Genomic DNA, 57,671 nt, shown 5'->3' with positions numbered 1-57,671 from the left:
GTATAATTGATCTTTTTTCAAATTGGAAGATCTAGCAGGAAAGTAGTTGAAATAAATTGCACTTCAAATGTAGCTATCAGACAAAATCACTTTGAAATGCGCCCTATTGTTGAAGAATGTACCATTCGGCTAATGCAGTTAACCTTCAATACTATCTCATATAGTCTCTTACTGCAGAATGTTTGAGAGCCACAACCAATTAATGCTGAGACATAATCGTATTTTCCATCGTAACTTTCTAACTTAGACATTGAATTGTTTCCCTAAACTTCATAAAAACCACAGTATTAATAATAGTTGTAACCGTTCATCTCAATATTTACGTCATCACAACGTATCTTGACCGCCATCAAGTTATTAAGTGGCACTCCCCTTTATACTTAAGTCATCAAATAAGAAGAGGTGGGCCACATGACAACAGTTAAAGCCTATTTAGACACTCATTACGACAAATTAGATTTTTATACACACGCCATCACCAACGCACATGGTCAAAATCATCCTGAAGTTTTCGCCGTACGTGATCAATACGTTAAATTGCGGGCAGATGCCAAAGCCAATCATCGGCTAGACGCCAACTTTGATGAACTACGCCGGACAACTCACAATTATGCGATTCCGAATGATGTTTGCCCCGTATTTGAGGCAACCTATCACATGCTAGCTCAAGCTGATCAGCTGAATGCTTCGGCCTAAGATATGAAAAGCCACGCCTGTTTTATGGGCGTGGCTTTCTGTATCTTTTGTAATCTCAATTTGTTATTCTGCTTCAATTTCTATCGCCAAATCTAAGGCAGTTACACTATGGGTTAAATAGCCCAGCGAGATGTAATCAACACCAGTATGTGCATATTGTGCTAATGTCACCGGCGTAATGCCACCCGAGACTTCCACTTTAATTGGTGCTGGAATCAATTGACGCCATGCTTTAACCGTCGCCGGCGTTTGATTATCAATCATAATCATATCCACGTGACTAGCTACTGCGGCCTGTAACTGTTTCTCGGTCTCAACTTCGACCTCAATAATTTTAGTAGGGCCAATCAAATCACGCAATTGACGAACAGTGGTTGCTAAGTCGTTGATCAATGCCCAATGATTATCTTTAATCATCACCGCATCATCTAAACCAAATCGGTGATTCTGACCACCACCAATGACAACGGCCGCTTTATCAAATTGACGTAAGCCAGGCAATGTTTTGCGCGTATCTAAAATGGCAATACTAGCATCGCTCAAAGTCTCAATCGCAACATGCGTCGTGGTCGCAATCCCACTCATACGTTGCATCAAATTAAGCAGCACCCGTTCACCCGCCAATAACTCAGCAATTGGTGCCGTGATCCGACCAATAATTGTTCCAGCTTCAACTTGCGCACCATCAGCAACCAGTTGTTCGTACTGACTATCTTCGCTTAACGCTCGCAACACAACTGATGGAATCACTTGTCCAGCAATCACCCCGGCTTGTCGTGCCACAATATCGCCAGTGACACGCTGATTAGGCAACGTCAACGTGCTCAAATCACCACGGCCGATATCTTCAGCCAAGAAATTTTTGATTGCCGATTCAATTTGTCTAGGAGTGAGCTTCACCACTAACACCCTCTTTACGCTGTGCATCGACATCTTGAATTCCAAAGGTTAAGATTGCGATTCCTAATAATAGTAGGACAACAAAAATCCCAAAGATTCCAGTTAAAGGTGTCTTCATTTGTAATAAGAGTCCGACCACGTATGGGCCAATCATGGCACCAATTCGGCCAATCGACTGCGCAGCACCCATCCCTGTACCACGGATGGCTTGTGGGAATTGACTTGGTGTCAAGGCAATTAACGTTCCCCAAGCACCTAAGTCAAAGAATGACAACCAAGCGCCACTCATTAGGACTGCAAAGTTGCTGCTAGCTAAACTAAATGCCAACGCACTCACAATCGTTCCGCTCAAATAAATCGTTAAGACTGATTTACGACTGATTTTACCCATCAAGTAGGCAGCTAAATAATAACCAGGTAATTGCGCTAAGCTCATCAACAAGGTGTAGCTAAAGCTATGCACGATTGAGAAACCGCGCATCACTAAGAGACTTGGCAACCATAAAAACATCCCGTAATAAGTCAACATGACGATAAACCAAAGACTTCCCAATAACAACGTCTTTTGCCGAAATACTGGTGTCCGCCATAAAACTTTATACGATGGTCGCGTTTGTGGTTCAATCGGTGTGTCAGGTAAATGACGCCGTAATAACAGCGTGTATAGAATCGTTGCCACCGTAATTAAGACCGTCATACGCCAGCCAATGAATGGCATGACCCAGAAAGCTAACAATGACGCTACGATCCAGCCAATTGCCCAAAAACTATCTGCCAACACTAACATTTTTGACCGTTGCGTCCCTTGGTAACTATCCGCAACTAAGGTCGCCGCCACTGGAAGTTCGCCCCCAAGACCAATCCCAGTGATAAAACGAACCACAATAAATGCGGTGATGTTTGGCGTAATCGTTAATAATAAATTACCAATTGAAAATAACGCTAACGTCAAGATCAACACATGTTTACGGCCAATCCGGTCCGCCATTGCCCCACAGATCATTGCTCCCACGACCATCCCCATCGAAGTCGTGGCACCAACTAATCCCAGTTGTGCCGGTGCTAAATGCCATTCTGTTTTAATCAGCGGCATGATAAAAGACAACATTGCGACATCCATCGCGTCAAATAACCAAGCTGTCCCAATGATTGCTAACAACCGGTACTTCTTCAATAATTGCATCAAAAATCCCCCAAATTGTAATAAAAGTACTTTCTACTTTTATTGATTTAAAAAATAAAGGCCAATATGACCTTCATCTTCTTGTATTATAAGGTACTCATTTTTGATGGTAATGTCAATATGGAATTGTGCATTGTGTAAAACTTTATTATCTATAATCTGTTTTTGTGCTTGTCACTAAGTCTAGTGTGACAACTTCTGATAACTATTATTTTTTCAACGAAGACCACTGAAAATGACGCACTGCAATAACATCTGACAGCCGTAACTCCCAAAACGTCGCCTGTACGTCTCTGCCCTGTCCCTGCCATTCATCATGTACCGGATCCACATTGAACACCTTATTCCATGATTTAAGCTTCTGCGTGCGTAACTCTTTCTCAGATAACGACTCCAACCACTTGTCCTCGGCCTCAAATTCGGCTGTGCTAGTTGCATCTCCAAGATACCAATCATTTAAAACGTAATGCCATTTTTCATCATCACTAAGCAACACTTGTGACTCAGGTAACTCAAGCTCAATGCAAACTGTTGGATCAGAACAATTACGAAACTCTATCCGACGTAAATCAGGACGTTTATGTTTCCACCCCAATGTGTGCCAAGCCCAATACGGGTACGTTACCCCAGTTGGTGGTAAACCAATGTGGCTTTTCATTTGTTCAATCATCCACCCATAGGAACGTCCAAACTCTTCCCACTTACCATATGGTGAAAGACAAAAATCTGCGTGAACAACACCGTCTAGTCTCAACTGATCATATACCTCTTGTGACTGAATCGTCCAAATTCTCATTTTTCCCCCTAGACTTTCTACGCCCACATAATTGCTCAATCTTAAAGAGAATACAGGCTTAAATCGACTACTACTTATTCAGTTTTATCCCAATGCCGTTTCTGGTTGAATTTCATCTTTTTAGCAACAATATCCAATGGATTTATACCCAACCTATTACACATATAAAACGTATAAATTAAGGTATCTGCTAACTCTTCTTCCAAATGATCACGTTCACCAGCGGTTAGCTCATGATTGCTAGGCTCCCATTGAAATATCTCAAGTACTTCACTAGCCTCTAAATTCAATGAAATTGCTAGATCTTTTAAATTATGATATTTTTCCCAACCTTTTTTATCACGGAAATCAATCAAGCCCTGTTCCACATCTTTATAATCCATCATTTTCCTCCAGTATGTGAGTAGAACCCGCTGCAGTGAGCAGTGCCTGCTGTAGTTGGTCATCAACCGCATAAATGTATAAACCATGAACCCCACGAGTCAGCAAAACATTAAGTTCATTTCTCAACAACTCACGAGTCACATCAATTTTCTTGCCATGCCAAGTTCGCTTATTTTTAGCTTGTTTATTACTACTTGCCTCTGGATTAAATACGATTTTACCATCACGATATGTCACCGATGGCCCAATGATCAATCCGGCATAATTCAAGTCAAATCCTTGAATCGTAAACGTTGACCCAACTTCACCAATTGTTTGTGGTCGTTCTGCCCAAGCTAAACTATCATTCTTCTTTTTCTGCTTGCGTGAAACCTTTAATTGTAAATTCCATGGCATCTGCCAATCACCAACTTGTACGTTCCACAGACCACCTTCAGTAGGTCGCTTAGCTTCTACATATGGCCAATCAAACGTTGCGAGCATTCGAGCCAGACTAGCTGGTGCATTACCTCTATTTTGATCTAGTGCTTTGATTTTTTGATAAACGGCTTTCGGTGTACGTCCGACTTTTAACTCATAACGGCTATCAGATGGCATTACCCCAATCTTTTGATTGATTGCAAAATTATGTAACCACTCGATTGTCTCGGGATTAGCAGCCATCCGTTCCTGGTCTTTCAAGGTAATGGTATTACCTGTCCGTGAAGCCTTGGCTTCTAACTCAGCAATCGCCGCATCGTCCAAATACTCTTTAGTTGTCAGAATCTGATATTTATCGAACACGATGATAACCACCTTAGCCAACTTCAATAAGTCTTTTAACTGGTTATCACCACGATAAGACTGTTTCCCTTGAGTCCACAATAAATGAGCTTCATCTACCAAGATCACATCTGCTTTTTTTGCGCCTGGCTTCTGGTGTTCATTAATAAAGTGGGTGGGTTTGCACACAACGTCTTCATTATCTTTATCCAAGCCCAACTTATGAGCAATTTGTTTATAAACGATTAGCTGCTGATCGTGATTAACCAACAAGTTAACTGCATTCTCACCAGTCATTTTGCTGTTAACTAAATCATTAAAAACATTACTTAGCAGCACTGTTTTTCCAGTACCAGCTTGACCAGCAATAAAAATAACTGCAGCATCTTTATTGTCGACCTTTTTAGCATTTCCAAGAACGTGGGCAACACGATTAAGTATTTGTTGTTTCCCGTCAAGCTGCTTTTCATTAAGTGAATGAAAAGGTGATGCCTTATAGATTGCAGAATTTTCGATATCCTTTTTAATCGGGAAAAGTTCTGGTTTCTTCTGTCTCAAAGCGTCCCAGACACCAGCAAATATTTTATCAAATTGACCAGACATAAAATATTTGCGTTGTGGGTTTGTTCGCCGATTATTCAAATGTCTAATATGATCAACACTTAGTAAGTACATCATCAGACGATTCTCAATATCAAGTGTCAGCGACTTATTAAAATATTGATCACCAACTACCATCATTTCAGCATTTGGACTATCCCTTAACTTTTTCCAGTCTTCCCTAATCTTAGTGTCGCCTTCAAGATGTTGTCGCGTACGTTGACCAATGTTACTGGTTTCACCTACGTAGACTGTAAAGTCTGGTACGGAATCCTTTCGTTTCTTTGACTGCTTGTCTGCAATCACATAAACTGTTGGATACTCAAAGATAAGTTCATTATTCGAATTATTTTGTTCAAGTGCATGTTCATAATTTATGTTGTAAGGAACCACATCTACAATTGGTTGTACGTCGACTTGTGGTTCAACCGATTTATTTTTGTCCAAGTTGTAATGCCCCCTCTTCATATTCATACAACTATTATGGCCAATTAAGACTTGAAGTATAACTTTATTGTGTTTATTACTTAACACCTGTTAATGCAACATCAACACTTCGAAAATCCATCTTTATTTTCAAAAATTGTGAGATCAAGCCGCCAGTTCACTTGAAAATGAAATTTATCAACTCTTTTTTGCGATTGCAATAAATTCCAAGCACAATCTAAAAAATCATTTCACAATATCATGAAAGTTTCGTCTGGTTGACATGTTATCTTGTAAAGAATCATAAAAAGATAAATTTGTTAATTTCAAATTGTCACAAAGTTTTTTAGTAATACATTTTCCTCGTTCTTCTACAAGAAGATTGACATTATGATAGAACTGCTCAAATTCCTCTATACTTTTGGGATAAGCGGAATGGTTAAAATGGTTATCCCATAATTCACAAACATTATATTGTTCATCAACAAACGGTAACAAACAATAACTATCAACGTATTTCACCCAAGTATCCTCATCTCCAAATTTTTTTAAAAAGTACTGAAGGTTTAACATAGTCAAATCCCAATAATCCTTTATGTTATTATCCATTGCTCTGCCCTGATTAATCCACATCGGCATAACGATAAAATTACCAATTGAATGGGTTAATTGTGCAAACTTGTTTATTTCATTTAACAAGTTAATGCTGGTTAACCTACCATTAAGGCGTAATTGATTTTCTTTATTAAAATAAAACTTATCTACATTATTTACTTTATCTTTTTTTACCCACTCCTTCAACGCCATATCGAGCTTAGGAATCTCATTAAAATTATTTATCCACGTTTCCTTATTTTTTTCTTTAAATGGGCCACTCACGGAAAGCAGTTGAGTAAATGTTATTTTAAAAGAATTCATTGCATCACCACGATTCTCAGCAACTCCTCCATTGCGGTATGAATACCAACCTAATACATCGTATATATTGTCTGCCTCTTTATCACAATCAGCGTTATGGCCGCTCTTCTTTGTAACGTTAAATTTTACGTTTATTTCTGAAAGTAAATATGCTTTATACGCGAGTTCTAGTCGTAAACTACTTTCTTTACCAATACATTTTTCAACATAGCATTGTTTGAAGTCAAACTCCCATGGCATAATTTTTTTCAATTCACAATACTCTAACCACTTTTTCACCCATAACTCACTAGTCATTTCCAGTACCTCATTTATCGGAAGTTGTAGTTTTTTCACATTCTAAAATTCTAAAATTTCTCGCACCTAAAAGTTGCTCTTCAAACTACCAATATTTTTAATCACGACCGAAGTACTTCCGTCCGGATTTGTCTCAAATTCAATCGCATCCCGATTTTTCAACAAGCTAATCGGAACATTAATTTCAATACCATTATCCAGTTTGATTTTTTGGCGCTCGTACTTCTTTTCAAAATAGTTGGCATTTGGAACGCTAACAACTGGTTCAATGGCCTTTTTGGCTAATTCATCTTTAAATTCTGCCTTAGCTTCTTCCTTCTTATCAAAGACCATATCGGCAATATAGTCATTATCAATGACGCCATCCGTTTCCAGACTATCATGAATCGCCTGTTGTGTCTTAGACGTAACGGCGAAGTCATCGTCATCATCATACTTTTCAGAAATTTTTTGAATCGATTTCTTAATTTGTTTAACGTTATTCGAAACTTTGACAGGTACCGCCGCAACTTTAAGAAAGTCCTTAGACATCAGCCACTTACCACTAGCACCAGTGTATGATTGCTCACGGAGTTGGACTTTATCCGCATCAATCAAGATCATGTTTTTAACGCCTTGACTGGGAGACGGCAAAATACTGTTATTTTGAACGATATTGTTAACCAGAACATCCTCGTCATACTCCACATTATGAATATAGCGTTGCGTGTAGTCTAACTTAGCAATCCCGATTACTTGGCTTAAGTCATCTAGTTCAACGTTAAAAAATAACAAATCGCCACCCGGAATTTTTTCATTTACCTTGATACTGTCAAAGTAATCCAACGCAAACTTTTCCGTCAGTTTCTGAAAATCATCACGATTATTCCAGAATTGTTCGAGCATCGGAATCCGGGATAGTTCCAACTCCACGTATTCACTTTTTTCAAACTTATCAATGACCTTTTCAACATACTTGGTAATTTCCAGATTATCCTTAGCAATCTCTTTTTGCGACAAAACGACATTGCCTGAGTCCTTATCCAAGATATGGTCAATTACATTTAAAATTCGCATTTGTTTTCCTTCTCTATTAGCTGGCATGCAGGCATACCGGTAGCGAACCCCTTTTTTGATTCCGCCAAATTAACCATTACAGTTGGTACTATAGTATGGCTGATCAATTGGTTTAATCTTGGGAAAGTTTCCGGATTGGTTTAGCTGGAACACCGGCAACCAGAGTATTATCAGAGACATCTTTGGTAACCACCGCGCCAGCAGCTATTACCACATTATTACCAATCGTGACCCCTGGCAATACTGTGACTGAACCACCAAACCAAACGTCATTGCCTATGACAACCGGCTTAGCTCGTGCTAAATATTTTCGCCGACCACTTGGTATCATGGGATGGTTGACTGTATAAATTCCGCAATTTGGGCCAATCATGACATTATTGCCAATCTGGACAGGTGCCATATCGAGAATAGTCAAATTATAATTACTTAGAAAATCATGGCCAACATGAATATTTTTGCCATAATCACAATTAAAATTCGCTTGAACCGATAAATGTTCCCCGTAACTTCCTAGGATTTCTTGCATTTTTTTTGTTTGCCGCTCGGGTTCGGTTGCTGGAATGGCGTTAAACTCCTGACAAAGCTTGGCTGCGCGCGCTTTACGGGCGGCTACTTTCTCATCGGCAAAGCAATACCAGTCGCCGGCTTTTAGTTTATCTAATTCAGATGTCATCAATATCATTCCTTTCAACTTTACACTATCACTTAGAGAAATATCTAAGTCAAGTTTCATCTTTTCAAAAATTGGTTGAATCCAATCGATAACCTGCATTACCGTATTTTCTACAAAATAAAACGTGATCTTCATAACTGAAGACCACGCCTGAAGCTAGTTATTGAATAACTAGCGAGAATTAATTTCTTAATGACAAGTTAGTGGTCTTCCAGCACTAAAATTAATTAGTCGCTTTATTCCCACTCAAGCGCTAGCACTCACGTGAGAATACCTACATATCAACGTTTTAAGCACCTTTACACTGTTCCGGTGGTGTGCTTGGTGGGGCACCAATTTCACTCAATTTCTTGATTGATTGATTGCCGTTAAACTTGACCGAACTTACTGCCGCAGTCTCCACTTTGATATTGCCTTCCATCTGCTCAACAATAGCAGTATCGGCGCCGACCCACATATGTGAGTAGTTTCTCAAAGTTATGTCCGGACTGCTATGCCCGAGCCGTTTCGACAGTACCAGAACCGACACATTGAACTCATTAATCAAGTACGATGCATGGCTATGACGCAATCCTTTACCTTGGATAGGCTTCACACCAGCGGCATTAGCATAACGCTGAATAACTCGTCCCAGAGTTGACTTAATCATTGGCAAGCCATCATAGGTAAATACAAAGTCATCGTCTTTGCCTAGCCCTACCGTTTTTTGCCGTTGCCGCCACTTGCGGAGTATATCCACCGTGGTATCGTCCAAAGCGATTGTCCGTTTGCCGTCCGCAGTCTTAGTGTAGTCGTTACGTGTCCAATCCGTCCGTGACTTCAGATACAGCATGTGGTGCACCCGCATACGTTTCTCGTCCAAGTCAATATCGCTCCACCATAAGGCCATGCCCTCATTAACTCGAACACCAGTCATGAAGTAGACCCACAGCATTACGAAATACAGATGTTCCAGAAAGTCGCCAATGTAAATCTGCTTAATGACCTTCTTGAACTCGGTAGCCGTCCAGTATGGCACAATGGCCTTACTCTTCGGAATCGCCTTAATCCGCTTTGACACATTGAACTCTAGATACTGCAGCGTAACCGCCCTGTCCAAGGTCTTACGAAACATACCAAACACCAAACTCGCGTATGACTGTGAGAATCCAGCACCACCTTCATCTGCATCAGTCAGTAAGTATGTTCGGTAATTCTGAACATCCTCGATATTGATATCCCGCAACTTCTTAGACCCGAAACGAGCGCAAAACTGATTGAAAGCGCCTTTACGAACAGAAAACGTACTTTCTTCGACTTCCGTTTTGTACGCAGGAATATAGATGTTCTGCATAAACTCACGATACGTCATTTGATAGTTGGCGTAACTGTTAGCTTGGTAATACTCTCGCTTAACTCGTGTCAATTCTTTATTTGCCGCTGTCGCTGTCTTAAACGGGCGGCCGGTCAAGTCTTTACGCGCCTTCTTTCTAACACGCCGACCGGTAATCCGGTCAATTCCAAGTTCTGTCTGATAGAAGTACATACCGCTCTTCAAGTCCTTGAAAACGCCGGTGTACTTCGTTGTTTGTTGCATTTTATTTGTCATCATCAATCACTCTGCTTTCAATTGAAGCTTCGTGCCAATGATTGACTCAACAACTTCTGTTGGGACACGTCCCAAACGCCGGTTGTTATAAAACGGATACCCATTTTGTACCATAATGGCCTTGGCTTGGCAAATCAAACTTCGCGCGGTGTGCTCTTTGTAGCCAATCGCCATCAAGTCTTGCTTACAAATTGTGGAGGTCACAATTACCATCTCATTTCTTTCAATCGTACAAGAAGCATGAGATACTATGCGGGTAGACTAATTATCTACACAGGAGCGGGACTGTCACCATTTGCTGTCGGAGGCGTGGTGATGGTCTCTTTTTTCATAGCTTCTTGGTTTGCATCAATTTCATCAAATAATTCTGCCAGCGTGCGTTTTTCCATCTCTTTACGGTGAATGGCCACCCACCTAATTGCATCATCAGGCGGATGACGTCCACGCAGGTACACAGCCGCCATTCTTAACAGCAGCTCAATGCCAGAATTGTGTCCCCACAAGGCATCGCATTTGTACATGGCGGTAAACAAGCCAGAATTGAACATCAAATATTGGATTGATTGAATCAACTCGCTGTCTCGTGGGCTTTCTAAGCGTAACCGGCTAAATTCATTATCTTCAACAACACGTATAAGCATTTTCGTTAAATCGGCGTATTCTTCCGTCTCTGCATCAACAAACCGATATTTCTCAAGTAGCTTGCTAGCAATAAATGCCTTCAATGACGGCTCATCATCGTCCAGTTCATTACGGAGGCTATCAGTAATTTGGTGGGCATATATACCTTTGAACACTGCTTCTAACCGTACCCAACTTTCGACCGACAACGCCTCTTCGTAACGAAAGCTAGGTTGCTCTATCTGTTCACGTCGCTTGTCATAGACTCGCAAGAACAGCCGTGTATTGCCCTTTTTAGAACCAACATAGAAAGTTTCGACAATCTTGTTGACCTCATGCGCAGACAAGCCAGAAGGGTTCTTTTTGCCATCAGCGTTTTGAACAATCCATGTACCATCAGTCAGGTGACGGTACAGGTCATCAACTGTAAAATCTACGTTCTGAAAGTCAGCGGTAAAGTCAATTCGACTAAGCCGAGAATGAAATTCATCAGATACAGTCAGTGAAGCGAACTGTTTGATGTTCATCGGTGAATGATGTACCAGCGTCCATTCATGACAGTAGTACGACCATGAATAGGCCGAAAACTTAATCACAATCCCCATCTGAACATTGTCGGGGTGGTACGCAATGGCAAAGTAAAACGGATTGTCGCCAAACTGGTAACCTATCGTGTAACCTTGCGGAACTTTGCCAATCAATTGAGCTTGTTTGCCGAATATCACTTTAATGTCGGTCATCTCAACAAACTTCTTGATGGTGTCCAAGGCAATTAGCGGCCAACTGCCAATATCATCAATCTTTGACTTTTCAACAGTTAGCACCATCGTGAACTCATCAATTCCGAGTAAAAGTGTAGGCTCCATTTTTAGGCTCCTTTACTGGAGCGGGGGTTATTACATAACCCCCGCTTGGCACGAAAAGCGGCGTTAATGTCAAAATTCAGGTAACTAAACGCACACAACTTAGGCGTGTTGGCAATTCCAGGGAATGTGTACACACCTTCACCCTTGCGAAAGTCACGGCTAGGAATTTCTACGCCCGTGCCAAACGCAGTGACGTAGGTTTGCTGTTCAGCATTACCCAAAACAATCTTCAGTGGCAAGTTATCGCGAATCATCGTTGGTAATGACGTACTATCACTCTTCTGCATGACAATAAACAGGAAGAAGCCCAACTGGCGCCCTTGAAGCACAATTTGCGAAATCAGCTTATTGACCTCATCGCGGTGCTTCTTATCCATAGCCTGCACAACACTTTGGAATGACGCGTATTCATCAAAGATAAAAACATACGGGTTAAATCCAAAGTCCGAATATGACGCCTCAAGCTTAGTGGCCAGCTTAGCCTTCAAATCAGCCTTGCGCTTGTCCATCACATCATTGAACTCACGCAGGAGGGCTACAATATCATCAACATCTTCAGCGGTACAGTCAGGCGCAATCATGTCGCCGAGAATCGAAAGGCTGGAGCCTTTCGGATCGGCTAGATATAGTTGATATTGCACCGGCTTGATAAGCATCTGCAACAGGAAAGAATACACACCGTATGTCTTACCAGAACCCGTCTGCCCAACAATTAGCGTGTGGTGTAACGGAATCACAGTGAACTTATCAATGAACAACTCCAAATCACCAACTTGTGCATTGTAACTTAGCAATTCATCAAGAGAACGGAACTCTAATCGTCGTTCAAGACGACTATCAAACAATTCAAAACAGTAGTAATTCTCATCATCACTAAGATACGAGCGTTCAACCACATATCGCCTTAATGCACTGGATAACTGGGCAGTGTCCAAACGTTGGGCATACTTCACACGATTCTCGACCAACAGCATTCCACGCTGATAATTATCTGTGAAAGTGAGCTTAATTTTAGGCAACTGGGCCACGGCAGTTCCGAAGAACTGCCGCGGTACATAATAAGCGGCATCAAGCAAAGCACGGCGAACCGACAAACACAACTTGTAATGGCGTAGTGCAAATCTCCAACCTTTACTAATATGGTTACGCATCGACCAAAATGTGACCGAGCACGTACCAACAACTGTAATCGCGAAGATACATACAATTAGAATTACATCAGGAATCATCATTTGAAGGTACCGCGTGGTAAGGAAAATCCCTACTACCAGTAACAGTAATAGGGATTCAATGACAACCAAGGCCTGTCCACGAAGGTACCGTGAAGTTTTAACCTTACTTGTCACGCTTAATCACCTGCACATCCTTATAACGGAGAATCAGGTTGAACCCAATGATGAAAGTCTTTTCAACAATCATGTCACCGAGCCGAATGACATCGCCCTTTTGAGCATCTAAACGCTGTACTCCGTTCAAGATTGTCACATCAAAGGTATTCAGAACGTTGTTATCCCGCTTCATGCCAGTCTTTTTGTCAACACCATAATCGGCGGTATCTTTGACCACTTGAAGCGTTAATGCTACACCGATATCTTGAGGATTCTTCTTGCTAGCATATGGGTGCTGAGAGACCAAGCGGAACTGGTTGTTAGTTACCGACTTGAATTTCGCATCGTTGAAACTGGTCTGCGAAAAGAACCAGGAATTTTGTAGAGCCATGATAGTTACCTCCGCTGCGATACGCAGCCGTCTTTATTTTTGTACCCAGAGTTTATTGACATCGTGGCCTTGGTCAAGACGTATTAGTTACGGTCAACAGCCATAACCATACTTTCGATTCCAATTACGGCGAGCAAGTACTGCCATTAGGTCACGCATACATGCCTGACAATCCTTAGTAGCCTTCACCTCGAGGCTTATATCACCTAATTTCAGAAATATGGTTGGTTCATTGCCAAAAGGGTCAAAGTGATTTGCTAATATAAGGCCATTCAATTCGTCCATTGCTTCTTCAATTTCTGAGTCATTTACATGGTGCTCGTCTAGCAGGGAACCTGATACTAGTGAATGACTGTAGCTAACGTTCATGTGCTCATGATTCGTCATGTTGTCACCTCCTTGCGCTTTCGATATTTTAAGTATATACTTGCAACGTGGGATTGAAATATGACCTTTTTTCGTTAATATAACAATTTTGTCCCACGCTTTAAGGGAGAGGAGTCCTCATAATGTTTGAAACGGCGTTTAAAAAAACCACAAAATATGTGTTTACCACAATTAGTTCAACTATTAAGAAACGAAAGGAAGAACTTAACCTAAATCGTTCGGACATTCTATCCGACGAATCGTTAGTCAGTAATATCATCAACAATAAACGGACTACTAAATATCCGAACTTGATGAGTGACTTCAATGCGCAAGATATCCGAGAGAACCTGAAATTCAACAATCTTGATGAAATGCTTTGGGGACAAATCAAGTGGAATGTGCTACTGAAAAAAGCAATTAATGAGATTTATTCATACAAAGGTACCGACTTAACTATGATTAATCTACACGAACTACTTTTTCAGGTCCTAACTGCAAATGTTCACTTTGCTCAAATGCGTGCAGGACTTAGTTATGACATCTATCCAGTTAAGGTTGAACGTAAAAAATCGAGAACAATTAATACTGTTAAAATTGAAGCACTTGACGAACTTTCTCAGCGCATACAGTTTTTAAATGCTGAATCTTTTCAAGAAATTTTAGTTCGTCGATTTGAGGAGGAGTTTTTCGGAAAGGAATTCCGAAAGTTTTACGTCAGGTTTCCTAAGCTCATGCAAACAATCTTCACGGACATTCTTACGCCGCTCAAACCTACCCCAACTGATACTGGTATGCTAGCCTATTACTTGACTATAAATGCCTATGAAGCATTCGAAGCAGAAAGTCGTGCTTGGTATCAAGATGATAACCGGATGCGTAACGAATACGCTAGAGTTTCCACCGAGCTTGATACGGCAATCGGAGCCATGCAAAAAGTACACAGATATGAAATGTCATTATTCCCTCAAAAAAACGGCTAATGTATATATTAAAAGCGACTGCCCGATGGACAGTCGCTTTGTTATAACGTCAATTTTATTATTAGCGCATATTTTACTATCGTAGAAATCATAAGTGGTGGATAAGATATCGTTTTATCAGAGCGGTATTTCACATATCTCCAAACTTTTGCTCTATTTCTTCCATGTGGTCTGCCAAATACGGTCACATATGCAAAGAGTTATTTTAATCATGAAAACTAGTAATTAGACTTCATGCCGTTATGATGCTTGGCGTTCATTTTCGCCGTCCTTACTCTACTGTCTAATGTGGTCACTAGCCGTCTCGCCGCATTTTCAAATATTCGTCGGGCATTTTTACTCTGCATCAGTTGAACATGTGTGGTAATGCCACAATCATTTTAGTGATTTTGTTCTGTAAGTAGGATTTCCCTTTTTTATAGGCTATCATATACTTAACGAATAATGACATCACAACTAAAGGCGAGGAAAACTATGACACCAAAACGAATCTTCTCAGCTTCGCTGATTCTTTTAGCTGGCTTAAGCATCACTCTCGTGGCTTGTTCTGAAAAAAACGATACCGGTACGAGCACTACGAAAAGTTCATCTTCCCAGGTTTCTAAACAGGCGGTCAAAAAAGTGTCCGCTAAACAACAGATGCTTAACAAAGTTGAACAGACATACAAACACGCATATCTGTTCAACTATGAATCAGATGAAGAATCTCTATTCCACAATGCGGCATTCTTGATTAACCCAGACACTCGTAAAGCTGCATTTCTATTCACAAATACACACAAGATTATTGAAATGACCTATGAGACAAACATCAAACCTGAAGGGACTTCCACAGGAGGCTGGAATCGTCTAACCTATAACGGAACGTCCTACGTCTGGCAGGACCAATTTGATAACGATGACAACTCTATATTCATGTCCCTTGAACACGATGATACTGGAAGCGACTTTCAGACCGCCTACAAAAAGACCATCTCTGATGCAGTTAACTTCGCATTCGACAAAGAATAGTGATGCCACGGTATAGACGCACACGTTTTGATGCAGTATAATCAAATTAATCAGGAGATTCATGGAGGACACATCAATGGAAACTGTAATTGGCTTTACCATTATTGGCGGTATCATTCTTGCCATTGTTGCACTAATCATGCTTATCTTTGCTGCTCTGCGCAAACGGCCAAAGAAGCTAAGTGTCATCCTTTTAGTAGTCGGAATTGCACTTCCAACTGCTGCAACTCTTTTTGGGGTTATATCGGGTGTTGGTTCTGCTGACTATACTGTTACCTCTAAGGCAGAAGGTAAAGACTTCATCGCCAATGCTACCACCAAAGAGATTGAAGGCAAAACCCTTGAGTTTAAGGTTACCGAAGTTGGCGATGAAAGCCAGATGGGTGTCGGTCTTGCTGCTCCGGGCGGTTTTGACGTTCTCTTACCCGTAACCAAAGAAACACGTAAAATTAAGGCCGGTGATACCATTACCGTTAAATGTGAAGCTGTTGGTAACATAGTTGGTATTCCTGCTGTATCTGCAACTTTAGAATAATAACCACCGAAGAGGCTGAAAAGCCTCTTTTTATTCGCTTCGTTCTGAAATATCTTGGTGGGTCACAGTAGCAAAATAGCCGCCGTTACCTAAGCAACAGCGGCTATCTTTGGTGGTGATTTTGGTGGGGCACCTTTGTTATGACCCACTATTTAGCCCGTTTTATGACAACCGAAACGCCGTTAAATCAACGTTCTGGCTTCAACTTCACTTACTTCATTATTCCCACTCAATAGTCGAAGGTGGCTTACTCGTAACATCGTACACGATCCGGTTAACGTGATCGACTTCATTGACGATCCGTACCGAGATCTTCTGTAAGACGTCCCAAGGAATCCGCGCAAAATCGGCGGTCATGCCGTCAATTGACGTTACGGCCCGAATACCAACAGTGTAGTCGTAGGTCCGACCATCACCCATGACACCGACTGACTTGATCCCTGGTAATACGGTAAAGTATTGCCAGATCTCGCGGTCCAAGCCAGCTTTTTTGATTTCATCGCGTAAGATGTAATCACTATCGCGGACGATTTCCAACTTATCTTCAGTGATTTCACCAATGACCCGAATCCCTAAACCGGGACCTGGGAATGGTTGACGCCAAACGAGCGCTGAAGGCATGCCAAGCTTTTCACCTAATTCACGAGCTTCGTCTTTAAATAAAGTCCGTAATGGTTCGATCAACTTAAATTGCATGTCCTTTGGCAACCCACCAACGTTATGATGAGATTTAATCGTTTGCGCTGTGGAAGTCCCACTTTCGATGACGTCGGTGTACAACGTCCCTTGCGCTAAGAATTCCATCCCATTTAACTTAGTGGCTTCTTCATCGAAGACTTGGATAAATTCGTTACCAATGATCTTCCGTTTGGTTTCGGGGTCGCTGACACCAGCTAATTTGCTCATAAACCGGTCTTTCGCATCAACTTTAATGATGTTCAGGCCGAATTTACCTTCCAAACTAGCCATGACTTGGTCAGCTTCGCCTTTACGTAACAGACCATGATCAACGAAAATACTCGTCAACTGCGTGCCAATCGCCTTGTGCAACAAGACACCGACAACGCTAGAGTCTACCCCGCCAGAAAGGCCGAGCAAGACTTTTTTGTCCCCAACTTCAGCGCGAATTTTTTCAATTTGCATGTCAATGAAATCATCCATTGACCAGTTGGCTTCAGCTTGGCAAACATCGAACGCAAAATGCCGTAAGATCTCGTTACCATAATCAGTGTTCCGCACTTCAGCGTGGAATTGAATCCCATACAGCTTGCGGTCAACATTTTGAATGGCGGCGATGGGGCAGTTCTTCGAAGTTGCGACCACTTCAAAACCAGCGGGAGCTTGGGTCACCAAGTCACCATGGCTCATCCAAACTGATTGTTCTTTAGGCGTGTCTTTGAATAAAGTGGCGTTATCACTAGTGACAGTGATGTTTGCTTTCCCATATTCGCGGTTATCAGCGGATTCAACTTTCCCACCATCGAGTGAGTAAGTCATCAGCTGCATCCCATAACAAATCCCCAAGATAGGAATCCCTAGCTTGAAAATTTCAGGATCAACCCGAAAGGCGCCATCATCGTAAACACTATTCGGCCCACCAGAGAAAATAATTCCCTTTGGGTGGCGGGCTTTGATTTCATCAGCGGTGATCTTATTTGGTAGTAATTCCGAATAAACGCCGAAATCACGAATGCGCCGGGTAATCAATTGGTTATATTGACTCCCAAAATCCAACACAAGAATTGAGTCGAATGACGCGGTGTCCGTTTTTGCCAAGTTGTTCACTCCTTTGGATTAATTGTAGCTCAATAGCTCTATCATACTGATTTCTCAAGGAACGGTCAATAACTATGAGAAATTTCTTAGCGGTTTAATACTTGCGGAAATAGACGGCGTCAATCACATGATGCGCCACCTTGTGCAAAATCAAATCCGCACGATTCCGCGTTGGCAAGATATAATCATTCAAGTTTTTCAAATCGACATCTTCCCACACGCGCTTCGCCATCGTAATCGCATCGTCATGATCACCGATGGCCCACGGGTAAAAGTAGTTTTGCGGGTCTTGGAACGCGGTCTTCATCAACGCTTCAAAACGATCAAGGTACCAGGTTTCAATCAAGTTGGCATCCGCATCGACATACACCGAGAAGTCGGTGAAATCACTAATATAAATATGTTGATTGGTCGGCAACTGCAACACATTAATCCCTTCGATAATCAAAATATCGGGATGGGTGATGACGTCATAGCGATTCGGAACGATATCGTAAGTCTGATGCGAATACACCGGTGCCTTCGCAATCGGCTTGCCACTCTTCACGTCATTCAAGAATTGAATCAACCGCGGCATATCATAGCTTTCCGGAAACCCCTTGCGTTCCATTAACTGACGTTGCTTGAGTTCCGCATTGGAATATAAGAACCCATCCGTCGTAATTAATTGCGTGCGCCGGTCCGGATATAAATATTTAAATAAAATTTCTAATAGGCGCGCCGTCGTTGTTTTTCCAACGGCCACACTCCCTGAGACGCCGATAATAAAGGGCGACTGCTTATTATTCCGTTGCAGAAAGACGGCTTCCGTCTCCCGCCAGGATAAGTAGTGTTCAAACTTCGCCTGAAGTAAATGCGCGACCGGTAAATAAATCTCGCGGACATCATCGATGCTGATCTGATCATTGAACGCTTTAATTTCGTGTAGATTATTGGCGGTCAATGGCACGTGACCACCGCGATAGAATCGTTTCCATTGCTCCCGTGAGAAGCGATAATAATTCAGTTGCTCTTCCATAATTTGTCTGCCACCATCATTAAATTAATGGGCTAATTATAGCATAAAAGCAGTCGTAATTATGCCACAGCTCGTTTAGTAATACCGGGAATTCCAAGTATAAAAAAATCAGCACAACAGCTGAATAAACAGTTGTCGTGCTAATTAACTTTTTAAAGTATTAGCTTAAACAGTTGTTTCATTAATCGTATACAGTTCTGGCTTAACGCGTGTCAACAATGGTGACAGTTGACCAATCGCAATCACGGTCAATTCATGCATCGCTCGTGAGCAGATCGTATAGAGTAATTGCCGCTCGTCTTCACGTTGATAGTTATCAGCGTTGGCGTTCCACACGATGACCGCATCGAATTCCAACCCTTTCGCTAAGAACGATGGCACGACGATTAGCCCCGGTGCTAACCGTTGATTTTCAGTCCGAATCAAGGTGACGTGAATGCCCCGAGCTTGCAAGGCTTCCGTCAATTGCTCACTTTCAGCTAAAGTCTTGCCAATAATCGCCGTCGTATCATGATCCGAATTATTGGTGGCTAACTGCTTAACCACTTGGTCCACCGCTTGCTCAAAGTTATCCGTGACCGCCATATTTGGCAAGTCGCCTTGGCGATCAAACGCCGTAACGGCTTCACCATTGACGAGGATTTCTTTAGTAAAATCGGTAATCTGTTGCGTCGACCGATACGACTTGGTTAATTGAACGACCCGCGTCTTTTCTGGATCGAACAACGTTTCCAGTTCACCAATCAACGTATGACTGTTTTCTTTAGTGAAGATTGCTTGGTTCAAATCCCCGAGCATCGTAAACCGGGCATTTGGGAAGCTAAATTTCAAGAAAGCCAATTGGAACGCGTTGTAATCTTGAATTTCATCTAAGAAGACGAAACGAATGTCACGTTGGCCCTTTTTACCGGTCATCAAATCATGCAAGTACATGTAGGCTGACACGGTTGTCAACGAAATGTGGCGTTCTTTGATGGCGGCCAGCTTGGCTTCCACGGCCTGTTCCCAATCGTCCTTCGAAATCCCGTACTTGTCGAGATCAAGGATTGCGGGAACTTCATGCAAGAAGTGGGCGTACTGCATGTTGATGCTCAAGAAACGGTTCCGCACGATTTGTGTTCGGGCGGTTCCTAAGCGTTGCATGACAATCTTCCGTGCTAAGAACCGGAATTCTTCATCGCCGTTCTTAAATTCACGCGGTTGGTTGCCGTACATGTCGTTCAATTCTTCTTTAGATAAGTCTTGAACGGCTTCTTCGACCCACTTCGTCCGCATTTCGGCCGCAACTTTGCGGTTCAAAATTTTAATCAATTCTTCCTTAGTCGCCGACAAGCGGTTGCCAAGGTGATAGTTTTCGTTAAATGAATAGTAGATTTCTTTGATCTTGTCACGCGGAATCAAGACTTCCTTGTTCAGCATGATGTTGCGGAAACGCATGTCAGCGGATTCCAAATGCCGACCATATGTCGTGACCGCATTGAAAAAGGCTAAGCTACCTTCCAGTTTGGTAATTTTCGCCATCGTCGGCGTGTTTTCCGTTTCAAAACGTTGTTGTAACGTCTCGACTTGCATGTGTGGCAGGCGATATGACGCGTATTGGAAGTACGTCATCTGCACCATATTTTGCTCGCCCAATTCAGGAAGCACTTGGTTAATATAGTCGTTGAACAATTGGTTCGGCGAGAATAGGATCACTTGCCCCGCGTTTAAATTACCCCGATAACGGTATAAGAGATACGCCACTCGTTGCAGTACCGACGACGTTTTCCCCGATCCCGCAGCCCCTTGAACGAATAAGAGGTCCGAACTGGTATCGCGGATAATCGTATTTTGTTCCTTCTGGATGGTCGTGACGATGCTCTTCATCTTCACGTCAGACTTTTCGTCCAATACTTCGAGTAACATCGAATCGCCCACGGCTTCATCCGTATCGTAGACCGTGACAATGGTCCCGTCTTCGATCATCAGTTGTCGTTTTAATTGGACATCCACCGACTGTAAGCCATCCGGCGTCTGATAAGTGACGTGCCCCAACCCACCATCATAATAGATGCTTGAGATTGGCGCCCGCCAGTCATAGATCAAGAAGTGATCCGGACTGTCAGAAAATGAGCTCAGCCCAATATAAATGGTTTCGGTCGCCGGTTCGCCCGCCTCATGAAAATCAAGGCGCGCAAAATAAGCATTCTTTTCCAACTTTTTCAAAGTCGACAATTGTTTGGTCGCGTGTTGCCAACTATTCTGCCGTTCGTCCAACATTTGTTGCTGTTGTCGGACGGACAAACCAGTTTCCATCATGCCTTCATAACTGTCGGTCTTAATATTGACGTCATTATAAAAGTTTTGCTTAATATCGGCTTGATCATTTTCGGACCGTTCAATCGTTTCACTCTGTTTCGTTTCCTCGATCCGAATCTTATCAACCACATAATCAAGATGTTGTTGTTCTGAAGCTTTAATCGACTTAGCCATCAAGCGTCCTCCATTCCTAAAACTCGATAAACAATCTTATCACTATCCCAGGCTTGACTCAATCAATAACCTGTTAAAATGAGGCAAATTCGTCATTTTAGTTAAGGAAGTATGACCGTTTCATTATCAAAGTTATGATTCGTTTAAATCGATGAAAATGTTACCGCTTACACTAGTAATTTAACGATAATCCGACTAAAATGAAACTAACTTTACTGGAGGTGGCGCCGTTGGCCAATTTAATTGAAATTCTGACCCATTTGGAAGACTTCATCGTGCCACTGTTAATGACACTCGGTAATTGGAGCTACATTACCCTATTTGCCGTCATCTTCCTGGAAACCGGCATGGTCGTCTTCCCATTTTTACCCGGTGAATCGCTGATCTTTCTCGCCAGCACGATGGCCGCGACCCACACGAGCTTGAGTATTCAAGTACTCGTGCCCGTCTTCTTTGCCGCTGCCGTGATTGGCGATACCGTTAACTTTGAAATTGGCCGCTACTTGATCAACTTGCCTTGGTTGCAACGTCATTTACCACAGGATAAGCAAGTCAAAGCGCAACGTTTCTTCGCCAAGTATGGGAGTAAGGCCGTCATGTTTGGTCGCTTTGTGCCGTTGATTCGGACTTTCGTACCATTAAGTGCCGGTGCGTCTAAAATGGCACAGAAATCTTTCGCCTTATGGAATTTATTAGGCGTTGGCATCTGGGTCGCGGTCGGTTGCTCACTCGGCTACTTCTTTGGTTCCATCAGCTTCGTGCAGGATCACCTGTCACTATTCTTCTTAGGAATTCTCGCCTGCGCGTTAATTCCGGCTGCCACGATTACGTTGTTCAAAACACTGCGTCGTCACCCGGTCGCTTAAACTTAAATTTGATGATTTTGATAACTGTCAGTTGGCAGTTATTTTTTTGCGCTAAATCTTAGTTTAAATAGCAAAAAACAGTTGGTCACAATCTTCCAACTGTTTCTAAAACACACCCAATTTTGCTTAGCAAGTAACTATTCTTTCTCTAGTCCGGCGGTTACTCGTTGTTTATAATTTGATTCATTTGCGATATAAGTCATCACAGCTTTGAGCTCCCCAGCAGTTCCCTTTTCTCGTAGCACGCCAATGTTATTGTCATACCTTATCATGATTTCTTTAGCCATGATTGCTTGTTTTTTTAGACTTGCTTTACTGCTCATTTGATTACCTCCTATAACACCTTTCTATCATATAAATCTAGCAGACCTCATATTACACTAATATCAAAATACTATATACAAGTTGCGTTTTTTCGGGTAACGAGTCACGTATTTACGGTCATTTTATAGCCGAATCTCGCTGAGCAAATTCTTTCATTGAATAGGTAAAAAGTGTATCCTTTCATAGAAGCAAACTCACGGAGGTGTCCATTCACAATGACAACCAAAACGCTCGTCAGTTACCAACCAGCTTGGCAATCGCTGGCGACCGACCTGCAAACTGAACTCAAGCAACATTTAACCACCGACCTAATTGAAGCCGGTCATGTTGGGAGTACGGCGATGCCGAAAGTGCCCGCCCGACCAATTATCGATATTGCCCTCTTGGTCTCAAATGATGACCAGGCAGTCGCGACGCTGAAGTCGGCATTCGACTTGACCACAATCACAAACCAGCCCGCAACTTACCAACTCAACTGGCACAATCAAGCGGTTAACTTACTGCTTTTCACGGACGCTGACGCCTATCAAACGGTCATCAATTTCCGGGACTACATTAATGCACATCGCACCGACAGCCGCAAATACACGGCGGTGCGTCAAACCGCACTGACTAGTGACGATTACTATGCCGCCAAGACCGACTTTGTCACTAGTCTGAACGGCAAGGTTAGTGATTGGCTCGCCACTAAAGATGCGCATGAAACGCATGACCGGACTGTCCGGGCCGAACTCGTCAACATGTGTCTGATCATGAATCCTGAAACCCACGAAGTCATCGTTGAAAACAAGATTGACGCCAAATGGACGGGACTCACCTTTCCTGGTGGTCACGTTGACCCCGGCGAGTCGCAAATCCATGCCATGCAACGCGAAGTCCGCGAAGAAACTGGCCTGACTGTCACCAACTTAAAACTAGTTGGCACCGTTACTTGGGTCGAAAATGACGCCGGTGATGTGTCACTCGGCACCCTTTACACGACGTGCGACTACAGTGGCGACTTGCTCGCTGGATCATACGAAGGCGCCATCAGTTGGCAGCCGCTAAGTGCCCTGACACCAGACAAACTAGCGCCAGGCATCGAACCAATCTTAAATGTCTTCACTAACCCTGACCTCAATGAAGCGTTCTGGGGCTTTGATGACGACCAACTCAATGTCTATTAACTAAGAAAGGGATTTATTATGGATCAAGTCTCATTAGTCATTATTTTATTTGCCGCCCTACTAATTCCGTTAGTGATGGCGAAATTCAAGATCAACAGTCTCCCCACGGCCGTCATGGAAATCATCGTCGGTATCGTGCTCGGACCTAGCTTGCTTAACATCGTCAAGATGACAACATCGATCTCCCAACTGTCGACGATTGGGGTCATCGTGCTCCTATTTTTGAGCGGACTCGAAATCGACTTCAGTTTATTTAAGAAACGGCGCACGGCCCTGACACCGCTTGAACAAAAGCAAGCCGGCAACTTACCTAAATACTCGCCAGTGCGCTTATCAGTCTACGCGTACAGCACCGTCATCATCCTATCCCTACTGCTGGCGGCGGCGTTCAAAGTCAGCGGCCTGTTCAGCGACTTTTGGCTCGCCACGATTTTATTTGGCACGATTTCACTAGGTATCGTGATTGCCGCGTTAAAAGAAAAGGAACTGCTAAGCAAAGCCTTTGGACAAACAGTCTTACTGATCTCAGTCTTCGGTGAACTGATTCCAATGATGGGCTTAACGCTCTACGCCTCAATTTTTGGCAGCAATTCGCAAAGCTTATGGCTATTATTACTGATCTTGGCAGTCGCGGCCTTGCTGTTGCTTCGGTTCAAACCGTTCTTTAACTTCTATCAAAATATTAATAAATCGACGACGCAACTAGACATCCGCCTCGCCTTTTTCCTAATCGTAACGATGGTCACCGTCGCAGAAACAGTCGGTGCAGAAAACATTCTCGGAGCCTTTGTCGCTGGGATCGTGTTGAAATTGTTACAGCCGAGCGAAAGCACCCGCGAACGCCTCGACTCGATTGGTTACGGCTTCTTTATCCCGATTTTCTTCATTTCAACCGGGGTCGACCTGAATCTGCGAACCATCTTAACGAGTGGCAAAACACTCCTCTTGATTCCGTTATTCTTCTTAGCTTACATGGTCGCCAAACTTGGTGGTTACTGGGTTTTGAAGTTACGCTTCAAACAAGCCAACGCAATTGCCGGAACCGCCTTGACCGCCACAACTATGACGATGGTCTTAGCCGTTTTACGCGTCGCCAAATCAATGAAAACCATTACCAGCGACCAGTCCGGGGCCTTCTTATTGGCCGCCTTACTGACTTGCATCGTGTCACCACTAATTTTCAACAAGTTCTATTCCGCTGAAAAAGAAGACCTCGTTAAAACTGCGGTCCACTTTATTGGCGCTAATTTAAGCACCGTCCCCGTGGCGCAACAGTTACGCAAGGGCTGGTATGATGTCAAAATGTACACTAATCATCCGCAAAACTATGAAACTTACCATGCGCAAATCCCCGTTCAACTGCTGGAAAATTTTTCCGCAGAACAGTTGGAAGCACAAGGCGTCTTTGACGCAGACATTCTAGTTCTTGGTCATATCGACGCCGAACGTAACTACACATTAGCCAAAGCAGCGAAAGATTATGGAGTCAAACGGATCATTGTTCGTTTTGAAGACCGAAACGTCTTGAACGAACATGAGGATGAACTCCGCGACCTCGGTATTGAAGTCTACAACACGCCAGAAGCGAATATCACATTGTTACGCTCCTTGATCGAATCACCATCAACCTTGCTGATGTTACAAGATACCGAGAACAGTATTTACGAAGTCCGCGTTGTCAACCACTTGTACACCAATGTGCAGATCAAGAATCTCCAATTTGCCAAAGATATTACGATCAGCGAAGTCATCCGCAACCGCAAAGTTATTGTGCCAAATGGGAATACCTTGATTCAATATGGTGACCGGTTGATCTTCACTGGGAGCAAGCAAGACGCGCCACGGATTCGACAAGCCTTAGCGACCGCCAACTAGTATGCTAAGATAGACCTATCATTCAATTTAAGGAGTAACTAATGTCTACATTTTCAGTTTACATGATTCGTCATGGACAAACTTACTTTAATAAGTACCGCCGGATGCAAGGCTGGTGCGATTCACCGCTGACCGAAGTCGGCAAACAAGATGCACGCAACGCTGGTAAGATGCTGGCTGGGATTCATTTTGACGCCGCCTACGCGAGTGACATGACCCGGGCAATGGACACCGCCAAATTGATTCTTCCTGCTAGTGGCAACGGTGAGCTGGACGTCACGCCGATGCCAGCTTTCCGGGAAGCCTTCTATGGTTATTTTGAAGGCGACGACACCTCGCAAACTTGGTATATGATTGGCGCACCACATCAAGCGCCGTCCCTATCTGACATTATCGCCAAATACGGGATTCATAAAGCCAAGGATTTTGCCAAGGAAGCCGACCCATTTCATCAAGCTGAAAATAACGCTGAATTCTGGGAACGGGTCAACGGTGGCCTCGCGGAACTTCGCGCCAAGTCACACGACGGCGACAAGGTCCTGTTAGTTAGCCATGGCAATACGATTTTTAGTATCGCCGCAGAATACATGGCATTGAACTCGCCAGCGCGACCACAAAATGGCAGTGTCACCAAGTTCACCATCTCAGATGATGACATTCGCGTGGACTACTTCGGCAAAAAAGACCATATCGCCTAATTTAAGGAGCTTAACATGTCTCAATTTTCAATTTATTTTGTCCGGCATGGCCAGACTTATTTCAATTTATTCAATCGGATGCAAGGTTGGTCAGATTCACCGTTGACCGACCAAGGCAAGGCCACCGCACAACAAGTTGGCCAGGCTTTAGCCGACGTTAACTTTGCGCATTACTATTCCAGCGACTCCAAACGCGCGATGGATACCGCTAAACTCATTAAAGCGGCGGCTGGTAAAGCGAACGTAACGCTGACTACTTTACCTAGTTTTCGTGAAACTTTTTACGGTTACTACGAAGGTGACGACTCAAGTCGAACTTGGTCCTTAGTCGGCAAAGATTATGGCGTGACTAGCTTACACGAGTTGCTCAGTTATATGTCGATCGAAGAAACCAAAGATTTAATGCGCGAAATCGATCCGTTCCATGAAGCGGAAGACAACGCCACTTATTGGGAACGCGTTAATCGCGGCTTTGACTATTTAAAGGCCCATCACGACAACCATGAAAAGGTCCTCGTAGTCAGTCACGGCACAACGATTCGCAGCATTGTCTCGCATTTTGGGCCCGACATTGATATCTCACGCGGCCCGAAGAATGGTAGCGTGACGCGCTTAGACATCGATGGTGACCAAGTTAAAGTCGTCAAATACGCTGAAGATTTAACTGAATAACAACCATAATAAAGGGGCACGCAAAAAATTGCGTGTCCCTTTATTCACTACGAGTTAAAAATTACAGTTTTTCCAACCGTTTCATCAAATCTGCGTGTTGATCATAAACTTGATTGGCAACCGCCAAGATATTACGTTCTCCTGGCGCAACTTTACGAAAAGTGATTTCATTACCATCCGGTGAGATAACCTTCTCAAATTCAGTCATCGAATCAATTTTCATTAAATCACAATCTTTCTTTGACAGTTTAAAAGCCAAAGACTGACCATTTTGGACCAGCTTAACAGTCCCAATCTCACTTTCTAAATGACTCATTTAACATTTCCTTATTTCGTCTGACGTGTTCATAGCATACAATTGTTCCAGCCAAAGTCAATCGGTTAAGCCGCCATTAACTCGTGACTTTAATCCCAATAATACCAATAATCAACATGGCAATAAACAGCCACGTAACTGGCGCAATCTGGTCTTTGAACAGCAAGACGCCGACGAGAATTGCGCCAACTGCGCCAATCCCCGTCCAAATCGGATAGGCAATACTCAACGGTAAATGTTTGGTTGCCAAGGCTAAGAACCCGAAGCTCAGAATCATGCCAATCACGGTCGCCGTGGCGTAACCTAAGTGACTAAACCCATTACTCAATTTCATCATCGTTGCCCAAACAACCTCAAATATTCCAGCAACGACTAAATAAAACCACGTCATAACTAATTCCTCCTCAAACTAAAAAAGACAGCGTCCCGCTAACCTCCGCAATGACCTAAGGAAGTTAACGACACGCTGTCCGGTGACAGTTCTGTTTAATTAATTCAGTCTAATATAGCAAATCACTGTTACTTGGTCAAGCTCACTCACCACACAACATCCACTTGGTCAGTGGCGTCAGCGATGTGGGTAATGCGTGCGGATCAAAGAAGGCTACCGCACTCGTTTCAGCTGCTTGGGGATGCTGTTCGCCGCCACTGATTTGACCACGATACAACGTCGTGACACTATCGATCACATCGCCATTCGGATAAACATAGTGCATCCGCGGCCCACTAAACACATCAACTAATACCAACGTGTCGACCGTCAAGCCGGTCTCTTCTTGACACTCGCGCTGGGCCGTTTGACGAACACTCTCGCCCGGTTCGGTGGAACCCGCCGGCAAGCCCCATTGCTGATTATCCGTTCGATGTACCAACAAGATCTCGCCGGCCGAATTCTGCGCAATCACCGCCGCACCCGCCACGACCAAGGGCCGGTGGCCGACCTTTTTGCGCAAATCTAACACGTAGCCCATCGTTATCACCTTCCTAATCCTCTAACCATTAATAATCCGATTAGTCATGTTATACTTAAACCAACTATAACACGTCAGGAGTGATTAAATGCCCGAAAATAACGTTCAAAATGTGATTATTGCCGGCATGTCTAAAACGGTGTCCAACTATGATTATTCGATGTCAGAACTCGAAGCCTTAGTGGCAGCCAACAACATGTACGCAGCTTTACGAATTGATCAAGGCTTAGAAAAACCGAACCCCGCCACTTACTTTGGTAAGGGGAAAGTCGTTGAAATTAAAGAAATGGGTGAAGCCAATGACCTCAACATTATGGTCATTAACGCTGATCTAACCCCGAGCCAAGTGCGAAACTTGGAAACTGAAACGGGCTTACAAATTATCGACCGGACTGGGTTGATTCTTGAAATCTTCGGTAACCGTGCTCGCAGTAAAGAAGCCAAATTACAAGTTAAGATTGCCCAATTACAATACCAATTACCACGCTTACGGACCAGCATGGCTAACCGACTAGATCAACAAGCCGGGGCCGCTGCTGGTGGTGGCGGGGGTTACACCAACCGTGGTTCTGGTGAAACCCAGATCGAATTGAATCGTCGGACGATTCAAGATCGTATCAGTCACGCCAAACATGAACTGAAAGAATTGAACAAGGATGACGAAGTTCGTCGCGCCCAACGGGATAAAGCTGGCTTACCGAATGTCGCTTTAGTTGGTTACACCAACGCTGGTAAATCAACGACGATGAACGGTTTAGTTCGCTTATTCGGCAAGGGTGAAGATAAGCAAGTCTTCGAAAAAGACATGCTATTCGCCACTTTGGACACAAGTATTCGTCAACTCACCTTCCCTGATAACAAACAATTGTTATTGAGCGATACGGTTGGATTTGTCAGCAACTTGCCACATAACTTGATCAACGCCTTCCGCTCAACTTTGTCAGAAGCTGCGCGTGCAGACTTGTTGATCCAAGTCATCGACTACTCGGACCCACATTATAAAGAAATGATGGCAACGACGGAAACAACCTTGAAAGCCATTGGTGTCACCGATATTCCAATGATTTATGCTTATAACAAGGCGGACCGGACCGAAGCGAACTATCCAAACGTGCAAGATGATCAACTGATCTATGCCGCTAAAGATGAAGCTTCCCTACAGCTTTTAACGAAAATTATTAAGAAAAAAGTCTTCAAGGATTTCGTGACGACCACCTTACTGATTCCGTTCAGTGATGGCGACGTTGTGGCCTACTTGAACGACCATGCGAATATTTTAAAGACCGATTATTTAGCAGACGGGACCCAACTTAAAGTGGAACTGAATGCAGTGGATGCCCAACGGTATGCCCACTATGAAGTGACTCCAGCTTAATTAAACGATCAAAGTCCTCAATTCCAACGAATTGGGGACTTTTTTGCGTAAATACATAATCTTTACCCAACATTTACCAGAAATATACTTTCTGATAGCTAAATCTCGTTATAATTGCGCCAGATTAATAACAAAGGAGCTTCCTTGTGGTTCAAATACAATTAAGTAACATTCGGAAAAGTTATGAACAAACGACCGTCATTGACCAACTGGATTTGACCCTCCCCGATCAACAGATTACGACCTTGATTGGACCATCCGGTTCGGGTAAATCCACCTTACTCAATATGATTGCTGGCCTACAAGTCCCAACTGCTGGTCAAATCAAATTTGACGAGACCGTGGTTTTTGATGCCGCGCAACAACTCAATTTTGCCCCGGCCAAGCGCGATTTAGCCATGGTCTTCCAAGACTTCGCGCTCTGGCCACATATGACCGTCTTCAAAAACGTCGCCTTTGCACTTGAGACTAAGCTGAGTAAAACTGCTGTTGCCGAACGCGTGCAATGGGCCTTGGCTCAAGTCGGGTTAATTGATTTTAGCAGTCGCTACCCGGGTGAGCTGTCTGGTGGGCAACAACAACGGGTCTCATTAGCCCGCGCACTCGCTGTGCAACCCAAACTAATTCTCTTTGACGAAGCCTTGAGCGCCTTGGATCCACAACTCCGTGAATCCTTGCAACTGGAAATCAGCGAGTTAATTCACCGTAACCATCTAACTGCCATTTTTGTGACCCATGATCGCAATGAAGCACTCCGTATTTCAGATCACCTGGTTCTCATTAAGGATGGCAAAATCGTGCAAACCGGCACGGCAACTGAACTCTATCAGCGCCCCGTCAATTTGTTTGCCGCGAATTTCATTGGTCCTTTAAACTATCTGGACGACCAAGCTGGCGTCCGGCCAGAACATGTCAGTCTGACACCACAGCCTAATTGGCGCACTTTCGATGGGCGAATCATCAGTTCGACTTTTGCCGGGAATCATTTTGATACCGTCGTCCAGCTGCCAAACCAACAATGGCACGTCAACACTGACCGTGGCTATCAACCACAAGCAACCAAGATTTTTGTCGACCCTCAAGCCATTCTAACTAATTAGGAGTTATTTAAAATATGACAAACAAAAAAATTGTGCTCTCAATCGCTGCACTTGCCGTCTTAGCCTTAGGTTCCGGTGTCTATCTGGCCAATCACCATGGTGGCCAAACTACCGCTTCCAATCCAAGCGACGCCAAGACGTTAACCGTCTACGCAGCTGGTCCCAAGCCCCTTTCAGACAAGATCGTCAAAGGGTTTGAAAAAAGCTCTGGCATTAAAGTTAAAACCTTTGATGGGACCACTGGTAAGATTTTGAGTAAGCTGAAGGCCGAAGAAAGTAATCCACAAGCCGATGTCTTAGTCCTCGCTTCAATGGCTGCCGGGGTGGATTTACAAACACACAAAAAGTTGCTCACTTATGATGCCAAAAATGTCGATAAGTTGAACGCGCAATTTAAAGACAGCAAGCACCAACTTTTCAACTACAGTGCCTCCGCCGTCGGAATTACTTACAATACCAAAGAAGTTAAAACTGCCCCAACTGATTGGTCAGATTTAACAACTGCGACCTACAAAAACAGTCTCACGATCCCGGACCCGAAAACTTCTGGTTCTAGTTTAGACTTTATCAATGTTTACCAAATGCAACATGGTCAAGCCTTCCTCAAGCAATTGAAACAAAATGGCGCTGAAATCGGGGGTGCCAATAAAGAAGTCCTTGACGCCGTGGTCACTGGGCAAAAGAAAGCCGTTGTCGGTGGGGTGGACTACATGAGTATTGCCGCCATTAAAAAAGGCGAAAAAATTGGCTTCGCCTATCCTAAGAGTGGGACGTTAGTGAATCCACGCCCGGCCATGATTTTAAAATCAACGAAACATGCGGCCGCTGCTAAACAGTTCATTGATTACTTGCTTTCAGACACCGTTCAAAAACAACTTAAAAAGAGCTACTTGATTCCGGGCACCGCCGATAAACTGACTAATCCATTGAATAACGCCCCAATTAAAAGTTATTCGGTGAACTGGAATGATGCCAACAAAGCTTTGGAAGCCAACGTTAAAAGATTCAACCAGGTCCTAAGTCATGACTAACCGTCGTTCATGGATTGGATCAGCGACAATTCTAGCTCTCTTATTAGCTTTGATTATTGCGGGACCCTTAGTTGCTTTGATTGGGCAGACCTTATTAGGGAGTCAGCCAGTTGAGCTTATACGCCGACTAACGACGCCTACGATTATGACAAGTCTCGGCCACAGTTTGATGCTCGGCTTGGGCACAATCATTGGGACGACCCTGATTGCAACCCCACTCGCGTTTATCATGACCCGCACCAAACTAGCTCAATCTACTTGGTTACATTGGCTGTTGCTCGTGCCATTTATGACACCGCCTTATATCAATGCCATGGGTTGGATCTACTTTTTTCAACCCCATGGCCTCTTGGCACAAATTTTCCCGCACAGCACCCTGAATTTCAATGGTTTGTTTTCACCATTCGGGATCATTTTAATTATGAGCTTGCACCTCTATCCGTTCGCCTACTTGTTATTGCGGAACGCCTTGGCACAGTTTAATCAGCGCTGGACTCAAGCGGCGATTGTCCACGGGGTCTCGCGTTTACGAACATTGACGCGGGTGACCTTGCCAATCTTGCTCGTCCCCTATTTAGCCATGTGGGTCTTAGTGTTCACGAAAACTTTAGCTGAATTTGGGACGCCGGCAACCTTTGGCCGAGCGATTCACTTTGAGGTCTTAACAACGACGATTCAAAAAGACTTAAGTCAATGGCCGTTAGATTTCAAAGGGGGCGTATTAGCCGGGACAATTTTATTAAGCCTCGCGCTATTCGCCTGGGTCGCACAACAACTGTTGCTCAAACAACCTAAGATTCAAATGACCCATAATCAGCGTCCGGTGATTAATCAGCGCTGGGGCGTTACGTTAGGCGCAAGTTTAGCCGTTGGGTGCTTATTGCTAGTTGCGATTGGGATTCCCTACGTTTCAATTATCTTTCAATCCCTATTGAAGCAGCGTAGTGCCGGCCTTGCTACGGGAAACTGGACTTTGGAACACTATTTGAATCTTTTGCGCTTCGACAGTCCAGCTTTCAAAGCCTTGATCAATACGTTTGGCTTGGCAATTGTTATCAGTATCGCTAATCTGGTGATTGGGTCGTTAATCGGTGTCGCCAGCACGACAAAACGTTTACCGAAAAGCCTTCGAAAAGTGTTTCACTTGTTGGGGTCTTTACCACTGGCCATTCCCAACGTCGTGTTAGCCCTAAGCTTGATGATTTTTTTCTCACAATTATTAGCATTCACTAAACTTTATGGCACGATTTCAGTCCTAATTATTGCGGATATCATTTTATTTTTACCCACGACCGTCCAATATATGACGACGGCCCTGCAAGAATTCAATGATAATTTTCTCAATAGTGCTCGCATTTTTGAAGCGAGTCCGAGCCGTATTATCTTTAAAATTATCATCCCGGTCTTGATGCCGGCGCTTGTCAATAGCTTTGCGATGTCATTCATTGCAACCAGTCGCGAATTAGTCGTAGCCCTTCTCTTATTACCATCTGGGATGACAACCATTTCTTCGTTCATCTATCAAGCGTTTGAACAAGGTGATGCGTCACAAGGCATGGCACTGGCTGTCATTACCGTGCTGATTACATTTATTGTCCTATCAATTTCAAATAGTCTGCTGGATAAAAAGCTGACTTAATGCTAAATAGCCAAATTCATGCCTTGATGGCACCATAAATGGTCGTGACCACTTGCAATTGTGACCCCTGTTCGTTTAAACTTAGGTTGCAATCAGGCGTGATGAACCTGTTTGTGGGTCCTGGTTATTTTAAGTTGTGGAGCCTGTTGAAGAATCCCAAAATGAGATAACCTTAAAAAGCCGCTGACGACGAGTCAACGGTTTTTTGTTTGCACTAAATTTTAATTAAACTGTTTGTGCTGGCGAGTTGCCGCGCGCCATAACGACTGCGCTGTCCATAAACTGACTAATACGATTAGCCAACTGAGGGCCGTCATCGATAAAGATTTCACCAAGGTCGCCGCGATCACGACCCCTAGAATACCACCCAAAATAATGCCAAAAATGCCACGATACGCCACGCGACCACGCCGAATAAAATTGACCGCTGAACTCGGCATCAATAAGGCACAGGACAACATCATAATTGGAAACGCCGCAATTGGGGTCAAGCCTAAAAAGTAGACCATGACCATGCACGGCGCATACAAGCCGACGCCAGCCGCCATCAGTAATCCGAGAATGAAGTTCCCGACGATACCGATTACTAACGGCCAACCACGCAAACTCGTCGCCTGATTGGCGACCCCTAATAGACTGATCCAGCCAACGAGCTTGGCCGTCATCAATAGTGCCGTGACCACTAAGGCGCCTGCCATAATGAGTTGAATGCGCCGCTGGTTGAGTTTGACCATGACCTCACTGCCAATCACGGCACCAACTGCCGCGGCCACGACTAAACTAATCAACGTCCAAGGGTCAACCGACACGGCCGTCACAAAAAATAGCGCCTCAAAAGCCGTCGGAATCGCATGCATCGTATTGAGCGTCCCTGGTAACTGACGCTCATCCTTCAAATAATGACTGGCCTGAAAAATCGCTGTCGACGTGACAAAACTCCCGATACCTAATGTATCCAGAAAATCCGTCACCCCACCGATGATTAATCCTAAACCAAAATTTCTGGCGGTTGGGCGGTAATGGGCACGCTTAGCACCGTTGACCAACAACCCAAATAACCCCACACTACTTAGCGTCAGGATTATCACAATTGCAATAACCATTTCTCTTTCCTCACTCTCATCCTTTAGCATTATACCCGACTTAGTCACCGCAACCAAAAAATCCGGGCGTTTGCCGACATATAAATATATTTATATGTAACGAACGTTAAACCGATTAATAGACGTCAGAGACTCATTTATCGAACTTTAAAACATAACCAATTTAATTTTGTTCGTATTTAAGTGTCAAGTGACCCATTTTAGGCGCTTTCTTAATTGCGATTAGCCCTATATTTTGGTATGCTGAAACCAGTCAATTTAACTACGCTGTTCAGCGAAAGTGAGGATTTCCAAAATATGCCAGCTGCTAAATCTGAGACCAAGCTTAACCGATCGTTGGGCTTTTGGTCCGCATTATCATTAGTTGTCGGAACCGTGATTGGCTCCGGAATTTTTTTCAAACAGTCATCCGTTTTAGATAGCGCCGGCTCAACCACGAATGCTTTACTAGCTTGGTTGCTAGGCGGTTTGATCACCTTAACGGCCGGCCTAACGATTGCCGAGGTCGGTGCTCAAATGCCGCATACCGGCGGCCTCTATGTTTACATGGAAAATATCTATGGTAAGATTTGGGGCTTCCTATCCGGCTGGATGCAAATTGCCGTTTACGGTCCAGCAATCATCGCCTCAATCGCCGCCTACTTAGGCATTCTGCTGGTTGGCTTCTTCCACTTAGACAATGGTTGGCAAGCGCCCCTCTCGATTGGGGTCATCGTCCTCATCGGCTTACTCAACATGATTGAGAATCGCTGGGGCGCCGCGTTCCAAATTGCCACGACTTTAGGCAAACTCTTACCGATTGCTGCCATCATCATCTTCGGCCTTTTTTTTGGCAATCAAGATGCGTTCGGTCAAACGTTACATAGTGTTCAACAATCTACTGGTAGCTTCGGTGTGGCTGTTTTAGCGACCCTATTCGCTTATGACGGCTGGATTCTCGTAGCCAATTTAGGTGGCGAAATCAAGAATCCACAAAAATTGCTTCCAAAAGCTATCGTGCTCGGCATTTCACTCGTTTTAGTCGCCTACACGTTAGTGACTTATGGCATTCTTCACTTTATTCCGGCTGATACGATCCATAAACTCGGCCAGCAAACGACAATTTACTTTGCACAAGCGGCCTTTGGCACGATTGGCGGTCGCCTACTCAATATTGGAATTATCGTCTCGATGGTTGGCTGCTTAAATGGGAAAATTATGACTTTCCCCCGAATCATTTATGCGATGGCGGAACGCAAACAACTGCCATTTTCCAAGCAACTCAGCTACCTCAATCCCAAGTCACATGAGCCAATCGTCGCCACGCTGTTTATTCTCGTCTACGCCAGCATCATGATTATCTTCTTCAATCCTGACCGGCTCTCAGACCTTTGCATTTTCACCGTCTATTGCTTCTACGTCGCCACGTTCATCGGCGTCTTTCTGTTACGGAAGCGTCCCGGTGGTGATAAACGGCCCTTCTCGACGCCAGGCTTTCCGATTACGCCACTGGTGGCAATTCTAGGTGCGCTCTTTGTGATTATCAGTGAAATTGGTTCTGATCTTCCTGGTGTGCTCTTATCACTAGTCATCGTGGCTTTGGGAATTCCTGTCTACTACTATAAATTACGCGTTAACAACTAATTGCCATCTTAGACTCACATAAAAAGGACTTCCATTTTCGGAAGTCCTTTTTCATTACGCTGATTTTAGACTTTTAAAATAACTGTAGTAATACAAGCCACCAACGAAGACGGCGCCACCAATAATATTGCCCAGATAAACTGGAATCAGATTCATGGCGAATTGTCCCCAAGTTGCCCCACCTTCAAAAATAGCAGCAGGAATCAAGAAGGCATTCGCAATGCTATGCTGAAACCCAGTTGCGACAAAAATCATAATTGGAAACCAAATACCCAACACTTTACCAGCCGCATCCTTGGCACCAAACGAGAGCCAAACCGCTAACCCGACAAACCAGTTACAACCAATGCCTGAAACCAGACTCTGCCAAAATGATGCTTGAATTTTACTTTGAGCCATCGTGATGACCGCTGTTTTGAACGCGCCACTCGCCGTTAGTCCGACAAAATGACCAAAGAAGAAGGCGACTGCCATCGCACCAATCACATTGGCAACCGTGATGACCGCCAAGTTTTGCCAGAAAGCCGACCATCTGAGCCGTTTAGCGAAAGCCGCGGTACTGACCGCCATCATATTTCCGGTCACAAGCTCGCCACCCGCCAGCAAAATCACGATCAAGCCAATCGGAAAAACACTGGCCCCAATCAACGTACTGCCGTTGCTAGCCGGAATGGCTGCCGAGACCCGAACATCTGCCAAAAAGCCTAAAGCAATCATCGCCCCACCGACAAACCCCAATAACCACTTGGCAAGCCAAGGTTTCGCCACCTTCGCGACACCCTTATCAATACTCGTCTGCAAAATCACTTCTGGATTATCCACATACTTTGCCCCCCATATTCACTTGATGGCTTAACTATACCGGAATAGTTCGGAAATTTCACTATTTCAGGCTATTTTTATGGTGAAATTTCATTATTGCTTATTTATAGACGAACTTTAGCCGCAATTCCTGTCAATCTTGTCTAAAACAATTGAATAAAAGCCTAACAACACCAACCGGGGGGCAACAAAAAAGGACTGACCTAACTCACAATAAAGTAAGTTAGAGCAGTCCTCTAATCGACTTAGTCACTGGTCAACCAGTGACTAAGTCGTAGATTTTCTTTAAGCGAAAGCTTCGATTTGTTGCTTCGTCAAAGTGTCGTTCATCCGGCCACTCCGGAAACCACCTAAGTCTAAGGTAACGTAACGGAAGCCAAGGGTTTGTAATTGACGGTTAACACGATCGTTGAAAACCAAGAAATCACCGATCCGGGCTTCAGGTAATTCGATCCGTGCAATATCATCATGGTAACGAACCCGAACAGTTGGGAAGCCAAGACCACGTAAGTAGCTTTCAGCAGCCATGACTTGGGCAACATTTTCATGAGTCAAAGTCGTGCCATAAGGGAAGCGTGACGCAACTGAACATGACGCAACCTTGTTCCAGTTCGTTAAGCCTAATTCTTGTGATAAGGCCCGAACGTCAACTTTGTAAAAGTCGGCTTCTTCTAATAAACTCCGTGCGCCAACTTCAGTCCGAGCTTTCATCCCTGGACGATAGTCGTTTTCGTCATTTTTGATTAAACCATCTAAAACGACGCTGCCATTAGCTTGGGCCATTTCAGTCAAACGGGTATAGAACATCTTTTTAGCATAGTACCAGCTGTCTGGCGTGTTGTGTTCAATATGAGTTTCACTTAAGTAATCCAAAGTAGTGGTTTTAACAGTTGCACCTAATTCTTCGGCCAAACTAACTGCCTTTTCAAATTCTTCATTGGTAAATAATTCAGAGTTTGCGACAACGGCAGTCACATTTGATTGACCTAAAGTTTCTAAAGCCATTTTCAGAACTAAAGTACTATCGATCCCACCTGAAAATGCGACGGTGACCTTTTTCAATTCTTTTAATGAAGCGACTAATGCTGCTTTTTTCGTTGCTAATCCTGTCATGTTAATGACCCTCTTCTATTTAAATTTAGTTGATTCCAAAAAATCCATGCATAAACCAGGCTGCTAAGGCCGCTCCCAAAAACGGCGCTATGCCTGGAACTAAAATGCCGTATTGCCAATCGCTATCCGCTTTGTTAGCAATTGGTAAGATGGCGTGAGCGATTCTTGGCCCCATATCTCGCGCCAAGTTCATCGCGAATCCAGTTGGTCCACCGAGCCCCATCCCGATAGCCCAAACGAGTAAGCCAACCCCAATTGGCACGACCCCGGGCGTCTTGACCGTTGAAATCGCCAAAATACCGGCGATGAAAATAAATGTATCGAAACATTCGACAAAGAAGTTCCGTGGTAAATTGCGAATTGCTGGTGAGGTACTAAATAAATTACGGATCGTAATTGGTGAGATTTCGTCGGCTGAAGCCTTGAAATGGTCCGCATACATAATCCAAACGATGACTGACCCAGCCACCCCGCCTAACACTTCCGCAACTGAATAAGGAATAAAGTCTACCCAAGGCAAATTGCCTAATAAACACTGGGCCAAAACCATCGCCGGGTTAATTGAGACATTGCCGAAAATAAATAAGGCAATCGTAATCCCAAAACCCCAAGTTGTAATGGCAAAAATATGACCAGAGCCACGATACTTCGTGCCTTTTAACACCGTACTACAATGAACCCCGACCCCAAAAATAATCATCAAGGCCGTGCCCATAAACTCTGCAACTAGTTGATGTAACACTGCTCAGTCCTCCTTGTCTACTTGGTCAGCCGCAGCTAAAGCGGCTTGATAGACCGCCATCAATGGGACGCCACTGGCTTGCGCCAAACGGGCACAATCTACATATTCTGGCGTCTTCTTTTCAATATCGTCGTAACTAGCCACTTTCAGATGGACCGGGCCATAAGCCGTTGGTACCTCGATAAAGTGCCGCCGCATAATCGTCCGTTGCCAAGTCTGATACCGGATTCCCACCGTGCTCGTTTCAGCTAAAATCAACTTGGTTAACGACTCCCGCGCCTGGGGGTCAGCTAACACGGACAATTTAGTGGCGGGCCGATTCTTTTTCATCTGAATCGGCGTGAAGTAAACGTCGAACGCACCAGCTGTCAGCAATTGTTCCATGACATAACCGAGGCCTTCGCCCGTTTGATCGTCCAGATTAGCCTCAATCAGCACGACCGCATCTTTAGTTTGCGTGACAACTTGCTGACTTAGTTTTTTTTTTCAAAAAGGACTGCACGTAACGCATTGAAGCCGCCAGTATCACGTTGACCAAAACCATAACCGATCTTAGTTGGCGTCTCATCCGCTGGGAGTGGTCCAAATTCAGAAACTAACGTCTTTACTAGTCCCATCCCAGTTGGCGTAATCAATTCGGTGTGAATGTCTAACCGTTGATTGATTGGGATTTGACTCCCGACCCGCATTTGCATGACGGCAGGAACGGGCACTGGCATTTGACCGTGCGCAACGTTGATAAAGCCACTCCCATCAGTTAATGGCGAGGCAATAATGTGATCGATCTTCATCAACTCCAAGGCGACACAGCAACCGACGATATCGACGATTGAATCTAAAGCCCCAACTTCGTGAAAATGGACCTCGGCAAGTGGCATATCATGAACAGTCGCTTCTGCTTGCGCAATTTCCGTAAAAATGGCTTTCGCATGTTCAATCACCGTTGCCGACAAATCACTGGCATCGATCAAAGCCAAGATATCGTTTAAGTGCCGCGCATCATGATGATGATGACCTTCCGCCACCGTATGACCAGCATGGTGATGGGTTTCAACGAAGCCGTGGTCTTTGCCACCAGCGACTTCAACATCAAAACTCGTCCCATAAATACTACTTTTGGCTAAACGTTGGTGAGTTAAGTGATAACCTTTAACGTGCAATTTAGCTAATTCCTGTTCCAGTGCGTCAAAGTCGAGGCCCAAATCTAACATGGCCCCCAAGAACATATCCCCACTGATCCCAGAAAAAGCATCTAAATAAAGTGTTCGCATTTCTGAATTCTCCTCTACAATTGATTGATCATGCTGGCGGAATACGCGGCGCCAAAACCATTATCAATATTCACAACGGTAATCCCTGACGCACAGCTATTGAGCATCGTCAGCAAAGCAGTCATGCCTTGAAAGTTTGTCCCATAGCCGATACTCGTGGGAACTGCAATCAATGGCTTATCGATCAGGCCACCAACGACACTCGCTAACGCCCCTTCCATACCAGCAATCACAATGACGACTTTAGCTTGCCGAATGACATCCAGCTTGGCAAATAACCGCTGAATGCCGGCAACCCCCACATCATAGACGCGTTCAACATGATTACCAAAAGTTTCAGCCGTAATCGCGGCTTCTTCAGCAATCGGCATATCCGACGTTCCCGCCGTAACGATGGCAATGTAATCATCCGTTTTAGGCGTTGGTAACGCCCCGACTGTCATACACTGCGCCGTCTCATAATAGACTGCTTGAGGTAATTCAGGTTTGATCACTGCAAATTTTTCAGCAGTCAGCCTAGTGGTTAAAATCGGTGCCGTTTGCGACGTCATGGCTTGAATGATCCCAGTAATCTGAGCCGCAGTTTTACCTGCGCCATAAACAACTTCCGGAAAACCATTGCGGCGTTGACGATCCAAGTCGACATTTGCAAAGCCGAGATCAGCGACTTGAGTCCCCGCTAATTGTTTCGTCGCCAGTGCTGGACTGATTTGACCAGCGGCGACCGCTTGTAAAATTTCCAGTGTTGTTTTCATTATTTAACGATAACTCCTAGCCCATCAGGGACCACAGTGACTTTGGCATCTTGACCTTCACGGGCATAGGCTTTTGCCATCGCTTCTTCAATTGAAGTGGCTAATTCCATATGCATGCCAGTAATCAAGGCTGGGTCAACTAAATCTGAAACAAAGATGACGTGATGATGAACCAAGATCCGGGCAAAAATTTGTGCCGTCCATTGATCAGGAATCGTCTTCAAGCGTGGTGTATTAATCGCTTGGTCTAAGAATTCCTTAGGATCATCGACATCTGCTAAGTTATGATAGAACCCTTCACCACCGTGACCATCACGCGCACCGGCAACCATGACGATCGTGCCGCCTTCTTTGTTGGTCGCTTCTGCGGCGGTCATCCCTTTAACGGCTTGGTAGATGTTTTGATCAAGTGGATAGCCACCATTTGTTGAGATGGCAATATCACAGTCAATCCCAGGGACACTAGATAATTCTTTGACAAAGTCACAACCCACTTTATGAGCGGCTTCCATGTCACCAGCAAATGAACCAATAATCTTTTTATCTTCGTCTAAGACAACGTTCAAAATAAAGGCTAATTTAGCGGTCCGAGCAGCGTAAACCATATCTTTATGAATTGGATTATGCATTAAGTTCCCAGTCCGCGCCTTTGGTGAGTTGATAAATTCACCAGAGTGGTTGGCCATAATAGTCTTGTATGACGCGACCCCTGGTAAAACAGATTTCCGACCGCCGGAAAAACCAGCGAAGAAATGGGATTCAATGAAGCCTTCAGAAATTAACAAATCAGCTTCAGCGGCGACTTTGTTAATGATACAGTCCCCACCGGAAGGTAATTGGCCAATTTTAACCATGGAGTCATCATCCGTAGACACATGCATAACGATTTCTTCATTGGCAACGATTTCTTCACCATATTTGTTAACTAATTCTTCATGGGTCGATGGGCGATGAAAACCAGTCGCAACTAAAATCCGAATGCGAGCGTCTGGCGCAACGGAACGTAAGCGCCGTAACAAGATTGGCGTCATAATGTGTGAAGGCACGGGACGCGTATGATCAGAACTAATAATGACGATATTCTTTTTTCCTTTTGCAAGGGTTTCTAGTGAATCGGAACCGATGGGATTATCGAGTGATTTTTCCACCGTTTCTGCTTCGGATAAGTTGTTATGATATGTTGCAGCTTCTGAAACCAGCTTACCAGCAAAGTTTTCATCCGGTATTTCAACCGTGATGGTCTTTTTGTCATATGGTAAATTAATTTTAACCATGTTTCTGGGCATCCTCTTTCAAAAAATAAAATTTTTGCGCATGTCAATTGTTATACACGTCCTTTTATTTTGTGTCTGTTACATTTAAAGTTTTCAAAAAGGGTTAACAAATGTATACTTTAAATGCGGTAGCTATAATTACAAAGTAATCCTATGATTTGCTAAAGTAGTTCGGCCCGTGACTGACAATGCGACAACTCGTCATTACCAGCCAAACCTACTAATGAAAGAACTGACTCTAAGATGGTTTTAACTGATATTGAATATTTATTGAGTTATTTGGAAGTACACCATGTTCCAACGATTCGGAAAAAACGCCATACTTACTTGACCTATCACGGTTTAGCCGAACATTATACTTATGTTTTAAAAGACGGCGTTATTAAAAATAGTATTATTTTGCAAGACGGTCGCGAGTTCAATTTATCTTATATTGCAAAGCCAGATGTGATTTCCTTGCTACGTGATGAAGTTTCCCGTTCGACGGATCAACCGTTTAACGTGCGGATCGAGTCTGACTATGCCACTTTTTATCAGATTAACCGCGTGGATTTTTGGAAATATGTGAACAGCACCGACGAATTGCAAAATTATGTCAAAAACTATTACCGAAAAAAGTTATCGGAAAATATTTCTCGACTACAACGAATGGTCATGAACGGGAAAAAGGGCGCCATTTGCGCGTTCATTTATAGCCTGGTTGACCTATTCGGCCGAAAAACGAAAGATGGCCTGTTAATTGATTTCGTCGTCACCAATGATGATATCGCTGGCTTTTGTGGCATTAGTTCCAGAAGCAGCGTGAATCGCATGTTATCCGAATTGCGAGCCGATGGTGTCATCCAAGTAAAAAATCATAAATTTATTATTCAAGACCTCAGTTACCTCTTAGATCAAATCGCAAATTAGAAGAGGTGCTCGTCCGTGCATATTCCGGATAACTATTTAAGTCCCGCCACTTGTGGCACTTTAGTGTTAGCAGTGGCCCCAGTGTGGACTGTGGCCGTCATCAAAGTGAAGGCCCAAATCAAACAAAAACGTGAAACCCTTCCGATGCTTGGTATTGCAGCATCGTTAGCTTTCTTAATTATGATGTTTAACTTACCAATTCCTGGCGGCACGACTGCCCATGCCGTTGGTGGCACACTGCTAGCGGTCCTGATTGGCCCGTGGGCGGCGGTGCTCGCGCTAACTGTTACACTCTTACTACAAGCGCTACTATTCGGTGACGGCGGTATCCTGGCCTTTGGGGCTAATGCTTTCAACATGGCTGTAATCATGCCAATGGTCGGCTACGCTTGTTATCGCTTGGGTGAAAAATTACATCATCCTAAAATTGGCCTATTTGTCGGTGCCTATTTAGGCATCAACGTGGCCGCCTTAGTTGCCGGAATCGAGCTCGGGTTACAACCACTACTGGCGCACACGGCTAGTGGCGCCCCATTATATTGTCCCTATGGCTTAAATGTGACCGTGCCAGCAATGCTTGCCGCTCATTTACTTGTCGCGGGCTGGGTGGAAGCCATTTTTACTGTTCTCGTCTATCAATTTGTGCATAAAGTGGCCCCCACAAATCTCTATCAAGCAGCCGCGCCACAATCACGGCGACCTTGGCTTTATCTTTTAGGTGGTTTGGCAATTCTGTCACCACTCGGCTTACTCGCCAGCAATACCGCCTGGGGGGAATGGAGCCCCGCTGAGCTAAAACAACGTTTAGTCGCAGAACATATTAGCCAACAAGCCCCACAAGGCATGGTTCAAGGGCTGCATTTCAAAGCCTTATTCCAAGACTATACAATTGGTAACTTACCAATTAGCGTCGGCTACATTCTCTCGGCAGTTACGGCCGTGCTAATTTTCTTGCTATTGATGCGGGGGCTACAACATGACAGTCAAACAACCAAATAACTTGCCAGACTGGCTTCAACAACCCAATCAACTCACCAGTCAGCCGCAACGACATAACTTTTTGGCCCATAACCAACAACATCTGACTCATTTATTAGCCCGCTTGGCGCAACCAGCACCAGCTGTTAACCCAACCCGCTGGCAGCTTAGTCCCTCAATTAGCCTGATTCGCTTAGGAATCTTAGTGTTATTGATTGCGCTGACGAACAACACCATTTGGCTGTGGGTACTCGGCTTATTGTTAGCTGGCCATTTACTTGTCTTGGCACCATCACAGTTACGGCGTTTCACTCGGAGCTGGTTACTGAGTACTGGCATCGCCTTAGTCGTCGTTTTGCCAAGTTATTGGTTAGTCGGACCCGCAACCGTCTTACTATTCGTTTGCAAGACCGGCTTGATTTTAGCTAGCACGCAATACTACCGTTTAACAACGACCTTTCAAGACCTCTTGTCAGGCTTAAAAGCCTTACACTGTCCGAATTTATTCATCATGACTTTGGCTGTTGCGATTACCTATCTGCGGATGTTAGGCCACTATTTACTACAAACAATGATGGCGTTAGACATGCGACTCGTTGCCCCGGCAAAGCATCCCTACCAATTGATTGGGACGCTCTTTGGTAATCTGTTTTTGAAAAGTCATGCCTATGCATTGGAACTCTACGCCGCAATGGAAGCCCGTGGGTTCAACGGCCAATATGTCAACCAGCCGACCACGACAAATCGTTGGCACGACTATTTGACCCTGACCCCCTATTTAGTCCTAGTGGTCGTCTTTATCTTCGGAGGAATTTATGGCATTAATTGAACTCACTGATCTGAGTTATGACTATCCAAATACTTGTGGCTTAGACCAGCTCAACTTACAACTCAATGCAGGTGAATTTATTTGCCTGATGGGGCCGAATGGTTCCGGAAAATCAACACTTTTACGGATTTTGAGTGGCCTTGAACCGGCGACTCACGGGACTTACGCATTTGATGGTCAGGTCATCACCACTGATTACTTGGCAGATCCTCAAGACCGTCAAAGACTACACCAACAGATCGGCCTAGTCTTTCAAAATACGGACGTCCAGCTTTTCAACACTTCGGTAGTGGATGAAGTTGCCTTTGGACCCCGCCAACTCGGCTTATCTGAAGCAGAAATTACGCAGCGGGTCGAAGATTGTTTAGCCTTGACGCATAGTACGGACCTCCGTGATCGCGTGCCATACCAATTATCTGGCGGTGAAAAAAAGCGCGTTGCCCTAGCCAGCGTCCTCGCGTTAAATCCAAAAGTATTACTTTTGGATGAACCGCTAAATGGGCTAACCATCGCAGCACAACAACAAATGCTAACCTTACTGAAAACTTTACAAGCCGCAGGGAAAACGATTATTATGGCTAGTCATAATTTCAAACAAGTGCAAGCCGTCGAACCGCGATTTGTCATTTTCAACGCTGACCACCAAATTCAAGCAGACCTGACTGCACAAGAATTAGCCAAGCAACCTGAACAACAAGCGGAACTACTCACTTTATAAGACAACAAAAAAAGTTACCCCTGATTGAAAGACAATCTGGAGTAACTTTTTTTAGAACTATCTTCGATTAAGCTAACTTCTTATCCAAAATCCGTGATAACACGGATAAGGCGTAACAAATCACGAAGTACATAAATGCGACCATCAGGAACATTGGAATGATGAACGCTGAATTTTGGCCGTAAATAATTTGCGCGTGATTCAATAACTCTGGCAAGACAATAATCGTTGCCAGTGACGTATCCTTGATTAGCGAGATAAATTGGCTCACAATCGTTGGAATCGTCTTCTTAATTGCTTGCGGAAAGACGATATGCCACAAGGCTTGAACGTAAGTCATCCCGTTGGCCCGTGCGCCTTCCATTTGACCGTAATCGACGGCCAAAATACCCGAACGGACGATTTCAGCAAGCATGGCAGATTCAAAAATCGTCATCGCTAACATGGCCGCAAACAAGATTCCTGGTTTAAAACCAAGGTGTGGCAGGCCGAAGTAAGTGAAGAAGATAATCAGAATCAACGGTAAGTTACGAACAATATCCACGACAAACCCGACAATGGCGGATAAGTACTTAATCTTAACGTAGCGTAGTACGCCCAAAATCGAGCCGATAATGAAACTGGCAATAATTGAGATCAATGAGACTTCCACGGTCACCCAGAGGCCATCGAGTAAGAATCGAATATTCACCCAAGAATAAGCATCAATAAAGTTTTGCATATTTGGCTGCCTCCTTTACGCTAACCGTTTTTCTAAATGCCGCATGTAATAGCTCAACGGCAAGGTGATGATCAAATAGAAGACCCCAACGACCATATAACTATTGATCGTATCTAAGGACAATGACGCAATTGAATTACCTTGATACATCAAATCAAAGCCCGCGACGAACGCCAATACTGAGGAATTTTTAACCAAATTGATAAACTGGTTGCCCAATGGTGGAATGACGATCTTAAAGGCTTGCGGTAACACAATATAGCGCATCGCTTGCCAATAGGTCAGCCCATTAGAGCGAGCCCCTTCCATTTGGCCTTTATCCACCGATTGAATCCCAGCGCGAACCGTTTCCGCGATGAAAGACGACGTATAGATCGTCAATCCAATCGTCCCGGCCGTGAAACCGTCAATTTTCGCCACATACATCGGAATAATGACGTAGAAAAACATCGCGATGACTAGCAATGGAATATTTCGGAACAATTCGATATAGATTCGCCCAATAATTCGCATTGCCCGATTTGGCAAGACTTCAAAGATGGCAAACATCGTGCCAATGATCGTACTGAAGAACAGTGCAATGACACTCGACAGTAAGGTATAGCCGAGCCCCTGAATCAACTCTGACCAATAGTGCGTTAGAATATACCACATTAGCGCGACGCCTCCTTATAGTCAAAACCAGCGACATTTCCGAACCACTTCTTCAAAATGCGGTTGTACGTGCCATCAGCTTCAATTTCTTTTAATGCTTGATTAACTTCTTTTTTGAATGGGTCTTGGCCCTTGTTGATGGCGATCCCATAAGGTTCCTTGGTAAAAGTCCCACCAACAACTTCATAGCCGGGATTTTGTGACGCCATCCCATATAAGATCCCATTATCGGTCGTTAAAGCGACCCCTTGTCCAGACTTCAACGCCGTCATGGCTTGCGCATAATCGGACAGCTCTAAGACTTTGGCTTTCGGGGCGAACTTTTTAATGTTCGCAACTGAGTTAGCACCCGTTACCCCGATGACTTTAGTCCCAGCTTGATTTAAATCTTTGACAGATTTAATTGAACTTCCCTTTTTAACTAACAGAGATTGCCCAGCATCAAAATACGAGCTGGAGAAATCAACTTGCTTTTCACGTTCAGGGGTAATGGTCATCGTGGCGATAATCGCATCGATGTTCCCATTTTTCAATAACGGAATCCGTGTTTGACTCGTGACTTGGACAAACTTAGCTTTCCCATTTTTGCCTAAAATCTTTTTCGTAATGGCCGTGGCAATATCCGCGTCAAAGCCCTTGATGGTATTATCTTTAACATCCATCAGCCCGAATAGCTTCGTGTCGGCTTTGACGCCCCAAGTAATCGTGTTGCTGGCACGATCATTGGTTAAAACATCTTGTTGCGATAATGATTTTCGTGAGCCACAAGCAGTCAAAAACACCGTCAACAGGCCTAACATGCCGATAACCCCGAGATATCGTGTAACCTTTTTCATAGATGACCCTCCTCGGCTGACTAGTGTGTCAAAATTTTGCTTAAGAATTGACGCGCACGTTCATTAGTTGGTTCACCATCAAAGAATTTTTCTTTACGATCATCTTCCAAAATTTCGCCATCCGCCATAAAGATAACTCGGTCAGCAACTTCACGGGCAAAGCCCATTTCATGCGTCACTACGAGCATTGTCATACTAGAATCTTCAGCGACAGTCTTCATCACGTTCAACACATCATCAATCATTTCTGGATCTAGTGCCGAGGTTGGTTCGTCAAATAACAAACATTTTGGCTTCATCGCCAATGAACGCGCAATCGCGATTCGTTGGGATTGCCCCCCTGAAAGTTGACTCGGTAAGTTACCGGCCTTGTCAGCTAACCCAACACTGTCTAATAAATCCATGGCTAACTTTTTATTTTCAGCTTCTGGGCGCTTCAGCACCAACCGTGGCGCAATCATGATATTTTCTAAAACTGTTTTATTCGCATAGAGGTTAAAGTGTTGGAACACCATGCCAACATTTTTACGAATTTTATTCATATCAGTTTTTTTATCAGCTAAATCGAACCCGGTTACTAACAATTGACCAGATTGAACACGTTCCAACCCATTGACGGTCCGAATCAAAGTACTCTTTCCAGAACCAGACGGCCCAATCAAAACCACTTTTTCGCCTTCATTAATCGTTAAGTTAATATTTTTAAGGGCGTGGAATTCTCCGTAATACTTTTCCACGTTATGAAATTCGATCATTGACATAGCGTCACCATCGCTTTCTTTTGTCAGTTCAATCGCTGACAGTTTTATTTAATCGCATTAATCCTTTTGTTAAGAAATCCTTATTCTTCGTTAATGCTATTTAAATAGTTTAATACATAATTAGTAAATCTGTCAAAAAAAGACTTAATATTGGCCGTATTCACCAAAATAGTGGTAATTCTCATGGCCGTTTTAGGCTAATTTGACCGAAACTAATGTGAATTATTCGTGATTATTGAACAAAGTTGTCACTTTTGCTTAATAATATTCGGATTTTTTCTAACAAAAAAATTTATTAATGCCCTTTTAAATTTTGTAAGACCTGGTTTACAGCCATTTTAAAAAGCCACCAATCACAACGGACGAGTTGTAAACTAGAAAAATCTGACAGGCTCAAAAAAGCGACTAAGAAATTTTTGTAATTTCCTAGTCGCTTTTTAAGTCCTATTTTTCAGTTAAAAGGCATGATCCGTTTGCCCACCGTTCAGAATGGTTAACACATCATCTAAACTAATATCGACCATGTTTTTAACCGCCAAGTTGGTGTAGAAACCAACGTGTGGCGTTAAAATGACGTTTGGCATTTGTAGCAATTGCGCAATCAAGCTATCAGCCAGTACTTCGCCCTGATGATCTTGGTTGAACAACGCGGCTTCACCTTCGACCGTATCCAAGGCCGCCCCCGCAATTTCGCCTGCCTTCAATGCGGCCACTAAGTCCGCCGTCACAATGACCGGGCCACGAGACGCATTAATGATAAAAGCATCCGACTTCATTTGTTTGAACGCCGCGGCATCGATCAATGCTTTAGAGGTTTCATTCAAATCGACATGTAACGTCACCACGTCAGCTTGGGCCAACAAGGCTTCTTTCGTGTCAACGTAGGTCAAAACATCCGTTAATTCTTCATGATGGACCACATCGTAGGCGATCACTTTGGCCCCTAGACCATGGAACAATCTCGCCACAGTGCCACCAATCCGACCGGCACCAATCACGCCGACCGTTAAGGAACGAATTTCACGTGCTTGTAACCCCGCCCACTGGAAGTTTTGTTGAATGATTCGACTGTCGAATAATTCCAAATTACGAATCAAACGCATCGTCTGCGTCACAGCCATTTCCGCAACAGAGTTAGGTGAGTAGGCAGGCACGTTGGTGACCGTCAACCCGGCAGCTTTGGCCGCTGGAATATCAATGGTATCGACCCCCGCAGTCCGACTAGTAATCTGCTTCAAACCGTAGTCTGCCAATTTTTGATAAACGGTGGGATCATCACCGATCGCACTGCGTTGCTGAATCACGACCCCATCGTAACCTTTTGTTAAATCAGCGGTTTCAGGATGAAATTCCAACGCATTGGTGTCAACTTGAACCTGATTTTTATCGGCCCATGCTTGAATGGCACTTTCTTCGTCATCGCGCACACTGTACATTAAAATTTTCATCTAGTTAGCCTCCGTTTGAGTGGCTTTGCTGGCAACGTAGTCACCGATTCGTTTAACAGCGGTTTCCAAGTTGGCCATTGACGCCGCGTAACTGATCCGCACGTAACCTTCGCCACCAGGGCCAAATGAACTCCCTGGAATCAAGGCAACCCGAGCCTCATGGGCTAACTCGCGACAGAATGCCATACTATCTTGTGGCAAGCCCGCTGGAATCTTGCTGAATAAGTAGAAGGCCCCTTCTGGCTTGGCTGACTTGAAGCCTAAGTCATTCAAAGCTTTGTATAAGTAGTCACGCCGAGCCATGTATTCTTTCTTCATGACTTGGGCATCGTCCATCCCATTGCTTAACGCTTCGGCAGCCGCGGCTTGAGCGTTGGCTGTGGTCGTCGTCACAGTGAATTGATGGATTTTACCAAGTTGTGCAGTGATGGCTTTAGGCGCACACATGATCCCAATTCTCCAGCCAGTCATCGCGTGGGACTTTGAGACCCCATTTAATAAAATCGTTTGTTCTGGTAAGTATTCCGCAATTGACACGTGGGCGTCACCATAGGTCAATTCGCTGTAAATTTCATCAGATAACACAAAGATCGGTTTGTCTGCGAGGACATCCGCCAACGCCTTCAAATCATCCCGCCGGTAAGTGACCCCTGTTGGATTGGATGGGAAGTTCAAAACGACCGCCTTAGCTTTTGGATGGTCGGCTAAAGTCTGTTTCAATTGTTCTGGCGACAAGACAAAGTCATTTTTAGACGTATCCATAAAGACTGGAATGGCGCCATTTAACTTCGCAATCGCAATGTACAATGGGAAAATTGGCGTTGGAATCAAGACTTCATCGCCGGGATTCAAAATCGAGCTCAAGGCAGTGTAAATCCCACCAGTTGCGCCAGCGGTAACGATCACTTCACTAGCTGGATCATAATGAACGTTGTATTTCGTCGCTAAGAAATGCGCCGCGGCCGTTCGGAGCGCCATGGTCCCATTTGATGGGGCGTAGTGGCTTTCGTTATTTTGAATACTTTTAATCGCCGCGTCTTTGACGTGTTCAGGTGTATTGAAATCGGGTTCGCCAAGTGTTAAACGAACAATTCCGGGAATATTGGCAATTTCAGCGTTAAAAGCTAAAATATCGGACGGTTGGATGGCACTAAGTTGGTTATTCATGTGTTGCACTAAAGTTTCAGAATCAATAGACATAAGGGTTTCCTCCCAGAATTTTTGATTGGCTCGGGGTCTGATGGCTGATTTATGAGGTGTTTCTGAGAAAACAAAAACACACCCGTCGAAAATTCAAAGGGTGTGTTGCGCGAAAAAACTTATTTTAGCCACCCTTGGAATTTTCAAACATCCATGGGCGCCATTGAATCGCAAAAAGCTCTTGGCAAGCCGCATCGATGCAAACATCGGATTCGTGTTTGCACCTAAGCAGCGGGCACAAACACTAGCGAAAATACCAAAAGTAAAAGCTAGTTGATCTTTTTGGTTGGTTCAATGGTAATGACATATCATTAGCTCCTCATCAATTATTAATCTAACTATAACAATCCAAATAATCACTGTCAACGGTTAATTTGATATACTGAGAGTAAATCAGGTTGAAAGGATGATCTTCAATGACTTATCAAGCCATCATGTTCGATATCGATGGAACGCTCACCAATAGCCAGCCCGCCTATGCCAAGGTCATGGCCCAAGTTTTAAGCGAATACGACAAACCATTTAGTGCCGCGGATGCGCAAGCGACTTTCCCAATGGCCGCTGAACAAGCGATGGCCCACCTCGGCATTGCCGCGGATGACTTTGACCACTTCCAAGCTCGCTATGAAGCTGTGATGGCCGACCATTATCAAGATATTACCTTGTATCCTGGAATCGCACCCCTCTTGCAACAGCTACCGACCGACGTAAAACTAGGTATCGTGACCTCACAACGTCGCAACGAAATGGAAAGCGGCATGGCTCAGTATGACTTTATGGACCGGTTGGCTGTTACGATCAGTGCCGACGACACGCCAAAACGAAAGCCAGATCCGTTACCATTGTTGACGGCGTTAGCTCGGGTTGGCGTTCAACCTAGCGATGCCCTATTCGTTGGGGATTCTCTCAGCGATGAACAAACCGCCGCCGCAGCCAAGGTTGATTTTGGCTTAGCCGTTTGGGGCATGGACCCGAACGCTAATCATCAACAAACCGCTTATCGTTTTAAACAACCTTTAGATATTTTGACACTCTTTTAAGCCACTAAAAGGCCCGTTGACAACTGTCGGCGGGCCTTTTTGAGTCCAAATAAGCAAACTGACACATTTTAATTATTGACAATCAAAACAGATGGCACTATACTTCAAATTGTTGAACGGCCGTTCAAAAAAGGAGAAAACTCATCAATGGCAAGAAAACTTAGTTTTAACAGTGATGTCATTTTAGAAAAAATAATGATCTATTTTTGGAAAAACGGTTTCGAGGCAACTGGTTTCCGTGAATTAACTATCGCCACTGGCATTAAGACGCAAAGTTTGTATAACGCCTTTGGCAATAAAAATGAGCTATTCTATCAAGCACTGAATCGTTATGTTTCAACATTCAGTCAATTATCAACTCAAATTATTCAGAGCAATAAGACACCCGAACAAAAGCTACGTGACTTGTTAATTTTTGATACAAAACCAGCTAACTACCCTCAAGGCTGTTTAGTCGTAAATTCTTTAGCTAAACTCGACCAAATCGATCCCCGCCTAACGCAAATCGCTAACAAGCAATTTGACGAACTAGCAGCTAATTTTATGCTTGTTTTAACTAGTATGAAGCATGAGTTAAGAGCAGATTTACCAATCGAAACACTTGCATCGGAGTTATTACTCTTGCATAACGGTATCCAGCAAGTCATTCGTAATCCCAAGGAATCTGCTAACATTCACGCAATTGTTGCCACTACAATTAAATCACTCAAAAAGGACTGAATGATGATGAAATTAACTTTTGATAACAACGCACTTAATAAAATTAACCAACTCAAAAACACACAAGATGAGCTTGTTTTAGACCTTGACGACGGCATTGGCGAGTTCTCAGACTATTTATCACAAAACGGTTTGAAATATAATTTATTTATTACACCTGCTAAAACAATCCCCGTTACCTTCAGTAATGTTTTGATGTCAAATGCTGGTAAAGTTTATTTTAACCACGACACCGAACTGACGCTAGATCAGGACATGCAAGTCATTTTCGATTATCATACTTCAACTTTCCAACTTCGAAGCACTAATACACTCTTAGAACCCAATTTTCAAATATCTAAAAAATCGCCGACCAATGACATTGCTATTCGTTAGAACGTCATTGCAAAGTATCTGAAAATTTCCAATCAACAAAATAAAGCAGAAACTGATAGCATTCAATCACAGTTTCTGCTTTATTTTGGTTGTCCAATATGTTTAACAAATTAAACGTTAAATATTAAAGTTTGTGTGCATCAGAGTTCATCTAAATATCGCGTTTAATTAAGATATTGTTTGCGGGCTTGCCATGGCCAAGTATGAACGACGCCAACAACTGCTTTTTTAGGGACAAAGCCCCAACTCCGGCTATCATTAGAAACGCTACGATGATCACCCATCACAAAATAGTAACCCTTAGGCACCCGATTAGTCGTCACTTTAACTTGCCAGGCGGATTGATCGTGACTCAAACTAGTCAATGTCCAGCCGGTCATCTGGCTATGACGATTTGCCATATAAGTGCCAGTCGTTTGTTGAAATTGATTTTTCAAATAGGACTGCTTGACTAATTTATCATTCACATACAATTGACCGCGCCTGGTATAGCGAACCGTATCACCTGGAAGGCCAATCACACGTTTCACATAATCAGCACGCCGGTCTTGTTCTTCCTGATTCACTCCATATGCCTTGAAAACAATCACTGAGTCAGCCTTAATCGGAACCGTTTTTACAGCGATAACACGTTCCTTTGATTGCAAGTTTGGTTGCATCGACGTGCCTTGTACCTTAACCATCGTGAACCAAAATTGGCGAATTAATAAAGCCAGTGCCAAGCCAACCACAATCGGTATCACCCAACTAAAAATTCCCTTAAGCCGTTTTACCCGCATCTCATTTCATCCCCAATATTATCTATAAAAATAATTATATCAGAGAATAAGTGCCAAACCTATCGCCGTTATAACAACGATGTTTAATTATATTAACAAGTGCCCTACTACGCTAAAAAGGCATTAGCTCTTCTAACAAAGTCAGGGCCATTTTGGAAAATACTGCCATGGCCAGCATCCGGATAAATGACCAGCTCACTGTTGGTTAATTGCCGATGTAAGTCATAGGTATTCGGGTCAGTCGGTACCATGCGGTCATGGTCACCGTTCAAAATTAACACCGGTTGTGTAATCCCCGAAAGATCAGCTGGTTCGTCACGTCCCCAATGGTTAATCGCTTTGAGTTGCCGACGATAAGCCACCCATGAAATCGTACGGTCACGCTGTTGTTGCCGCCGTTTCAGCCGTTTTAAAAACTGTTTTGCACTAGTCTTCCCGTTTTCTGTTCGCGTGAAGAATAAGGACGTTTTAATGTCTGTTAAGGTGAATATCGCACGAACCAAGTCCATGTCTGAAATCTTAGTCACATTCTCAATGCCTTCGCCACCCCGAGGACCAGTCCCCGCCAAGATCACATGCTGCGCGAGCTTAGGTTGTTGCAACAACATTTCTTGTACAACCATGCCACCCATTGAAAAACCGAGCAGATTAACTTTAGTCAAATGCATGGTTTTGATGAAATTCAACGTATCACTAGCCATCCCTTGGATACTCGTTGGCACGTGGCCACTTGAACTCCCAACGCCTTGATAATCAAACGTAATCACACGTTGATGCCGAGCTAACCCATCAATCACTTCAGGGTCCCAATTATCCAAATTTGCAGAAAGATGCGTCACCGCAACTAATGGCACGCCGACTGGATCGCCTAAATCGCGATAAGCATACGTGACGCCATTGCTAGCCGTTATTTTTTGAGTTGGGACTTTTGTATAAGTTGTATTTTTCATTTGAATCACCTTTCTAGAAACGAATCAGGACTTTACCCTTAGGATGACCATTGGCCACTAGCTCCAGGGCTTCATTGACTTGCGCTAAACTGAACTGGGTTGGATCAATCGCTGGCACGATATTTTCACGTTCCACGATCTCAGTAATCTTGGCTAATTGCGCGCCATCACTACGAACAAAAATAAAATGATATTGGACGCCCGCTTTTTTCGCTTGATGGTCAAGCTGAGTGCCTGCTAGCGAGAAGAGGGTTGTCTTCAAAAAAGATAACTGATGTTGTTTTGCAAACCGACGATTAGGTCCCATCCGCAAAGAAAGTAACCGACCACCCGATTTCAACACGGACAGTTCATGGGATAATTCTGGTTTACCAATCGTATCAATCACATAATCAACGGGAGCAAGCGATTCCCAATAATTTTCTTGTTTATAATCAAAATATTGTGAGACGCCCATTGTCGCTGCGTTTTCTCTGCCACGGGCGTTACCACTCACCATGACTTTCAAGCCCAGTTCTTTCGCAATTGGAATCGCCAATTGTCCAAATGAACCAGAACCACCGGGAATCATGACGCTTTGACCAGACTGTGCCGCGAGTTCTTCGGTAAACCCTTGATAGGCAGTCAAACCGGTTAAGGGCACGGCCGCGCTGTGTTCAAAATCGAGCGTTTTGGGCTTTAAGGCTACCGCTTGTTCATCAATCGCAACAAACTCCGCAAACGCACCAATCTTGGTCAACGGTAAGCGGGAATAAACGGCATCGCCGACCTTGAAACGACTCACAGCTGAGCCAACTGCTGTGACGATACCGGATAGTTCATTGCCCATCGTCAGTGGCATGTCATAATTTTGAATCAATTTCACACTGCCACTGCCAATCAGATGCTCGATTGGATTGACGGCGGCGACTTTAACTTGCACTAAAACTTCATTTTCACTTGGCGTTGGGGTTGGAATGTCACGTACGACTAACTTAAAATCTGACTCGTATTTGGTTAACTGCGCTGCTTTCATGGTTTTAAACTCCTCTTAATTGTCATAATGATTAAGTAACTTTTATCTAGTTTTGTAACTCAAAATTAGTTTAACAAACTAAGTTACAAAAATCAAATAAAGTAACTTTTATATTTTTTTGTGTTAAACTATTAAAAAGCACCAGACGTTGAAAGGAGCCAATTACATGGCACAAAAGACTCGTGACAAAATTATTGCCACCGCCCAAAATTTAATTGACCAGACCGGCGATGCCGGGATCACTTTAAACCAAATCGCTGAAACGCTGGGCATGACCCACGCGGCGATTTATAAACATTTCCGAAATAAGCAGGCGCTTTGGGAAGCCGTGGCGGCAACTTGGTTTAAGCGCGAAATTATTGACAAAATCAAGCTTGTTGAGAGTGATGCACCGAAAACCCAATTACACGATTGGTTATGGGCTTTCGCCAAGGCTAAAAAAGAAACCTATAACACTAACCAGCGAATGTTTACGCTCAACACGGAATACATCGACAACAATCCAGAAGCCCTTCGACAAGTTCTCCTTGATGCTGACCAAATCATCGATGACATTATGGACTACCATGACCCCCACCATGAACGTGCCGAAATGATTCTCGCTGCCTTCGCAATTTTCAGCTTGCCCAACTTTAAAGAAACTTGGAATGACCCAGACTACCAAGTCCGCTTTGAACGCCTCTGGAAATTGATTGAAAATGGGCTCTAAACAAAAACAAGCTAAAGTCGAAAATGACTTTAGCTTGTTTTTGCTTAATTTTGTATACCCTTACAATTCTTGATTTTTCTGATAGCCGAAAAACCAAGTCAACCCAAATGCAACACCAAACGCGACTAGATTAACAAAAATAAATAATGGCAACTGTTCATTTAGATATAACAACATCCCAGGAATCCCAGTTAAAGCCATACCATCTGCTCTCAAATGTAGAATTGAGGCCAAGAAGCCACCAACACCGCCACCAATCATGGCCATAATATATGGCTTAATCAAGCGTAAGCTGATCCCGAAAATTGCCGGTTCAGTAATCCCTAAAGCAGCTGACAATGCTGACGGATAACCAATTTGTTTAATTTTTGGCGATAACGATTTAATCGAAACTGCCAATACCGCTCCAGCTTGGGCCACATTGCCACAAGAACCAATGGGATTTAAGTAATCCCAACCATCCTTGCCTAACATACTGATCTCTAAGAAATTTAAAATATGATGAATCCCAAAAATCCCTAACAATTGACCAAAACTACCGTAAATTAACCCGCCAATCCCCAATGGTAGCGCTAATAAAAATTCAACCGCTTGTAAAACACCCGTTTCAACGCCATGAAAGATTGGGCCAATAATGAACAATG

61 protein-coding genes (1 of these 61 only partly in view) are annotated in these 57,671 nt (G+C 43.8%); 22 read left to right on the top strand and 39 right to left on the bottom strand.

Translation table 11 applies throughout. The annotated features are described in order from the left end of the window. Positions 1–411: 411 nt before the first annotated feature. Positions 412–696, top strand: a complete 285-nt coding sequence (locus FFM70_RS10380) for an iron-sulfur cluster repair di-iron protein, ric (protein ID WP_137616782.1) — start codon at positions 412–414, stop codon at positions 694–696. 63 nt (positions 697–759) lie between these two features. On the opposite strand, the gene nadC is transcribed toward FFM70_RS10380, so the two are convergent. The 14 genes from nadC to FFM70_RS10310 all read right to left on the bottom strand — a co-directional run bounded on the left by nadC (position 760) and on the right by FFM70_RS10310 (position 13,875). Next, a complete protein-coding gene (nadC, locus tag FFM70_RS10375) occupies positions 760–1,599 on the bottom strand; it encodes a carboxylating nicotinate-nucleotide diphosphorylase (protein WP_223877477.1) in 840 nt (279 codons plus the stop codon). Next, on the bottom strand, positions 1,580–2,779 hold the full coding sequence (locus tag FFM70_RS10370; RefSeq protein WP_137616780.1) for an MFS transporter: 1,200 nt from the start codon (positions 2,777–2,779) through the stop codon (positions 1,580–1,582). Before FFM70_RS10370 ends, nadC begins: the two co-directional genes overlap by 20 nt. Positions 2,780–2,987: 208 nt before the next feature. After that, positions 2,988–3,575: a DUF3841 domain-containing protein gene (locus FFM70_RS10365; RefSeq protein ID WP_137616779.1), complete on the bottom strand. Its 588-nt coding sequence runs from the start codon at positions 3,573–3,575 to the stop codon at positions 2,988–2,990. Positions 3,576–3,649: 74 nt separating this feature from the next. After that, positions 3,650–3,958: a nucleotide pyrophosphohydrolase gene (locus tag FFM70_RS10360; RefSeq protein WP_137616778.1), complete on the bottom strand. Its 309-nt coding sequence runs from the start codon at positions 3,956–3,958 to the stop codon at positions 3,650–3,652. Next, entirely contained in the window at positions 3,948–5,768 is a 1,821-nt protein-coding gene (locus tag FFM70_RS10355; RefSeq protein WP_223877476.1) for a DUF2075 domain-containing protein, read from the bottom strand. Before FFM70_RS10355 ends, FFM70_RS10360 begins: the two co-directional genes overlap by 11 nt. A gap of 225 nt (positions 5,769–5,993) precedes the next feature. Further along, positions 5,994–6,962, bottom strand: a complete 969-nt coding sequence (locus FFM70_RS10350) for a hypothetical protein (protein ID WP_137616776.1) — start codon at positions 6,960–6,962, stop codon at positions 5,994–5,996. Positions 6,963–7,028: 66 nt separating this feature from the next. Next, positions 7,029–8,018, bottom strand: coding sequence for a nucleoid-associated protein (locus tag FFM70_RS10345; protein WP_171002353.1), 990 nt, complete (start codon positions 8,016–8,018; stop codon positions 7,029–7,031). Between the two features lie 112 nt (positions 8,019–8,130). Beyond that, positions 8,131–8,694 (bottom strand): sugar O-acetyltransferase, encoded by a 564-nt coding sequence (locus FFM70_RS10340; RefSeq protein ID WP_137616804.1) that lies wholly within the window; start codon positions 8,692–8,694, stop codon positions 8,131–8,133. Positions 8,695–8,983: 289 nt separating this feature from the next. Continuing rightward, on the bottom strand, positions 8,984–10,282 hold the full coding sequence (locus tag FFM70_RS10335; RefSeq protein WP_056945779.1) for a tyrosine-type recombinase/integrase: 1,299 nt from the start codon (positions 10,280–10,282) through the stop codon (positions 8,984–8,986). A 6-nt stretch (positions 10,283–10,288) separates the two neighbouring features. Then, positions 10,289–10,495: a DUF3173 domain-containing protein gene (locus tag FFM70_RS10330; protein WP_201779031.1), complete on the bottom strand. Its 207-nt coding sequence runs from the start codon at positions 10,493–10,495 to the stop codon at positions 10,289–10,291. Between the two features lie 56 nt (positions 10,496–10,551). Continuing rightward, positions 10,552–11,769: a replication initiation factor domain-containing protein gene (locus FFM70_RS10325; RefSeq protein WP_056945773.1), complete on the bottom strand. Its 1,218-nt coding sequence runs from the start codon at positions 11,767–11,769 to the stop codon at positions 10,552–10,554. A 2-nt stretch (positions 11,770–11,771) separates the two neighbouring features. After that, positions 11,772–13,001 (bottom strand): FtsK/SpoIIIE domain-containing protein, encoded by a 1,230-nt coding sequence (locus tag FFM70_RS10320; protein ID WP_082611528.1) that lies wholly within the window; start codon positions 12,999–13,001, stop codon positions 11,772–11,774. Positions 13,002–13,104: 103 nt separating this feature from the next. Continuing rightward, positions 13,105–13,488 (bottom strand): hypothetical protein, encoded by a 384-nt coding sequence (locus FFM70_RS10315; RefSeq protein WP_056945774.1) that lies wholly within the window; start codon positions 13,486–13,488, stop codon positions 13,105–13,107. A gap of 93 nt (positions 13,489–13,581) precedes the next feature. Continuing rightward, positions 13,582–13,875 (bottom strand): hypothetical protein, encoded by a 294-nt coding sequence (locus tag FFM70_RS10310; RefSeq protein WP_137616774.1) that lies wholly within the window; start codon positions 13,873–13,875, stop codon positions 13,582–13,584. A 122-nt stretch (positions 13,876–13,997) separates the two neighbouring features. On the opposite strand from FFM70_RS10310, the gene FFM70_RS10305 reads away from it, so the two are divergent. The 3 genes from FFM70_RS10305 (at position 13,998) to FFM70_RS10295 (ending at position 16,383) form a co-directional block, all read left to right on the top strand. Then, the gene (locus FFM70_RS10305) at positions 13,998–14,837 is read left to right on the top strand and encodes a hypothetical protein (RefSeq protein ID WP_056945776.1); all 840 of its coding nucleotides are present in this window, start codon (positions 13,998–14,000) and stop codon (positions 14,835–14,837) included. 474 nt (positions 14,838–15,311) lie between these two features. After that, positions 15,312–15,848, top strand: a complete 537-nt coding sequence (locus tag FFM70_RS10300; protein WP_056945777.1) for a hypothetical protein — start codon at positions 15,312–15,314, stop codon at positions 15,846–15,848. A 76-nt stretch (positions 15,849–15,924) separates the two neighbouring features. Beyond that, the gene (locus FFM70_RS10295; RefSeq protein WP_054746443.1) at positions 15,925–16,383 is read left to right on the top strand and encodes a hypothetical protein; all 459 of its coding nucleotides are present in this window, start codon (positions 15,925–15,927) and stop codon (positions 16,381–16,383) included. Between the two features lie 219 nt (positions 16,384–16,602). Here the strand turns inward: FFM70_RS10295 and guaA are convergent, their stop codons facing one another. The 3 genes from guaA to helD form a co-directional block, all read right to left on the bottom strand. After that, positions 16,603–18,159 carry a glutamine-hydrolyzing GMP synthase gene (guaA, locus tag FFM70_RS10290; protein WP_137616773.1) on the bottom strand — a complete coding sequence of 519 codons (1,557 nt, stop codon included), beginning with the start codon at positions 18,157–18,159 and terminating at the stop codon, positions 16,603–16,605. A 94-nt stretch (positions 18,160–18,253) separates the two neighbouring features. Beyond that, the gene (gene coaA / locus FFM70_RS10285; RefSeq protein WP_137616772.1) at positions 18,254–19,177 is read right to left on the bottom strand and encodes a type I pantothenate kinase; all 924 of its coding nucleotides are present in this window, start codon (positions 19,175–19,177) and stop codon (positions 18,254–18,256) included. A gap of 165 nt (positions 19,178–19,342) precedes the next feature. Further along, the gene (helD, locus tag FFM70_RS10280) at positions 19,343–21,649 is read right to left on the bottom strand and encodes an RNA polymerase recycling motor HelD (protein ID WP_137616771.1); all 2,307 of its coding nucleotides are present in this window, start codon (positions 21,647–21,649) and stop codon (positions 19,343–19,345) included. Between the two features lie 200 nt (positions 21,650–21,849). On the opposite strand from helD, the gene FFM70_RS10275 reads away from it, so the two are divergent. Next, the gene (locus FFM70_RS10275; protein ID WP_171002352.1) at positions 21,850–22,515 is read left to right on the top strand and encodes a DedA family protein; all 666 of its coding nucleotides are present in this window, start codon (positions 21,850–21,852) and stop codon (positions 22,513–22,515) included. Between the two features lie 137 nt (positions 22,516–22,652). On the opposite strand, the gene FFM70_RS10270 is transcribed toward FFM70_RS10275, so the two are convergent. Continuing rightward, the gene (locus FFM70_RS10270; protein ID WP_137616769.1) at positions 22,653–22,838 is read right to left on the bottom strand and encodes a hypothetical protein; all 186 of its coding nucleotides are present in this window, start codon (positions 22,836–22,838) and stop codon (positions 22,653–22,655) included. 216 nt (positions 22,839–23,054) lie between these two features. On the opposite strand from FFM70_RS10270, the gene FFM70_RS10265 reads away from it, so the two are divergent. The 4 genes from FFM70_RS10265 to FFM70_RS10250 are packed head-to-tail and all read left to right on the top strand — an operon-like array spanning position 23,055 to position 27,250. Then, positions 23,055–24,005, top strand: coding sequence for a GrpB family protein (locus FFM70_RS10265; RefSeq protein WP_137616768.1), 951 nt, complete (start codon positions 23,055–23,057; stop codon positions 24,003–24,005). Positions 24,006–24,023: 18 nt separating this feature from the next. Beyond that, entirely contained in the window at positions 24,024–25,880 is a 1,857-nt protein-coding gene (locus tag FFM70_RS10260; protein ID WP_137616767.1) for a monovalent cation:proton antiporter family protein, read from the top strand. 41 nt (positions 25,881–25,921) lie between these two features. Then, a complete protein-coding gene (locus tag FFM70_RS10255) occupies positions 25,922–26,578 on the top strand; it encodes a histidine phosphatase family protein (RefSeq protein WP_137616766.1) in 657 nt (218 codons plus the stop codon). Positions 26,579–26,593: 15 nt separating this feature from the next. Next, complete coding sequence (locus tag FFM70_RS10250; protein WP_137616765.1) at positions 26,594–27,250, top strand: histidine phosphatase family protein; 657 nt, start codon at positions 26,594–26,596, stop codon at positions 27,248–27,250. Between the two features lie 61 nt (positions 27,251–27,311). Here the strand turns inward: FFM70_RS10250 and FFM70_RS10245 are convergent, their stop codons facing one another. From FFM70_RS10245 to FFM70_RS10235, 3 genes are all read right to left on the bottom strand, one after another. Further along, positions 27,312–27,566 carry an AbrB family transcriptional regulator gene (locus tag FFM70_RS10245; protein ID WP_137616764.1) on the bottom strand — a complete coding sequence of 85 codons (255 nt, stop codon included), beginning with the start codon at positions 27,564–27,566 and terminating at the stop codon, positions 27,312–27,314. Between the two features lie 76 nt (positions 27,567–27,642). Continuing rightward, on the bottom strand, positions 27,643–27,957 hold the full coding sequence (locus FFM70_RS10240) for a DMT family transporter (protein WP_137616763.1): 315 nt from the start codon (positions 27,955–27,957) through the stop codon (positions 27,643–27,645). 142 nt (positions 27,958–28,099) lie between these two features. Continuing rightward, positions 28,100–28,537: an NUDIX hydrolase gene (locus FFM70_RS10235; RefSeq protein ID WP_137616762.1), complete on the bottom strand. Its 438-nt coding sequence runs from the start codon at positions 28,535–28,537 to the stop codon at positions 28,100–28,102. Positions 28,538–28,625: 88 nt separating this feature from the next. On the opposite strand from FFM70_RS10235, the gene hflX reads away from it, so the two are divergent. The 4 genes from hflX (at position 28,626) to FFM70_RS10215 (ending at position 33,682) form a co-directional block, all read left to right on the top strand. Beyond that, the gene (hflX, locus tag FFM70_RS10230; RefSeq protein WP_137616761.1) at positions 28,626–29,912 is read left to right on the top strand and encodes a GTPase HflX; all 1,287 of its coding nucleotides are present in this window, start codon (positions 28,626–28,628) and stop codon (positions 29,910–29,912) included. Between the two features lie 146 nt (positions 29,913–30,058). Then, positions 30,059–31,012, top strand: coding sequence for an ABC transporter ATP-binding protein (locus tag FFM70_RS10225; protein WP_137616760.1), 954 nt, complete (start codon positions 30,059–30,061; stop codon positions 31,010–31,012). Positions 31,013–31,026: 14 nt separating this feature from the next. Continuing rightward, positions 31,027–32,043: an extracellular solute-binding protein gene (locus tag FFM70_RS10220; protein WP_137616759.1), complete on the top strand. Its 1,017-nt coding sequence runs from the start codon at positions 31,027–31,029 to the stop codon at positions 32,041–32,043. Beyond that, on the top strand, positions 32,036–33,682 hold the full coding sequence (locus FFM70_RS10215; RefSeq protein WP_137616758.1) for an ABC transporter permease: 1,647 nt from the start codon (positions 32,036–32,038) through the stop codon (positions 33,680–33,682). The genes FFM70_RS10220 and FFM70_RS10215 overlap by 8 nt, the downstream gene beginning before the upstream one ends. A gap of 221 nt (positions 33,683–33,903) precedes the next feature. On the opposite strand, the gene FFM70_RS10210 is transcribed toward FFM70_RS10215, so the two are convergent. Continuing rightward, positions 33,904–34,785, bottom strand: a complete 882-nt coding sequence (locus FFM70_RS10210) for a TSUP family transporter (protein ID WP_137616757.1) — start codon at positions 34,783–34,785, stop codon at positions 33,904–33,906. Between the two features lie 297 nt (positions 34,786–35,082). Between FFM70_RS10210 and FFM70_RS10205 the strand changes: the two genes are divergently transcribed. Then, positions 35,083–36,408 carry an APC family permease gene (locus FFM70_RS10205; protein WP_137616756.1) on the top strand — a complete coding sequence of 442 codons (1,326 nt, stop codon included), beginning with the start codon at positions 35,083–35,085 and terminating at the stop codon, positions 36,406–36,408. Positions 36,409–36,462: 54 nt separating this feature from the next. Here the strand turns inward: FFM70_RS10205 and FFM70_RS10200 are convergent, their stop codons facing one another. The 7 genes from FFM70_RS10200 to larA all read right to left on the bottom strand — a co-directional run bounded on the left by FFM70_RS10200 (position 36,463) and on the right by larA (position 42,385). After that, the gene (locus FFM70_RS10200) at positions 36,463–37,230 is read right to left on the bottom strand and encodes a formate/nitrite transporter family protein (RefSeq protein WP_137616755.1); all 768 of its coding nucleotides are present in this window, start codon (positions 37,228–37,230) and stop codon (positions 36,463–36,465) included. A gap of 285 nt (positions 37,231–37,515) precedes the next feature. Continuing rightward, positions 37,516–38,343, bottom strand: coding sequence for an ATP-dependent sacrificial sulfur transferase LarE (gene larE, locus FFM70_RS10195; protein ID WP_137616754.1), 828 nt, complete (start codon positions 38,341–38,343; stop codon positions 37,516–37,518). Between the two features lie 25 nt (positions 38,344–38,368). Next, on the bottom strand, positions 38,369–39,085 hold the full coding sequence (gene larD, locus FFM70_RS10190) for a D/L-lactic acid transporter LarD (protein ID WP_137616753.1): 717 nt from the start codon (positions 39,083–39,085) through the stop codon (positions 38,369–38,371). Between the two features lie 3 nt (positions 39,086–39,088). Beyond that, entirely contained in the window at positions 39,089–39,520 is a 432-nt protein-coding gene (gene larC2, locus FFM70_RS14060; protein ID WP_137616803.1) for a nickel pincer cofactor biosynthesis protein LarC2, read from the bottom strand. 38 nt (positions 39,521–39,558) lie between these two features. Then, complete coding sequence (gene larC, locus FFM70_RS14055) at positions 39,559–40,356, bottom strand: nickel pincer cofactor biosynthesis protein LarC (RefSeq protein WP_137616752.1); 798 nt, start codon at positions 40,354–40,356, stop codon at positions 39,559–39,561. Between the two features lie 14 nt (positions 40,357–40,370). Beyond that, a complete protein-coding gene (gene larB / locus FFM70_RS10175; RefSeq protein ID WP_137616751.1) occupies positions 40,371–41,111 on the bottom strand; it encodes a nickel pincer cofactor biosynthesis protein LarB in 741 nt (246 codons plus the stop codon). After that, entirely contained in the window at positions 41,111–42,385 is a 1,275-nt protein-coding gene (larA, locus tag FFM70_RS10170; RefSeq protein WP_137616750.1) for a nickel-dependent lactate racemase, read from the bottom strand. The genes larB and larA overlap by 1 nt, the downstream gene beginning before the upstream one ends. 243 nt (positions 42,386–42,628) lie before the next feature. Here larA and FFM70_RS10165 point away from each other — a divergent pair, with 243 nt between their 5' ends. The 4 genes from FFM70_RS10165 to FFM70_RS10150 are packed head-to-tail and all read left to right on the top strand — an operon-like array spanning position 42,629 to position 45,819. Beyond that, on the top strand, positions 42,629–43,294 hold the full coding sequence (locus FFM70_RS10165; RefSeq protein WP_137616749.1) for a Crp/Fnr family transcriptional regulator: 666 nt from the start codon (positions 42,629–42,631) through the stop codon (positions 43,292–43,294). 15 nt (positions 43,295–43,309) lie between these two features. Beyond that, the gene (cbiM, locus tag FFM70_RS10160; protein WP_137616748.1) at positions 43,310–44,293 is read left to right on the top strand and encodes a cobalt transporter CbiM; all 984 of its coding nucleotides are present in this window, start codon (positions 43,310–43,312) and stop codon (positions 44,291–44,293) included. Then, the gene (locus FFM70_RS10155; protein WP_137616747.1) at positions 44,271–45,101 is read left to right on the top strand and encodes an energy-coupling factor transporter transmembrane component T; all 831 of its coding nucleotides are present in this window, start codon (positions 44,271–44,273) and stop codon (positions 45,099–45,101) included. The genes cbiM and FFM70_RS10155 overlap by 23 nt, the downstream gene beginning before the upstream one ends. Then, positions 45,088–45,819: an energy-coupling factor ABC transporter ATP-binding protein gene (locus FFM70_RS10150; RefSeq protein WP_137616746.1), complete on the top strand. Its 732-nt coding sequence runs from the start codon at positions 45,088–45,090 to the stop codon at positions 45,817–45,819. The genes FFM70_RS10155 and FFM70_RS10150 overlap by 14 nt, the downstream gene beginning before the upstream one ends. Before the next feature lie 67 nt (positions 45,820–45,886). Here FFM70_RS10150 and FFM70_RS10145 read toward each other — a convergent pair whose 3' ends face one another. The 6 genes from FFM70_RS10145 to FFM70_RS10120 all read right to left on the bottom strand — a co-directional run bounded on the left by FFM70_RS10145 (position 45,887) and on the right by FFM70_RS10120 (position 51,439). Next, on the bottom strand, positions 45,887–46,540 hold the full coding sequence (locus tag FFM70_RS10145) for an amino acid ABC transporter permease (RefSeq protein ID WP_137616745.1): 654 nt from the start codon (positions 46,538–46,540) through the stop codon (positions 45,887–45,889). Positions 46,541–46,555: 15 nt separating this feature from the next. Then, positions 46,556–47,194 carry an amino acid ABC transporter permease gene (locus FFM70_RS10140; protein WP_137616744.1) on the bottom strand — a complete coding sequence of 213 codons (639 nt, stop codon included), beginning with the start codon at positions 47,192–47,194 and terminating at the stop codon, positions 46,556–46,558. Beyond that, positions 47,194–48,030, bottom strand: a complete 837-nt coding sequence (locus FFM70_RS10135; protein ID WP_137616743.1) for a glutamate ABC transporter substrate-binding protein — start codon at positions 48,028–48,030, stop codon at positions 47,194–47,196. Before FFM70_RS10135 ends, FFM70_RS10140 begins: the two co-directional genes overlap by 1 nt. Before the next feature lie 20 nt (positions 48,031–48,050). After that, a complete protein-coding gene (locus tag FFM70_RS10130) occupies positions 48,051–48,791 on the bottom strand; it encodes an amino acid ABC transporter ATP-binding protein (RefSeq protein WP_137616742.1) in 741 nt (246 codons plus the stop codon). Positions 48,792–49,246: 455 nt separating this feature from the next. Further along, entirely contained in the window at positions 49,247–50,239 is a 993-nt protein-coding gene (locus FFM70_RS10125; RefSeq protein WP_137616741.1) for a D-2-hydroxyacid dehydrogenase, read from the bottom strand. Beyond that, a complete protein-coding gene (locus FFM70_RS10120) occupies positions 50,240–51,439 on the bottom strand; it encodes an aminotransferase class I/II-fold pyridoxal phosphate-dependent enzyme (RefSeq protein WP_137616740.1) in 1,200 nt (399 codons plus the stop codon). Positions 51,440–51,855: 416 nt separating this feature from the next. Between FFM70_RS10120 and FFM70_RS10115 the strand changes: the two genes are divergently transcribed. The 3 genes from FFM70_RS10115 to FFM70_RS10105 all read left to right on the top strand — a co-directional run bounded on the left by FFM70_RS10115 (position 51,856) and on the right by FFM70_RS10105 (position 53,574). Beyond that, complete coding sequence (locus FFM70_RS10115; RefSeq protein ID WP_137616739.1) at positions 51,856–52,479, top strand: HAD family hydrolase; 624 nt, start codon at positions 51,856–51,858, stop codon at positions 52,477–52,479. 75 nt (positions 52,480–52,554) lie between these two features. After that, positions 52,555–53,199: a TetR/AcrR family transcriptional regulator gene (locus tag FFM70_RS10110; protein WP_137616738.1), complete on the top strand. Its 645-nt coding sequence runs from the start codon at positions 52,555–52,557 to the stop codon at positions 53,197–53,199. Positions 53,200–53,202: 3 nt separating this feature from the next. After that, on the top strand, positions 53,203–53,574 hold the full coding sequence (locus FFM70_RS10105; RefSeq protein ID WP_171002351.1) for an iron-sulfur cluster biosynthesis family protein: 372 nt from the start codon (positions 53,203–53,205) through the stop codon (positions 53,572–53,574). 164 nt (positions 53,575–53,738) lie between these two features. Here the strand turns inward: FFM70_RS10105 and lepB are convergent, their stop codons facing one another. The 3 genes from lepB to FFM70_RS10090 all read right to left on the bottom strand — a co-directional run bounded on the left by lepB (position 53,739) and on the right by FFM70_RS10090 (position 56,318). Next, entirely contained in the window at positions 53,739–54,353 is a 615-nt protein-coding gene (gene lepB, locus FFM70_RS10100; RefSeq protein WP_137616736.1) for a signal peptidase I, read from the bottom strand. Between the two features lie 107 nt (positions 54,354–54,460). Further along, positions 54,461–55,303, bottom strand: coding sequence for an alpha/beta fold hydrolase (locus tag FFM70_RS10095; RefSeq protein WP_137616735.1), 843 nt, complete (start codon positions 55,301–55,303; stop codon positions 54,461–54,463). A 13-nt stretch (positions 55,304–55,316) separates the two neighbouring features. Next, on the bottom strand, positions 55,317–56,318 hold the full coding sequence (locus FFM70_RS10090; RefSeq protein ID WP_137616734.1) for an NADP-dependent oxidoreductase: 1,002 nt from the start codon (positions 56,316–56,318) through the stop codon (positions 55,317–55,319). A 166-nt stretch (positions 56,319–56,484) separates the two neighbouring features. Here FFM70_RS10090 and FFM70_RS10085 point away from each other — a divergent pair, with 166 nt between their 5' ends. Then, entirely contained in the window at positions 56,485–57,027 is a 543-nt protein-coding gene (locus FFM70_RS10085; RefSeq protein ID WP_137616733.1) for a TetR/AcrR family transcriptional regulator, read from the top strand. A gap of 60 nt (positions 57,028–57,087) precedes the next feature. Here the strand turns inward: FFM70_RS10085 and FFM70_RS10080 are convergent, their stop codons facing one another. Further along, on the bottom strand, positions 57,088–57,671 hold the final stretch of the coding sequence (locus tag FFM70_RS10080) for a PTS transporter subunit EIIC (RefSeq protein ID WP_137616732.1). 796 nt of this gene lie beyond the right edge of the window; only the last 584 of its 1,380 coding nucleotides appear in the window; its start codon lies beyond the right edge, outside the window; it ends in the stop codon at positions 57,088–57,090.

This window comes from Lactiplantibacillus nangangensis (assembly GCF_005405065.1).
Taxonomy (GTDB): Bacteria; Bacillota; Bacilli; order Lactobacillales; family Lactobacillaceae; genus Lactiplantibacillus; species Lactiplantibacillus nangangensis.
This window is presented reverse-complemented; position numbering and strand designations above follow the sequence as displayed.

Excerpts from the sequence above, each read along its gene's own strand:
- FFM70_RS10380 (WP_137616782.1), top strand. The coding sequence starts at position 412 with ATGACAACAGTTAAAGCCTATTTAGACACTCATTACGACAAATTAGAT.
- FFM70_RS10370 (WP_137616780.1), bottom strand. The coding sequence starts at position 2,779 with ATGCAATTATTGAAGAAGTACCGGTTGTTAGCAATCATTGGGACAGCT.
- FFM70_RS10365 (WP_137616779.1), bottom strand. The coding sequence starts at position 3,575 with ATGAGAATTTGGACGATTCAGTCACAAGAGGTATATGATCAGTTGAGA.
- FFM70_RS10360 (WP_137616778.1), bottom strand. The coding sequence starts at position 3,958 with ATGGATTATAAAGATGTGGAACAGGGCTTGATTGATTTCCGTGATAAA.
- FFM70_RS10350 (WP_137616776.1), bottom strand. The coding sequence starts at position 6,962 with ATGACTAGTGAGTTATGGGTGAAAAAGTGGTTAGAGTATTGTGAATTG.
- FFM70_RS10345 (WP_171002353.1), bottom strand. The coding sequence starts at position 8,018 with ATGCGAATTTTAAATGTAATTGACCATATCTTGGATAAGGACTCAGGC.
- FFM70_RS10340 (WP_137616804.1), bottom strand. The coding sequence starts at position 8,694 with ATGACATCTGAATTAGATAAACTAAAAGCCGGCGACTGGTATTGCTTT.
- FFM70_RS10335 (WP_056945779.1), bottom strand. The coding sequence starts at position 10,282 with ATGACAAATAAAATGCAACAAACAACGAAGTACACCGGCGTTTTCAAG.
- FFM70_RS10330 (WP_201779031.1), bottom strand. The coding sequence starts at position 10,495 with ATGGTAATTGTGACCTCCACAATTTGTAAGCAAGACTTGATGGCGATT.
- FFM70_RS10325 (WP_056945773.1), bottom strand. The coding sequence starts at position 11,769 with ATGGAGCCTACACTTTTACTCGGAATTGATGAGTTCACGATGGTGCTA.
- FFM70_RS10320 (WP_082611528.1), bottom strand. The coding sequence starts at position 13,001 with ATGATGATTCCTGATGTAATTCTAATTGTATGTATCTTCGCGATTACA.
- FFM70_RS10315 (WP_056945774.1), bottom strand. The coding sequence starts at position 13,488 with ATGGCTCTACAAAATTCCTGGTTCTTTTCGCAGACCAGTTTCAACGAT.
- FFM70_RS10310 (WP_137616774.1), bottom strand. The coding sequence starts at position 13,875 with ATGACGAATCATGAGCACATGAACGTTAGCTACAGTCATTCACTAGTA.
- FFM70_RS10305 (WP_056945776.1), top strand. The coding sequence starts at position 13,998 with ATGTTTGAAACGGCGTTTAAAAAAACCACAAAATATGTGTTTACCACA.
- FFM70_RS10300 (WP_056945777.1), top strand. The coding sequence starts at position 15,312 with ATGACACCAAAACGAATCTTCTCAGCTTCGCTGATTCTTTTAGCTGGC.
- FFM70_RS10295 (WP_054746443.1), top strand. The coding sequence starts at position 15,925 with ATGGAAACTGTAATTGGCTTTACCATTATTGGCGGTATCATTCTTGCC.
- coaA (WP_137616772.1), bottom strand. The coding sequence starts at position 19,177 with ATGGAAGAGCAACTGAATTATTATCGCTTCTCACGGGAGCAATGGAAA.
- helD (WP_137616771.1), bottom strand. The coding sequence starts at position 21,649 with ATGGCTAAGTCGATTAAAGCTTCAGAACAACAACATCTTGATTATGTG.
- FFM70_RS10275 (WP_171002352.1), top strand. The coding sequence starts at position 21,850 with ATGAAACTAACTTTACTGGAGGTGGCGCCGTTGGCCAATTTAATTGAA.
- FFM70_RS10270 (WP_137616769.1), bottom strand. The coding sequence starts at position 22,838 with ATGAGCAGTAAAGCAAGTCTAAAAAAACAAGCAATCATGGCTAAAGAA.
- FFM70_RS10265 (WP_137616768.1), top strand. The coding sequence starts at position 23,055 with ATGACAACCAAAACGCTCGTCAGTTACCAACCAGCTTGGCAATCGCTG.
- FFM70_RS10260 (WP_137616767.1), top strand. The coding sequence starts at position 24,024 with ATGGATCAAGTCTCATTAGTCATTATTTTATTTGCCGCCCTACTAATT.
- FFM70_RS10255 (WP_137616766.1), top strand. The coding sequence starts at position 25,922 with ATGTCTACATTTTCAGTTTACATGATTCGTCATGGACAAACTTACTTT.
- FFM70_RS10250 (WP_137616765.1), top strand. The coding sequence starts at position 26,594 with ATGTCTCAATTTTCAATTTATTTTGTCCGGCATGGCCAGACTTATTTC.
- FFM70_RS10245 (WP_137616764.1), bottom strand. The coding sequence starts at position 27,566 with ATGAGTCATTTAGAAAGTGAGATTGGGACTGTTAAGCTGGTCCAAAAT.
- FFM70_RS10240 (WP_137616763.1), bottom strand. The coding sequence starts at position 27,957 with ATGACGTGGTTTTATTTAGTCGTTGCTGGAATATTTGAGGTTGTTTGG.
- FFM70_RS10235 (WP_137616762.1), bottom strand. The coding sequence starts at position 28,537 with ATGGGCTACGTGTTAGATTTGCGCAAAAAGGTCGGCCACCGGCCCTTG.
- hflX (WP_137616761.1), top strand. The coding sequence starts at position 28,626 with ATGCCCGAAAATAACGTTCAAAATGTGATTATTGCCGGCATGTCTAAA.
- FFM70_RS10220 (WP_137616759.1), top strand. The coding sequence starts at position 31,027 with ATGACAAACAAAAAAATTGTGCTCTCAATCGCTGCACTTGCCGTCTTA.
- FFM70_RS10215 (WP_137616758.1), top strand. The coding sequence starts at position 32,036 with ATGACTAACCGTCGTTCATGGATTGGATCAGCGACAATTCTAGCTCTC.
- FFM70_RS10210 (WP_137616757.1), bottom strand. The coding sequence starts at position 34,785 with ATGGTTATTGCAATTGTGATAATCCTGACGCTAAGTAGTGTGGGGTTA.
- FFM70_RS10205 (WP_137616756.1), top strand. The coding sequence starts at position 35,083 with ATGCCAGCTGCTAAATCTGAGACCAAGCTTAACCGATCGTTGGGCTTT.
- larE (WP_137616754.1), bottom strand. The coding sequence starts at position 38,343 with ATGACAGGATTAGCAACGAAAAAAGCAGCATTAGTCGCTTCATTAAAA.
- larC (WP_137616752.1), bottom strand. The coding sequence starts at position 40,356 with ATGCGAACACTTTATTTAGATGCTTTTTCTGGGATCAGTGGGGATATG.
- larB (WP_137616751.1), bottom strand. The coding sequence starts at position 41,111 with ATGAAAACAACACTGGAAATTTTACAAGCGGTCGCCGCTGGTCAAATC.
- larA (WP_137616750.1), bottom strand. The coding sequence starts at position 42,385 with ATGGTTAAAATTAATTTACCATATGACAAAAAGACCATCACGGTTGAA.
- FFM70_RS10165 (WP_137616749.1), top strand. The coding sequence starts at position 42,629 with ATGGTTTTAACTGATATTGAATATTTATTGAGTTATTTGGAAGTACAC.
- FFM70_RS10155 (WP_137616747.1), top strand. The coding sequence starts at position 44,271 with ATGACAGTCAAACAACCAAATAACTTGCCAGACTGGCTTCAACAACCC.
- FFM70_RS10150 (WP_137616746.1), top strand. The coding sequence starts at position 45,088 with ATGGCATTAATTGAACTCACTGATCTGAGTTATGACTATCCAAATACT.
- FFM70_RS10145 (WP_137616745.1), bottom strand. The coding sequence starts at position 46,540 with ATGCAAAACTTTATTGATGCTTATTCTTGGGTGAATATTCGATTCTTA.
- FFM70_RS10140 (WP_137616744.1), bottom strand. The coding sequence starts at position 47,194 with ATGTGGTATATTCTAACGCACTATTGGTCAGAGTTGATTCAGGGGCTC.
- FFM70_RS10135 (WP_137616743.1), bottom strand. The coding sequence starts at position 48,030 with ATGAAAAAGGTTACACGATATCTCGGGGTTATCGGCATGTTAGGCCTG.
- FFM70_RS10130 (WP_137616742.1), bottom strand. The coding sequence starts at position 48,791 with ATGTCAATGATCGAATTTCATAACGTGGAAAAGTATTACGGAGAATTC.
- FFM70_RS10125 (WP_137616741.1), bottom strand. The coding sequence starts at position 50,239 with ATGAAAATTTTAATGTACAGTGTGCGCGATGACGAAGAAAGTGCCATT.
- FFM70_RS10120 (WP_137616740.1), bottom strand. The coding sequence starts at position 51,439 with ATGTCTATTGATTCTGAAACTTTAGTGCAACACATGAATAACCAACTT.
- FFM70_RS10115 (WP_137616739.1), top strand. The coding sequence starts at position 51,856 with ATGACTTATCAAGCCATCATGTTCGATATCGATGGAACGCTCACCAAT.
- FFM70_RS10105 (WP_171002351.1), top strand. The coding sequence starts at position 53,203 with ATGATGAAATTAACTTTTGATAACAACGCACTTAATAAAATTAACCAA.
- lepB (WP_137616736.1), bottom strand. The coding sequence starts at position 54,353 with ATGCGGGTAAAACGGCTTAAGGGAATTTTTAGTTGGGTGATACCGATT.
- FFM70_RS10095 (WP_137616735.1), bottom strand. The coding sequence starts at position 55,303 with ATGAAAAATACAACTTATACAAAAGTCCCAACTCAAAAAATAACGGCT.
- FFM70_RS10090 (WP_137616734.1), bottom strand. The coding sequence starts at position 56,318 with ATGAAAGCAGCGCAGTTAACCAAATACGAGTCAGATTTTAAGTTAGTC.
- FFM70_RS10085 (WP_137616733.1), top strand. The coding sequence starts at position 56,485 with ATGGCACAAAAGACTCGTGACAAAATTATTGCCACCGCCCAAAATTTA.